A 55,361-nucleotide genomic window follows, 5' to 3' on the forward strand; every position below is an offset into this window, starting at 1 on the left:
GCAGAAGCCGAAGAGCGTTACTATCGACAACTCGCGGCATCCGCTGCGGAATCTGTTTTACTTTAACAAAACAGCCTCCGCGATTCCCGGTGTGATTCAATCTCGCCCGCGCGCAGCAGTTCGAGGAAGTCTCCTTCACTGCCGTGCAGGCAGCTAAGAAACAATCGAAGTAGCGTTCCGTGATGGACTTGGGCTTCACTGCCGTGCAGGCAGCTAAGAAACGCAGATGGTGACATCGGCCCTAGGCGCCATGCTTCACTGCCGTGCAGGCAGCTAAGAAATGGGACGGATGGGTGCCGTCAGGCATGAACGGCTTCACTGCCGTGCAGGCAGCTAAGAAAAATCCAGCATAACTAATCTTGCATCACCAGGCCTTCACTGCCGTGCAGGCAGCTAAGAAAGCCGGCGATGTACCGACAATCGGTCATGGTTCCTTCACTGCCGTGCAGGCAGCTAAGAAACCGGAGTCTTGGGCGAACATCGAGTTGTCCACCTTCACTGCCGTGCAGGCAGCTAAGAAAGCAAGGGGGTGCAGCATGAAAGCGGCCCCGTACTTCACTGCCGTGCAGGCAGCTAAGAAATCGGTCAGCGGCACCGCATCTACTGCGGGAGGCTTCACTGCCGTGCAGGCAGCTAAGAAATGGACGCCCATAGACAGCTCTCGGGCGATGACCTTCACTGCCGTGCAGGCAGCTAAGAAAACACGTGCGGGCTTCGGTGCCGCGCTTGCCGGCTTCACTGCCGTGCAGGCAGCTAAGAAACGTACCTGGTGCTGAACCCGCAGCGTGACTCCCTTCACTGCCGTGCAGGCAGCTAAGAAATATCGCCCACAACACACCGACGCGCAACCTCGCTTCACTGCCGTGCAGGCAGCTAAGAAATTCCAGCTGGAAGCGGACGCCATACCACGAGCCTTCACTGCCGTGCAGGCAGCTAAGAAAAGGACGACGAGATGCTGGGCGCGGTCCGTGATCTTCACTGCCGTGCAGGCAGCTAAGAAAAAGCAAGCCAAGAACGGGGGCCGGACTTGGCTCTTCACTGCCGCATTGGTGCACGTTAACTTATTGAAACTATTTGCTCGGCTCTGTAGCATTGCGTTAGGTAGAGCCAGAACAATAAAGGAAGGCGCCTGAACCGTCATGCGATTCAGCATTTGTCGAGATAGGATGCGTCCAGCGTTTCACTGGTCTGGATCTACTTCTTCTGTGCGTTTAGCAGCGAGACAGAGCTATGCCTGACCCCATCTCCGCGGGTCGTCGTGAGCGCATCCACGCCAAGATCGATGAATTCCTCGCCGGGCGTTTGATCGTCAAGCTCGACAAGCTTGCTCCTGAGGATCCCAAGCGTCAGGAGCTAATTACCCAACATCAGCGACCCGCATGGTTGGAGAACGCCGCCCGCCGCGTGCAGCAAATCCAACTCGTCACTCATACGCTGAAGCCCATTCATCCGGATGCGCGCGGAACCAATCTCTACATCGATCCGGGCGTAATGGCGCCTCGCGACGAAGTTGGCAGCCACGTTCTGAGCCCCCAGTTTTCAGCAGATGTAGTAGGCAATGCCGCTGCGCTGGATGTCTACAAATTCCTCAAGCTGGAGATTGACGGGCGTTCGTTACTGGATTGGCTGCATGACGAAGACGGGGAGGCCATGGCGGCTCTCAGTGACGACGTTGCAGAAGCTCGGGCATGGCGCGATGCATTCGTAAGCGTTCTGGCCCAGCGTGGCGGAGAACTATCTACGCATCCGTTGAGCAAGCAGGTGTTTTGGCTGGCGGGCAATGATGCAACGCTGGATGAGCAGTACCATTTGCTTGCTCCTCTTTATGCAAGTTCGCTGGCCCACGCCGTATTTCCGGTGATCCAGGAAGACCGATACGGAGAGAAGAACAAGGCGGCCAGGCAGGCGCGCAACGCCCGGCGGTGGCATGACGGAGCTGTGCGGGAGTATCCGGGCTTGGCGGTACAGAAGCTTGGGGGGACAAAGCCGCAAAACGTGTCCCAATTGAACAGCGAGCGGGGCGGCGTCAATTACTTGTTGGGGGCGTTACCGCCTGTCTGGCAGGCACAGGAGCTTCGTCCGCCCTGGAAAATGGAATCGATCTTCGAGGGCGTATATGCACGGCAGGCGGGGGTGCGCGAGGTCATCGCAGCCCTATTGCGCTTCCTGGAGCAAGATCCACCGCGCAATGAGGCCACTCGGAAGCGGGTGTCCCGATACGTGGATAAGTTGATCGATGAACTGGTCGGCTTGGCGGTCCGCTATCACGAGCGGCTCGAGCCCGGATGGAGCCGCGATGCGCGGTGCCGTCTGGTGCATGTCGAGGCGCTATGGCTGGATCCGCTTCGCGCGACGTTGCGGGACGAAACCGAGTTCGCCCGGGAGTGGATGGCCCTGGATTGGCCCGTCGCTATCGGCAGCCGTTTCGCGCGCTGGTTCAACGCGCAGTTGCGCACGCGAATTTCCGGCGTGGGCGACGATGAGCACCGGAACTGGAAGCGGGAATTGCTGGGAGACGAGCGGGACGGCGGCTGGTCTGCATTCCTGAATACGTTGCGGCGAGAGCTGGATGTGCAGCTGCGCGTGGTGGCGGAGAGCAAGGCATGAGCGTTTCAACCCAACGTGGCCAGGGCCTGCTGGTGCTGCCGCACCTGAACCTACAGAACGTCAATGCCATCTCCAGCCCGTTGACGCATGGCTTTCCGTCGATGACGGCATTTCTCGGCTTCATGTGGGCGTTGGAACGCGCGTTGGAGAAGCGTGGCGTGTCGTTGGCGTTCGATTCCGTCGGTGTCATCTGCCATGCTTATCAGGAACAAGTCCAGAACGGTTATGTGAAGACTTTTCATCTGAGCCGCAACCCGCTCGACAAGAATGGCAGCACGGCGGCCATAGTCGAGGAAGGGCGGATGACGCTCGACGTGACGCTCGTTTTCGGAACCTGGGGGCCGGAGGCTCGCGAAGAGAATCTGTTCTTCGTGGATGACGATGCGCGTGGGCGGACCGTTGCGCTGATCGAGGAAGTGGTTGCTACGCTTCGCGTGGCGGGCGGCACTGTTCTTCCGCCCGGGCGAATGCCGGGGCGCCGGGTCCGTCCCTATCTGCTTGCGTGGGACGAGGACGACGATCTGCGGGATCGGCAGTTCAGATGGTTGCGCCGGCAATGGCTGCCTGGGACGGCGCTAGTGAGCAGGGACGACCTCCTCGCTCGGCGCTTCGAGGCCATGCGTGCAGAAAACCCGGATGCGAACCTGTTGGACGCGTGGCTGGATCTATCCCGGTTCAATTGGCGGCCGGTGTCTACCGCCGAACCTGCCGCAGAAGGGGCAAAGGTGGAATGGGCGCACGATCGCAAAGGCTGGATCGTCCCGATGCCTGTGGGATATTCGAAATTGTCGGAGCTGCAGCCGGCGGGCAGTGTCCGGCACGCGCGGGACGCGCGAACGCGGTTTCGTTTCGTCGAAAGCGTGTACTCGGTGGGCGAGTGGATCGGTCCGCATCGTCTGGACGCGATCGAAGACATGCTTTGGTATGCCGATACCGATGCGGACGGCGGCTTGTATCGCTGCCGCAATGATTATCCGCAGCGTCTTGGCACAGCGGTTGATTGATTTCGTTTTTCTCAGAGGACTCCATGACACTGAAGACTGCTTCCGTCCTGGCTTTTGAACGCAAGCTGGATCCGTCCTATGCGCTGTTCTTCGCCGGGCGCTGGGAGGAGCGGGGCCAGCCCGGGTGGGCCGCCGTGAAAATCCATGAGAAAGCCGTGCGCGGCACGATCTCGAACCGCCTAAAGACCAAGGACCAGGACCCCGCCAAGCTCGATGCCTCGATCGAGAGCCCCAACCTGCAGGTCGTGGACGTGGCTGCGCTGCCCGCCGCTGCGGATACTCTGCAGGTAAGTTTCACGCTGCGAGTACTGTCGGGTGTCGGCCAGCCCTCGGCCTGCAATGACAACGACTACGCAGCCAAGCTCAAAAGCACGCTCGATTCCTACGTGTCCGGACAAGGCTTCGGAGAACTGGCACGCCGCTATGCCGCCAATCTGGCGAACGGCCGTTTCCTCTGGCGCAATCGGGTGGGCGCGGAGGCCGTCGAAGTGCGGATCGAACACCGGGTTCAGGGGCGGACGGAATCGGCATGGATATTCGATGCGTTCCAGTTTTCGCTGCGGGATTTCGCGTACGAAAACGATGACCTTGGCACCGTCGCGGAGCTCATCAGGAAAGGGCTGTCAGGCGAACAGCACGTGTTGCTCCAGGTAACGGCATTCGCCAGGGTCGGAGCGGGGCAGGAGGTGTTTCCTTCTCAGGAACTGGTGCTGGAAAGGGGCGACAAGAGCAAGACGCTCTACCATGTCGATCAGGTCGCCGGCCTGCACTCGCAGAAGGTGGGAAACGCCTTGCGTACGATCGATACCTGGTATCCCGATACGGATGCGGTGGGCCCTATTGCCGTCGAACCGTATGGGTCGGTGACGACGCAAGGAAAGGCGTATCGCCAGCCCAGGCAGAAGCAGGATTTCTACAACCTGCTGGATGACTGGGTGCTCAAGGACAAGGTGCCGCCTGTCGAGCAGCAGCACTACGTCGTGGCGACCTTGATCCGCGGCGGCGTGTTCGGCGATGCGGGGTGAGCAATGGACCACTATCTCGACATCCAGATAGTGCCGGATCCGGAGTTGTCGGTTCACATTGCAATGAGTGGCGTATTCGGCCACTTGCATCGTGCATTGGCGGCGTCGGGCCGCGAGGACATCGGCGTCAGCTTTCCCCAAGCGGCCAAGGCAGGGCTGGGCGCGGTGCTGCGATTGCACGGAACTCGGGAGGCCTTGCTGGCGATGGATCCGGCGAAGTGGGTCCATGGCGCCCGGGATTATGTGCGATGGGACACACCTGCCGCCGTCCCAGAGCGAGCGGGGTATTGCGAGGTGCGCCGGATTCAGGTCAAGAGCAGCCCGGAGCGTCTGCGCCGGCGGCAGATGAAGCGGCATGGCTGGACCGAGGAGCAGGCTTTGGAGCGGATTCCCGATACTGTCGCCAAGACCTTGTCCGATCCTTATCTGAAGCTGTCCAGCCGCAGTACCGGGCAGTCGTTCCGGTTGTTCATTCGCCATGGTTCTCCGGTCGCACAGGCGCGGACGGGGGCATTCAACAGCTATGGCTTGAGCCAGACGGCGACGGTGCCGTGGTTCTAACTACCGTGCCGTGGCGCCTGAGGTAGCCGGCCCGCATTCGCAGCCCGGCTTCGCCAGTGGCACGGCCAAAGCCCGGGCCACTGGCTTCGCAGTGATAGCGGCTATGGTCGCCAATCCTGAAGGAGACCTCCAGCTCAGCCCGGATCGCCTGCGAACAGTTTTTCGAGCCAGTCCGAAAAGGCGCTGGCTACCTGATCAGATTTATCCGTGTATAGATGATCCGCGCCGTCGATTACGGCACGTGTCACGGATACGGCGTTGACCAATGCTTTCTCCATATCGGCCGAGAAAGCGAGCTGTGGATGCTCCTTCGTCCCCGCCAGCAGGAATACGGGAACGGCGATGCCTGCCGCGTCCCGAAGGACAGTGGTGACGGCCGTGGGGCCATACTTGTTGATGTATGTGTCGGCGCACATCAAGCCGCGCATCGCCGGCGTGTTGGTCGGCATCTCCACTTCCATCAGCGTGCGGCCGTCGCCGGCCTGGCTAAGCGCACGGCACCGGTCCAGTATGTCTTCGTGCCGCTTCCAGTCCCAAACCTGTTCATCGGGCAAACGCGGCGACGAAAACATTGCCAACCCCTTGAAGCTGCCGCTGGGCAGGGTGCGTAGCGCGTAGTTCGCCTTGAGTCCTCCCAGGCTGTGCCCTCCTATGACGAGATTGCGATATCCCTGAGCGTTCAACCAGTCCAGCCCCGCCTTGAAGTCGAGCGCGCAGTCCTCGATGCGCTCATGCGCGGCGCCGATCCATCTGGCGTCGATAGGATTGGCCGATACCCAATCGTGTCCACGGTTGTTGAACAAAGCTACGCCCCAGCCCAGGCGATGAATGGCTTGGGCGACTTCCCACAAGGGCGTGTTGTAGAAGGCATTGGCCACGCCGTGCGTACAAAGCACGACGGGGCGGTTCTTGTCCGCGGGCGGAAAGAAGGCTACGTGCAGGCGAACCTGATCTTCGGTATGGATGGCGTGAATCTGCATCATGCGCTCAGTCCTCTTGAATCTTTGCGGCTTTGACCACGGCGGTCCATTTCTTCAAGTCGTCGCGGGTCAATTCGCCAAGGTTCCCGGGTGTTCCGCCTGTTGGCGTCAATCCCTGGCGTTCGAAGGTTGCGCGTACTTCGGCCTGCCGAAGGACCGCGTTGACGTCTGCATTCAGTTTTTGAACGACCGAGGCGGAGGTGTCCTTCGGCGCATAGAGTCCGTACCAGATGTCGCCGTCCACTTCGACTCCCGCCGCCTCGGTGAGGGACGGTATGGCTGGCGTGGCTTCGGCGCGATGTGTTCCGCCGGAAGAGAGAAGGCGAAGCTTCCCGTTGTTTACGTGGGGCAGCGCGACGTGAATAGGCAGGAACATCGTCTTGACGTGTCCGCCTAGCAGCCCTTGCACCGCGCCGCCGGTATTCGAGAAAGGCACATGTGTGAGGTCCGCTTTGGTGGCTTGCTTGAATAGCTCCATCGTCAAATGGTGCGGCGTGCCGTTGCCCGGCGAGGCATAGTCGACTTGCCCGGGTGATTTCCTGGCCAGCGCAATCAGTTCGGGAACCGAGTCGACGTTCAGGCTGGGGTGGGTGACGAGCGTCAATTGCCCGATGGCCACCGGCAGGATGGGCGCCAGGCCGCCGACGGGGTCGTAGGATGCGTTGGGGCGCAGGCTCTTGTTGAGAACCAAGGTGTTCGCAACCAGCATAAGCGTGTAGCCGTCGGGGTTGGCGTTCTGGACATGGGCCGCGCCGATGCCGGTGCTTGCTCCGGGACGGTTCTCGACAACCACTGGTGTGCGCCAGACCACCCCCAATTGTTGGCCCAATGTGCGCGCAAGTATGTCCGCGCCCGTGCCCGGATCGTATGGAACGACGATCTTCACTGGCTTGTCGGGATAAGCCGCATACCCCGTGCTTGCGACGCCGAGCAGCAGCGCTGCCGCGATGTGGGTTTTTCTAATCATGGCGTGTCTTCCTGTTGTAGGCCCCACGAATCACCCGAAAGCTCAGAACGGGTACTTCCGCGAGGTGGTTTGGATGGTTATCCACCGCAGTTCCGTGAATTCGGCAATGCCGGCTTCGCCGCCGAAGCGTCCCAGCCCGCTCTGCTTCGTCCCGCCGAAGGGCATCTGCGGCTCGTCATGGACTGTCGGTCCGTTGATGTGGCAGATTCCCGAATCGATTCGACGCGCAAGCGCCATTGCCTTGCTGATGTCGCGGCTGAAAATCGCGGAGGAGAGGCCGTATTCGCTGGCGTTGGCCAGAGAAAGGGCTTCGGCTTCGTCGCCGAAGCGGATGAGGCCTACCATCGGCCCGAAACTCTCTTCATGGAAGAGCCTCATCTGCGGAGTGACCGAATCCACGATCGTTGCATCCATGAATGTCCCCCCCGCGGTTCCCCCGTGCAGTAGGCGGGCGCCTTTTCCGATCGCGTCATCGAGCAGGGCCTTGCAATGAGATACGGCATTGGTTCCGACCACGGATCCGAGCGGCCCTTGCTGCGCCTGGGGTAGAGCGAAGGACGACACGTGGGCGACCAGCTTTCTTGCGAACGCCTCGGCAATCGCATCGGCGACGATCACACGTTCCGTCGACATGCATATCTGGCCGCAATTGGCGAATGCGCCGAACGCAACCGCGCGAGCGGCCTCGTCGAGATCGGCGTCTTCGAGAACCAGGAGCGGAGCCTTGCCGCCGAGTTCCAGCAGCGCGGGCTTCATGCTGGCGGCGGCAAGGCTGCCGATAATGCGGCCGACCTTCGTCGATCCGGTGAAGTTGACTCTGCGCGTCGCCGGATGCGCAATCAGAGCCTCGACGACAGCCGGAGCGTCTGCTGGCGCATTCACCACGTAGTTGACGACGCCTGGAGGGAAGCCGGCATCGACGAAGCACTTCGCCACGAGAAAGTGCGTCATCGGGCAGAGCTCGGATCCTTTCAAAATGACCGTATTGCCGCACGCCAGTGCCGTGGCAACGGCGCGCACCGCGAGAATGACGGGCGCATTCCATGGAGCAATGCCAAGGCATACGCCGGCGGGTTGGCGCACGGCCAGGGCGAGGCTGCCCTGTACGTCGGATGGAATGATCTGCCCGGAGATCTGCGTCGTGAGGGCGGCGGCTTCGACGAGCATCTCGGCACCGAGATGCAGGTTGGTCTTCGCCCAAAGCTCCGTGGCGCCGAGTTCGGCCGTCATCGCTTCTGTCAGCGCGGGTGCCGAGAGCTCGAGACGGCGAGCGGCCTCGGTCAAGAGACGGCGGCGCTCGCCAGGCCCGCTTTCTCTCCAGGTCGAGAAGGCGCGTGCGGCCGCGTCTACCGCCAGTTTCGCGTCTGTGGCCGTGCCCGCCGGCGCTTCTGAAGCGGCGCCGGCGGATGTCGGTCCGACGCGTTGAAATACCCGGCCCCCCTGGGCCGTTCCATTGCTGCCGTCAATGATCAAAGATGCGTTCAACATAGCGTCCTCATGTCTCCGTGGGCGGGATCCGGACCGTCCGGTCAATCCGCGCGAATACCGCGTTCCTTGGCGATCGGTCCGAATCTGCCGGCTTCCTGCCGCAAGGCCTTGAGGAACGATTCAGCGCTCATGGGAGCGGCGACCTCTGCTCCGTTCGCCAGAATCGCGGATCTGAGTGATTCGTTCTCGAGTGCCTTGCCGATCTCGGCATTGATCTTTTTCACGAGCGCCGCCGGGGTGCCTGCCGGGGCGAAGACGCCGAAAAGGGATTCGGCGTTGAAGTCCTTCACGCCTAGTTCATCCAGCGTGGGCACGTCGGGAAACCGCGAGACCCGTTTGTCTCCGCCGATGGCGAGAAGGCGGATCTTTCCGCCAGCGAGTTGGCTGAGTCCTATGCCCGGGTCGAATACATAGTCCAGGCGGCCGGCGAGCAGGTCTTGCAGAGCGGGCGCCGCGCCCTTGTACGGAACGTGCAGCGCCGAGGTTCCCGTCTTCGCTTTGAACATCTCGCCCGCCAGATGCGGTCCGCTGCCATTTCCCGCCGAGCCGTAGGTCATGGCGCCGGAGTTCTTCTTGACGTAGTCGAGGAACTCGCGCGCATCTTTGACCGGCAAGCTGCTGCGAACAAGCAGGTACTGGATGCCTCTCGATACGGGAGCGACCGGAACGAGATCCTTGAAAGGGTCGACAGGCATCTTGTCGTAGACGAAAGGGCCTATCGAGAAGAGGGTTCCCGCGCTGACAAGCAGCGTATAGCCGTCGGGTGCGGATTTGGCGACGTTCTCGGCGCCGATGCCGCCTCCGGCTCCCGCCCTGTTCTCGACGACCACCGGCTGTCCGACGCGGGGAAGCAATGCAGCGCTGACCGCGCGTCCGACGACGTCGACCGCGCCTCCCGGAGCGAAGTTGACGACCAACCGAACAGGCTTGCCGGGCCACGACGTTGCAGACTCCTCCGCCGTAGCTGCGGCCAGCGGAGACAACAGGAGCAAACCGAGCGCCAGGCGGCGCGACAGGCTTTTATTCGCTGCTTCGCAGTACATGAACTATCTCCTTCGACGATTTGAAAGAAATTGACGTGATCTGGGCCGGCTAGGTCAGGACCACCTCGATGAGATACGGCGCATTGCGCTTGGAGGCTGTCGCGAGCGCCTGTTTAAGCGCGTCGGAGGTGAATACGCGTTCACCGCCGCATCCCTGTCCCTGCGCCAACGCGACAAAATCGATACCCTTGAGGTCCGATCCCAATGCGCCATCCATGCCAAATACCCGCGCGAACTTCTTCAGCGCGGCGTAGCCGTGGTTGTTCGCAATGACGAAGGTGATCGGCAGGCCATGTTCGACGGCGGTCCATATCGCCTGGATCGAGTACATGCTCGAGCCGTCACCGATGAGGGCGATGACCGATGCATCCGTCCTGGCCATTGCGATGCCGATGCTTGCCGGCAGCGAGTAGCCGAGACCTCCGCTGCTGGCCGTAAAGAACGAGCCGGGCCGCACGCAAGGGAGGTGGTTCTGAATGTCGCCCCGGATGCTCGGGGCTTCTTCGACGATGATGCTGTTCGCCGGCCGGTTGTCGGCGATGACCTGCAACATGGCGGCCACATCGATTGCCGACCCGCCGGTGCTGACCGGCTGCGGAGCAGGCCGGCCTGTCGGCATGGCGCGTTTCGTGGGTTCGCCCTTGGCCAGAATATCTTCGACGGCGGCGCGGATGCTGGCAACGACGGAAGTGCCGATGGGGCACCATGCTGCCGAGTTCGGATCGTCGGTGACGTGAAAAATGGCAGCGCTATCGGATGCGTGGGGACCGGAGCCTTCGACGTGATACGTGAAGAGCGGCGCTCCGATAACCACGACCAGATCGCTTCCCTGGAGAGCGGAAACAATCCCTTCTCTGCTGCGAGGCAGGAACCCGGCAAAGAGCGGATGATTCTCGGGGAAACAGCAGCGGCTCGAAGCCGGCGCGACCCACACCAATGCGTTCTGCTGTTCTGCAAGCCGAACCATTTGATGCCATGCGCCGTTCCTGTCCACCTCCGATCCCACGACGAAGGCCGGGCGGCTGCTTTTCCGGAGCGCATCGGCGATGGATGCGACGGAGGCTGCAGAGGGGCGGATCGTGAAATCGATTTCCCTGGCCTGAACCAGCGATGTTCGTGCATCCCAGTCATCGGCCGGCACGGATACGAGGACCGGCCCCCGGGGATATTGCATCGCGGTGCAGTATGCGCGGGCGAGCGCCAGGGGCACGTCTTGCGCTCTTGCCGGCTCGCAGCTCCATTTCACATAAGGCTTGGGCAGCTCGGTAGCTTGTACCGAATACAGATAGGGCTCGAAAGGCAGCATCGAACGCGCCTGCTGGCCTGCGGTGATGACTAGGGGCGTGGCGTTTCGATAGGCGGTAAAAATGCTTCCCATGGCATGGCCCACGCCCGCAGCAGAATGCAGATTGACGAGCGCGGCACGGCCGGATGCTTGGGCGTAGCCGTCGGCCATCGCCACGACCGAACATTCGCTCAGTCCGAGGACGTACTGGAAGTCGGACGGGAAGTCCCGGAACATCGGCAGCTCGGTCGAGCCCGGGTTGCCGAAGATTCGGTCGAAGCCCAGATTGCGGAACAGGTGAAACGAAGCGTCCCTGACCGTGACGTTTTCAGGATCGTGGTCGCGTGAATTGGAGGGCATGTTGCGTAAGGCCGGTGGATGACGAGTGTGCATGCGGGGCGTGCATAAACGGCAGTTCGCCATGAGCATGGGCGCTGCTGTGTTATGCCGGTCTGGTCGCTATCATAGGTAGGAACATCCGTTGTTTAGTTGTGGATGTTTGATCAATTGATGAGCGATCCACATGAATATCTCAAGCCGGCAGCTCGCAGCATTCGTCAGCGTGGCGCAACTGGGCAGCTTCACGCGCGCCTCGGAAAAGGCGCATATGACGCAATCGGGCCTGAGCATCATGATTCGGGAGTTGGAAGGGCAACTCGGGTGCCGGCTGTTCGACCGAACGACCCGATCAGTCCGTCTGACAGAGGCGGGAGCACTGCTTCTGCCGGTTGCCATGCGGGCGACGGACGACCTGGGGCACGTCGTCGGCGAGATCGCCAAGCTGGAGGTCAAGCAGCAGCGGAGCTTGCGCATCGGATGTACGCCCATGCTCGCTGCTTTCTTCCTGCCGATCATCTACCAGGAGTTCCGCGATGCGCATCCACTGTTTTCTCTTCAACTCATCGATGCCGAGGCTGCTGTCATCCAGGAGCAGGTCAAGGCTGGAGAGCTGGATTGCGGTCTGGGGATTTTCTTCAAGCCGATCTCGGGCATCCAGCGCAGCCTTCTGTTTCGCTCGCGGCTGATCTATGTGCGCGCAAGCCATCAGCCACCGTTGGGCAAGCCTTTGTCGGAACTCCCGACGCTGCATTGGGCCGATCTTCCGGAGCTGCCTTTGTTGAAGCTGCCGCAGTCCAGCCCGATCCAGCAACTGGTCGAAAAGCAACTGCAGAAATGCGGCTTGAACCGGCCTGTCCATGGCCAGTTCAACCACATCGAAACCGTGGTGGCAATGGCTGCCGCTGGAGCCGGCGGCGCGGTTGTCCCGGCGTTCGCTTGGGGAAAATGCGCCCACTATGGGATCGAGGGAGCCTTCATCGGCGAGCCGAACGTCACTGTCGATTTCTACTTGACTACGGCTAGAGGAAAACTTGCGCCGGAGTCCGTCAAGGAGCTTTCCGATGTGCTCTCGGCAGCTCTGGAGCGGGTCGCAACGTGAGCAACGCGCTTTATCGGGCGTCGGCGGCCGGTTGAGTGGTTCGGGATGTTTCGGCTGGTACTTCCCCCATCGCCTCTCGCATCCTCTCCATCAACACCCTCCCCACGATCTCCCCCGCCGCCACCAGCGCAGCGGTGCGGGGCACGTCCGGGTTCACTGCCAGCGTGACGTGCCGCACCACGCGCGGATCGTCCAGAGGCCGGACCGTCAAGCCTCGATGCCGGGCCGCTTCATGCGCCATTGCGCCTGAGAGAAACGTCGCGGCGACGCCGGTGTCGCAGATTTCCAGCAGCGAGAAGGAGTCTTCGACGTCGCCGATCACGTTCAACGGGATGTGCTGGCGGCGGGCGGCCTGGACGAGGAGTTCGTGCGAGGATTGCCGTGCGGCGGTGAGGATGGGGATGCCTTGCAGTTCGGGCAGGGTGATGGGCCGGTTGCCGGTGCCGAGCAGCGCGGGCACGCCGACGGCGTAGAGGTGTTCGGAGTAGAGGACGCCGGTGTCGGGTTTGCTGCCGGCGGGCAGGACTTGCATGGCGAGATCGACGCGTCCTTCCTGCAGCATTTTGGCGAGTTCGGCGGAGTAGCCGGTGCGCAGGTGCGGGGTGACGCGCGGCAGTTCTTCTTTGAGGGTGAGGAATAGCCGCTTGCCGACGGCGGGCGCCATGGAACGCAGTACGCCTATGGTGAGGGTGCCCTCGACTTCGCCGGCTTTTTCCTTGACGGCGAGGCGGGCGGTGTCGATGTGTTTGGCGATGAGCAGGGCGCGTTGGTAGAGCTCCGTGCCGGAAGGGGTGAGGGCGATGCCGCTGCGGCCGCGCACCAGGAGTTGCACGCCGAGGTCGGCTTCGAGGGCGGCCAGGCGCTGGCTCAGGGCGGGCTGCACGATGTGGAGCCGGCGGGCGGCTTCGCTGAGGCTGCCGCTTTCGGCGATGGCGATGAAGTATCGGATTTGTCGCAGGTCCATCGATGCCTCCTGGGTGGGCGCGTCCGGCGACGCCGGGCGGCGGGAAGCGATGGATGCGTGCGCCGAAGGCGGCGCTGCGGCCGTGGATGCTAGCGGAGTATAAGCCAGCCGCTGACTGCGCAGGCCAGCGCGACGGCGCCCGAGATGCCGGCCATCCAGGCCGGCGGCGCCTGGACGACGCGGTCGAGGTGCAGAGACGAGCGGCGCCAGAAGGCGGCGGCGTACATCATCAGGGCGCAGGCCATGTCGAGCGCGCCGACGGCGAGCGCGGCGGCGTCGTGTTCCTGTATGCCGGCGCGCAGCATCAGCAGGGCGACGGCGGCCATGGAGAGCCCGGTGCGGTTCCAGGCCAGCGCGGTGCGCTGGGGCTGCAGTCCTGGATCCTGGTGGGGGATCATCGGACCAGTACGTAGAGACCGGCGACGACAGCGACGAGCAGGGTCACGCCGGCGGCGACGGGGATGAGCCGCGATCCCGGCAGGGGCCGCGCGTGCCGCATGGCGCGCTGGTTGACCCGCCATTGCAGGTAGGCTCCGCCGCAGAAGACCATGCCGGCCGCCGTCATGACGGTGCTGAGCGCGACGAGCGGCCAGTGGGGCTCGACGGTGTTGCCGAACTGGTGCAGCAGGATGGCGCCGGCCAGTACCGCGAGCGCCGTCCTGATCCAGGCGAGGAAGGTGCGTTCGTTGGCCAGGGTGAAGCGGTAGTCCGGCTCCTGGCCTTCGTCCTGTTGCATGAAGAAGATCTCCTGCGGATGCGCCTGCGCGAATCCGCCATTTTATGCCTCGGCGCATCGGCGCTGCCCGGCCGTGGGCGGTTTGGCCGATGCGCGCCCGTCCGGCGCAGCGGACAGGCGCCTATCCGGATCCCGGGTCAGGCGGCGAATTTCGCGCGGGGGCTCTGGTCCACGGCGCGCATCAGTTCCTGCGCCAGATGCTCGGAGAGGCGGGCGCGCTGGCCGGCGTAGGCGGGATCGTCCCAGCGGTTGTGAGATTCGTGCGGATCGGCGCACAGGTCGTAGAGCTCGCCCCAGCCTTCGTCCTTGTAGACCGTGTAGCGGTGGTCTTCGGTGACCAGCGAGCGCACGAAGGCGGGCCGGGCGAAGCCCTGGCGGGTCTTGCTGTCCTGGTATTCGACCAGGACGGCGTCGCGCACGCCTTCGTCGCCGTGCAGCACCGGCAGCAGCGATTGGCCCTGGATGCCGAAGTAGGGCTTGAGGCCGGCGCGGTCCAGGATGGTGGGCGCGAGGTCTATGGTCGATGCCAGCGCGCCGTGGCTCGACGGGCCGCTCGCCCGCGGGTCGGCCCAGATGAACGGCACGCGGGTGATGGACTGGAGCGGAAGCGGGCCTTTGAGCATCATGCCGTAGTCGCCCAGGTAGTCGCCGTGGTCGGAGGTGAATACCACCACGGTGTCGTCGGCATGGCCGCTGGCCTGGAGGGCGGCCAGCACGTCGCCGATGGCGTCGTCGATCATGCTGATCATGCCGCAGGTCAAGGCCATGGCTTCGCGGATCTCGCGCTCGGAGGCGAAGAAGGAATCCTGCGGTCCCTGGCCGGCGCGGCGGCCGTTGCGCATCTGTTCGCGCGACCACAGGATGGGCGGCGGCGGGTTGCGGTGCGCTTCGAAGGGCAGGGGAACGGTGAAGTCGGCCGGGTCGTACATGTCCCAGTAGCGGCCGGGCGGGGTGAACGGGTGATGGGGATCGGGGAAGGAGACGAAGGCGAAGAAGGGCTGCTCGCTGCCGGCCGTCGATCCGAGGAAGTCCACCGCGCGGTCGCGGATGTAGCTGGTCGCGTACAGGGATTCGGGGATGGCGGTGCGGTAGGCCTGCGGACAGACGTAGTCGTGCGGCAGCTGGTTGGCGCGGTCGCGCAGCGCGTCCGCGTCGGGCGTCTGGCCGCGCAGCCATTGCAGGTAGTGCGCGCCGGCCTGGTCGCCGTGCTGGGTGACGAAGTCGACTTCGTCGTAGCCGTAGAACGGCGTCTTGGGCTGGAAGCGCTGCGTGCCGGCGTAGTGGTGCGGCTGTTCCTGCGTGTAGTCGCCGCCGTCGTCCCGCCAGGCTTCCTGGATCAGGCCCAGCGCGGCCGGGTCGATGCGCGATTCGGCGGGCTGGCCGGTCATGGGCTGGATGTGGGCCTTGCCCAGGTGGGCGGTGCGGTAGCCGGCCGCGCGCAGCACGTCGACGAAGGTATGGGCGCGCCACGACAGGATGTTGCCGTTGTCGCGCAGGCCGTGGGCCGAGGGCATGCGGCCGGTCAGCATCGAAGCCCGGTTGGGCATGCACACGGGGCTGGCGACGTGGAAGCGGTCGAAGCGGCCGCCGCGCGCGGCCAGCGAGTCGATGTGCGGCGTGCGCAGCAGCGGGTGGCCGTAGCAGCCGAGATAGTCGGCGCGGTGCTGGTCGGTGACGATGACGAGGAAATTGACCTTGGGCATGTTCATTCGACCTTGATGCCGTTCTGCTTGATGACCTGCTCCCATCGGCGTCCTTCGGTCTTGAGCCATTGCGCGGTTTCGGCCGGGCCGAGCGTGGCCGCTTCCATGCCGAGGCTCGCGAGGTTCTCCTGGAAGGCCTTGCTGTCGCGGGCCTGGGCGAGCTGCCCCGCCAGTTCGCGCTTGATCTCGGGCGGCAGTCCCTTGGGCGCCAGCAGCAGGTTGCCGTTGCGGATCGCGAAGTCCTTGAAGCCGGCCTCCACCATGGTGGGCGTGTCGGGCAGCGCGGAAAGGCGGGCCGGACTGGAGACGCCCAGCGCGCGCAGCTTGCCTTGCTGGATGTAGGGCAGCAGGTTGCCGACGGCCAGGAAGGCGGCATCGACCTCGCCGCTCATGATGGCCATGACGGCGGGCGCTCCGCCTTTGTAGGGCACGTGGATCGCCTTGATCCCCGACGCGGCGATGAGGTTGGCCATCATCAGGTGGCCGCTGGAGCCGAGGCCCGCGGAGGAATAGGTGATCTCCTTCTGCTTGGCATTGGCGATGAACTCGGGCAGCGTGCGGGCGCGGTTGTCCGCGCGCACGGCCAGCACGGAAGACTGGAAGGCCAGCATGCCCAGGGGTTCCAGGCTGTCGATGTCGAAGTTCGACTTCGTGTAGAGCACCGGGTTGACGGTGACCAGGGTATCGCCCGCGATCAGCAGCGTCTTGCCGTTGGGGGCGGCTTGCGCCACGGCCTGGGCGCCGATGGTGCCGTTGGCGCCGGCCTTGTTTTCGACCACGACCGTCTCGCCGATGATCTGGCGCAATTGCTCGCCGAACGAGCGCGACAGGTTGTCCAGGCTGGCGCCGGCCGGGTAGGCCACGACGAGCCGGACCGGTTCGGCGGCATGGGAAGTGTTGATGATGCAGAGCGTGCCGAGCACGCCGATCAGGGCGCGGATGTTCATGGGTCTCCTTGTGGCCGAAGGCGCAGCCTGGGGCTGTCTGTGTCGCCGAGCGAGGCGGGAGCGACACTATCGCAGCGGGTGAAGGGGCCGCCAATTAGTTTTTGGCGATGCCCCATCACGGCGTGCAATGACCCGTGCGTCCGTCAGTGCGCCACTTGCAGCGCGGCGGGCCGGCCGCTGCGCTGCCCGGTCTGCGGGTAGGCGTAGGGACCCAGCCGCAGCACCAGCGCGGCTGCGCCCACCAGCACCAGGCACAGCGCGCCCAGCGCATAGCCATAGTGGCCCGTCAGGTCGAAGGCCAGGCCCATCAGGTAGGGGCCGGAGCCGGATCCCAGCATGAAGGCCGCGAACAGGTAGCCGTAGATTTCCCCGAAGCTCTTCAGGCCCAGGTAGCGCGACAGCAGGAAGGCGATGAGGTCGACTTCGGCGCCCAGGCCCAGCCCGATCAGCACGACCGCGACGGCGGCGTAGGCCGGCGCCGGCGCCGCCAGCAGCAGCGCGATCCCCGCCACGGGCACCAGGAAGAAGAAGGCGGCGACCAGGGGACCGAAGATGCGATCGAGCAGATACCCCGCGAACAGGCGGCCGGCGATCAGGGCTAACCCGGCGAATGCCAGCGACGAGGCGGCCACGCCCGCGGAGATGCCGCGGTCCACCAGCAGCGGCACGACGTGGGCGATCACGCCGTTGGTGGCCAGGGCGACCGCGCAAAAGGCCAGGGCCAGTTTCCAGAAGCGGCCGTCCGCGAGCGCCTGCCGCGCCGTCAGGCCGGGCACGTCTTGGGGAACACCGCCGGCCGGGCGGCGGGCGGCGGCATCGGGTTCGCGCACGGCCAGGGCCACCGCGGAGACGCCCACGACCAGCGTCAGCGCAGCCAGGCCGAGGTAGGCGCCGCGCCATCCCACCTGCGTGACCAGGGCCTGGGCGAACTGGGGAACGAGCGCCGCGCCCAGTCCGACCCCGGCCATGGCGATGCCCAGCGCCAGGCCGCGCTTGTCGTCGAACCAGGCGGCGATGGCCTTGGCATAGGGGAGCGGGGTCTGGCCCGCGGCGGCGACGCCCATCAACGCGTAGCCGGCGATGAGCTTGGCCGGCGTGTCGGCGAACAGCGCGACGCCGACGATGGACAGCGCGAACAGCACGATCGCCGACAGGGTCACGGGCCGGATGCCGTAGCGGTCGATGAGTCGGCCGGCGAACGGCACCAGCACCGCGGTCGTGATCAGGCCGACCACCAGGGCCAGCGACATGGTCGAACGCGACCAATGGAATTCCGCCGCGATGGGCAGCAGGAACACCCCGAAGGTGAACTGCATGATCGGGCCGTTGCCGACGAACAGGCCGAACGCCGATCCGACGACGACCCACCAGCGATTGCTTGTCTTCATGTCTTCCTCCTGCGGCCGCTCGCGTCATGGGCGGCCGCGTGTTCTGGGTTACGGACTCTCCGCGCTCGGGTCGGCGCGATTCAGCGGTCCAGCTTGAACAATTGCGCGGCGTTGCCGCGTCCGATCTTGGCGCGGTCGGCTTCGCTGATGCTGGCCGAATCGAACCAGTCGGCGGCGTGGTCGATGTTCTCGAACGGCCAGTCGGTGGAGAACAGGATCCTGTCCGCGCCGATTTCCAGGATCGCGTCGATCAGCGTCTGGGTCCGGAAATTCCCGGACGTGGTGAGGTAGAAGTTCTCGTTGAAATAGTCGGCGATCTTCTTCTTGGCGGGGTACTTGGGCGGCGCCTTGAGCCAGGCGTTGCGGTGGTCGATGCGCCACATGCTGTACGGCAGGCCTTCGCCCAGGTGGCCCAGGATGATGCGCAGGCGCGGATAGTCGTCGAACAGCCCCGAACCCATCAGGCGCAGCGCATGAACGGCGGTCTCCTGGCCGAAGGCCCAGGTCGGGCCCATCAGCCAGCCGTGGCCGTCGTATTCGTTGCCGCGCCGCGGCAGCGGATTGCGCGGATGCAGGTAGAACGGCACGTCCAGGTCCTGCACTATTTTCCAGAAGGGGCGGTATCGCGGCAGGTCATAGTAGAGCGTCGTCTCCGAGCGCGCGTCTTCGGAGAAGCCGTTGACCAGTGCGCCGACGAAACCCAGGTCCTTGACGCAGCGCTGCAGTTCGGCCGAGGCCTGCTCGGGATCCTGCAGGGCCAGCGCCGCGAAGCCGCGGAAACGCCCGGGCCGGCGCGCCACCTGTTCGGCCAGGAAGTCGTTGGCGCGCCGCGCCAGCTCGGTGGCCTGGCGATGGTCCGCCACCGCCTGCACCGCCGGGGCGTTGAGCGACAGGATCATGGTCTCGATGCCGTGTTCGTCCATCAGGCGCAGGCGCCGGTCCTGGACGTCGAGCAGGCGCGAGCGCAGCTCGGGCCAGTCCTTCTCGGGCACGAAGGGGCGCGAGTCTTCCAATGTCTCGTCGAGCGCGAAATGCTCTTCGAGCGCGATTTTTCCCGTTGTCATGGTGTTGCTCCTTGGTGGCATGCGCAGAGGCGCATGGATCGCTCAATATTGGCCGCGCGGCGTCAGGCCCAGCAGCATCTGGCCGGACATGGTGCCCACGGCATCCCAATTCATGCTGATGTGCCGGGCGATGGCGTTGACGTCGCGCCAGGCGCGCTGCACCGGATGGTTCAGGTCCAGGCCCATGCCGCCGGTGGCGGCGTTGAGCGCTTCGACCGCGCGCAGCGCAAGCGCGACGGCATAGGCCTGGCCGCGCCGGCTGAGGATGCGCGCTTCCTCGGTGAGAACCTGGCCGCGCGCGACTGCCGCGGCGACGCGGCGCAGGTCGCGCAGCAGGATTTCCTGGGCGGCGTCGACGGCCGCCGCCGCTTCCGCCACGCGTAGCTGCACGGTCGGGAACTCCGCCATTTTCTGCTGCCCGCCGGCGACGGCGCCGCGTGTGACGCGGACGCTGGTGGCCGCAATATAGTCGGCCAGCGCGCCCTGCGCCGCGCCGACGGCCACGCTGGCCAGACATGAGGGAATCACCGCCAGCATGGGGATGCGATAGCCGGGTTCGTGGCGATGGTGCTCGGCGCCCGGGGTGGCGCCGGACGTGGTCTGCGCGAAGGTGAGGATGCGATGGCCGGGCACGAAGACCTCGTCCAGCACCAGCGTCTTGCTGCCGGTGCCGGCCAGGCCCACCACGTCCCAGGTGTCGTCGACGCGGTAGTCGGCGGCGGGCACCAGCAGGAAGGCGGGTTCGAGCCGGCCGGGATCGGCCAGCGCCGGAATCATCGCGGCGCAGACCGCCCAGTGCGCGTTGTCGCAGCCGCTGGCGAAGCTCCATTTGCCGCTCAGGCGGTAGCCGCCGGGAACGGCCTGCGCCCGGGCGGCAGGCGCGTAGGAGCCGCAGAGCAATGCATCGGCGTTGCTGCCCCAGACGTCCTGCTGGGCCTGCGCCGGGAAGCTCGCCACCAGCCATTGGTGAGCCGCGAGCAGTCCGCACACCCAAGCGGTGGAGGCGCAGTTGCGGGCCAGGATGAGGTTGGCCTCGACCAGGGTGGCGAAGTCCCGTTCCGCTCCGCCGTAGGCCGCCGGCTTGACCAGGTCGAAGAAGCCGGTGGCGCGGATCGCATCGACGTGGGAGGCCGGCACGCGCCGCGCCGTTTCGACCGCGCGCGCGGATGCCTTGAGCATGGGGGCAAGCGCCTCCAGCGCGTCGTGCAGGGAGTGATGACCGTCTGGCGCGCGCGGGGGCTCCAGCACGGCATGCTCGGCAAAGCTGCTCATGTTTTTCTCCGGAAAAAAGGGGGCGGCCGGATGGCCGCGACGGTCAATGCGAAGCGACGGGCGTGGGCCGGCAGTAAGTGGCGTCGTGGTAGAGCAGCGGCGCCTGCCGCCCGGACACGCGGACGTCCACGACTTCGCCGATGAAGACGGTGTGCGTGCCGAAGGGGATGGCGAGCCTGCGGGCGCAGACGATGCGGGCGTGCGCGGAGGCCAGGTACTTCAGGCCGTCTTCGGTCTCGGCCCAGTCGCCCAGCGCAAAGCGCTCGGCCGGCGGGATGCCGCCGCTGAAGGCCTGGGACAGGTTCAGGTGTTCCTGTGCCAGGACGTTGACACAGAAGCGCTCGCTCGCCGACATGATGTCGTGCAGCAGGGTCTTGCTGTTGATGCACACCAGCAGCGAGGGCGGGTCGAGCGATACCGAGGACACGGCGGTGGCCGTCATGCCATGGCCGCGCTCGTGGTGGCCGGCGGTCACGATGGTGACGGTGGCGGCGATGTTGCGCATCGCCGTGCGGAACGCTTGCTGAACATCCTGGGCAGGGCTGGTCATGGTCTTCCTCCGCGAGCGCTCTCACTGTGCGGCGCCCTGGCAGAAAGTTTCACATACAACAGTTGATAATACAACTGTTGTAAAGTGCCGGAAACATAGGGGTTTCTACCCGGCCGCGGGCCGCGACACTCAGCCATGTATCGACTCGAAGATTCTTTTCCGTACCTGCTCAACCGCGTGGGGGTGCTCATCGCGGAGCTGTTCATCGAACGGCTCAAGCCCTATGGGTTGACGCTGCCCATGTATCGGGTGCTGGTGGCTTTGTGGGAGAAGGGCGACCAGCGGCTCAACGAGCTGAGCCGGGCCACGACGCTCGAGTTGTCGTCGCTGTCGAGGCTGGTCGGCACCATGGAGGACCGCGGCTATCTCGTGCGCGTGCGCCTGGAGGACAACGCCCGCGCCGTGGCGATCAACCTGACCGACAGCGGCCGCGCCCTGGCCGAGGAGTTGATCCCGGTGGCCCAGCACTTCGAGGAAGTCGCCATCCACTCCTTCGGCAAGGCCGAAGTCGCCCGGTTGAAGGAAGCGATGCACGCGGTGTACGAACACCTGATCGCGGTGGACCCCAAGCGGCTGGCGGAGCAGCCTTCCCGCAAGCCTCCGCGCCGCTGACGCGTTCTCTTCATCCGGGACACCATCCATGAACCAGCCCCTGCCGTCTCTTGCCAGGATCGCCGTCTTCTGCGGTTCCAACTTCGGCTTTTCCGATGACTATGCGCACGCGGCGCGCCGGCTCGGCGAGCGTATCGCCGCGCGCGGCCTGACCCTGGTGTACGGCGGCACGCACAAGGGCCTGATGGGGATCATGGCCGACGCCGTGCTGCATGCCGGCGGGCGGGTCACCGGCGTCATCAACCAGCGGCTCTACGACCGCGGCCACCTGCATCCGGGCTTGAGCGCGCACGAGATCGCCGTCGACATGCGCGCGCGCAAGGCGCGCATGGCCGAGCTGGCCGATGCGTTCATCGCGATGCCGGGCGGACTGGGCACGCTGGAAGAGCTGTTCGAGGCTGCGACGCTCACGCAGCTGGGCGACCACGTCAAGGCCTGCGGCGCCTTGAACGTGCGCGGTTTCTACGAACCCATGCGCGCCATGCTGAGCCATGCGGTGCAAGAGGGCTTCATGAAGGCCGAGCATCGCGACATGATCGTGATCGAGGCCGACCCCGATGCGCTGCTCGACGGGCTGGCGGCATGGACGGCGCCGACGGTGACCAAGTGGCTGGATGAGCCGGGCAGGCCCACGGTCTAGGCGTACCGTTATTTTTACCCGGATTTAATTGATTTCTATATTTTACCCGGGTAATATTCGAACTTCTTCAATCGTTGTTGCAGGAGTTCGATCATGCATGCCGCCTCTACCTACACCACGTTCGATGGCTACCGCTGCGTGGCCGCCGGCCCGCTGCTGGACAACGTGCTCGCGGTGAAGCGGGCGCAGGCTGCCGGCGCGGCGGGGCCGGTGCTGGTTTTCGACGACGCGACCGGCCGCGCCGTCGACGTGGATACGCGCGGTTCGGAACAGGAGATCGCCACCCGGCTGGCGGCGGTGCAGGAGCCCGCGCCGGCGCCAGGCACCGATGCGCCGCCGGCGCGCGGGCGAGGGCGCCCCAGGATGGGCGTGGTGCCGCGCGAAGTGACGCTGCTGCCCAGGCATTGGGAGTGGCTGGCCGCGCAGCCGGGCGGGGCTTCCGTGGCGTTGCGCAAGCTGGTGGAAGAGGCGCGCCGCGCCAACGCCGCCAAGGACCGCGTGCGCCGGGCGCAGGAGCGCGCCTACCATTTCATGTCCGCGATGGCGGGCGACCTGGCCGGTTTCGAAGAAGCCGCCCGCGCCTTGTTCGCGGGCGACAGGCCGGCTTTCCAGGCGTGCATCGCCGACTGGCCCGCGGACGTGAGCCGGCATGCCGAACGGCTGGCTTTCGAGATGGAGGCGCCCGGCGAGGCCGAATGAGCGCGTCGCCGGCCGTGCCGGAGAAAGCGCGGCCGGTAGCGGATCAGCGCAGGAACAGCTTGTAGGCCGGGTTGTCCGATTCGTCCCAGTGACGATAGCCCAGTTCCGCCAGGAAGGCCGCGAAGGCCTTCTTGTCGGTAGTCGGCACCTGCAGGCCGACCAGGATCTGCCCGTAGTCGCCGCCCTGGTTGCGGTAGTGGAACAAGCTGATGTTCCAGTTGGGCGGCATGGAATCGAGGAAGCGCATCAGCGCGCCCGGGCGCTCCGGGAACTCGAAGCGGTACAGCAGTTCGTTGTCCGCCGCCGGCCCCGCCCCGCCTATCATGTGGCGCAGGTGGGTCTTGGCCAGCTCGTCGTGGGTCAGGTCGATGGCGGTGAAGCCGCCGCGGCGGAAGTTGCCGGCGATCTTCGAGGATTCGCCCGCCGCGGCGATCTGCAGGCCGACGAAGACGTGCGCCTGCGTGGAACCGGCCATGCGGTAGTTGAACTCGGTGACGTTGCGGCTGCCGACCAGTTCGCAGAAGCGGCGGAAGCTGCCGCGTTCTTCGGGCATGGTAACGGCGAACACGGCCTCGCGCGCCTCGCCCACTTCGGCGCGGTCGGCGACGAAGCGCAGGCGGTCGAAGTTCATGTTGGCGCCGCTGGTGACGGCGATCAGGGTCTTGTCCTTCATGCGGTGCCGGGCGGCGTATTTCTTCAGGCCGGCCAGCGCCAGCGCGCCCGCGGGTTCGAGCACGCTGCGCGTCTCTTCGAACATGTCCTTGATCGCGGCGCAAATGGCGTCGGTATCGACGGTGACGTAGTCGTCCACGTATTTGCGCGCCAGGCGGTAGGTTTCCTCGCCGACCAGCTTGACTGCGGTGCCATCGGAGAACAGGCCCACGTCCGTCAGCGTGACCCGGCGGCCCTTGGCGGCGCTTTGCACCATGGCGTCGGAATCTTCGGTCTGCACGCCGATGATCTTGATGTCGGGCCGCAATTGCTTGACGTAGGCGGCCACGCCGGAGATCAGGCCGCCGCCGCCGATGGCCACGAAGATGGCGTCGATCGGGCCGGGATGCTGGCGCAGGATCTCCATGCCTATGGTGCCCTGGCCGGCGATGACGTCGGGATCGTCGAACGGATGGACGAAGGTGAGTTTTTCCTTGGCCTCGAGTTCTTTGGCGTAGTTGTAGGAGTCGGTGAAACTTTCGCCGTGCAGGATCACTTCGGCGTTGCGCGCCTTGACCGCGTTGATCTTCAACTGCGGCGTGGTGACCGGCATGACGATGACCGCCCGACAGCCCATGCGCTGGGCCGCCAGCGCCACGCCCTGGGCGTGGTTGCCGGCCGAGGCGGCGATGACCCCGCGTTCGAGCGCCTTGGGCGGCAGGTTGGCCATCTTGTTGTAGGCGCCGCGCAGCTTGAAGCTGAACACGGGCTGGGTGTCCTCCCGTTTGAGCAGCACCGCGTTCGCAATTCGCGCCGAAATCTGCGGAGCGGCTTCGAGTTCGGACTCGATAGCGACGTCATAGACTTTGGCGGTGAGAATGCGTTTGAGGTAGTCGGTAGCCATGATGCTGCTTGAGGGGTTGGTGAGGGAAACTCGGGTCGCAAGAAAGCGCAAACGCCATGCGAGAGCAACTATTTAGTTTGACACAGATGCCCACGCGGCGCTTTTTGCCGCCTGGGCCGCGGCGATCGCCGCCGCGGTTCGCCCGGGTTTTCCTCGCGTCAGGCCGGCGCCTCGCTCCTGACCGACAGTTCCACGCCGCCCTGTTTGGGCCAGAGCATGGAACGAAAGCCGTTGCGCGGATCGCGCACGTAATCGGTGTATGCGCGGTATTCGCGGGCAAACTGCCGCACGTTGTCGCACATCACGATGGCGCCCGGGCGAAGACGGGGCTTGAGCAGTTCGAGCGCGGGCAGCGCGAGCGGGATCCACGTGTCGATCAACAGGAAATCGACCGGGCCGGCGAGCGCCTTCAGCGTCAGCAGCGCGTCGCCTTCCCGGATTTCGGCGAAATCGGCCAGGCCCGCCTCGGCGAGGTTGGCGCGGGCGGCGCGCACTTTGACCGGCTCGATTTCGGTGCCGATGAGCCGCCGCTCTCCGCCGCCTGCGGCCGCGTTGTCGCGCAGGGCCGCGGCCAGGTAGATCGTGGATACGCCGAACGAGGTCCCGACCTCGACCACCTGGCGCGCATCGAGCGCGCGGCAGTAGGTGTAGGCCAGCCGCCCCTTGTCCGCATCGAGCGCGACCAGCTTGTCGCGCAGAAAGGCCCGGTCGGCGGCGGACGAGACGTCGGCGCCGGAGCCGCCGCCGAAGCGGGACAGCAGCGCGCGGGGCAGATAGCGCAGGACGATCGACCGAAGCTGCCGGGCATCCTCGGCATGCAGGCGGCTCAGGACGGCCTCGGCGCGCGGATCGGCCAATGGACTAATCATTGTTTTCTTCCTCGATGGGTGGGGGCGGCCGGCGGCGGGCCCGCGCGCCGTGGCGGAGCATCGCCAGCAGCGGGATCGCCACGCCGGCCACGCCGACGGCCTTGACGAGGCCTTCGCCGACCATGGCACCGGCCAATCCGGCGATCGTGAGCACGGCGATCAGGAACGGTTCCGCGAAGCGGCGGCGCAGCGGCATCCTCGCGTTCATGAGCGGGACCCCATGGTGTTCGCGGATCCGCCGCGCCGGCCCAGCCAGAGCGACAGCCCGGTCAGCAGCACGCCGATGGTGGCCAGGTCGAGCAGCGCCCAGATCAGCTTGAGCGGCCAGCCGCCGTAGTCGCCGAAGTGCAGCGGTTGGGCGAGAAAGAGCGCCTGCATGTACCACGGCAGGCTGCGCGTTCCCGCCACCTCGCCGGTGCCGGCGTCCACCAGCACGGGTTGGAGCAGGTGCTGGGTCAAGGGGGTATTGCCGCGCAGGAAGACGCCGTAGTGCCGGCGGCTGGTCAGTACCGAGCCGGGCATGGCGATGAAGTAGGGCGTCATGCCCGGCACCGCGGCGCGCGCCGTGGCCACGACGCCGTCCAGGTCGACCGGCGCGGCGGATGCGCGCGCCGTAGAAGAGGGCGCGAGCCGCGACAGTTCGCGCGCCTGCCAGACCTGCACCGCGAGATCGCCCCAGCTGTTGATGAGGCCGGTCGCGCCGACCACCAGCGCCCAGCCGAGCGTCGCCATGCCGGCCAGGTTGTGCAGGTCCAGCCGCCGTACGCGCCGGCTGCCCGGCCGCAGCGCGCCGAAGGCCAGCCGCCTCGTGAACGGCGCATAGACGATCACGCCCGACACCAGCGAAGCCAGGAACAGCAGCGCGACCAGGCCGATCGCGAGCGGCCCGGCCGGCCCCAGGAACAACTCGCCATGGAGTTTCAGCAGCAGGCCCATCGGCCCGCGGTCGAGCGCGCCCGCGCCGAGGATCTCGCCGCTGGCGGCATCGACGTACACCGCCAGGTTCTCGCCGGGCGGCGAGTCCGCGGCGCGTCCCAGCGCGAAGCTCACCACGCCGGGCGTGTCGGCATCCCACAGTACGAACTGCACGTGCAGGCCGGGATGGCTCTCCAGCACGCCCGCGACCAGCGCGTCGGTCGACGCGGCGGGCGAGCCGTCAGCGCGCCCGGCCACCGCATAGCCCAGGGCCTGGTCGATCTCGTCGTGGAAGATCAGCGGCAAGCCGGTGATGCACAGTATCAACAGGAACAGCGTGCAAACGAGGCTGGTCCAGCGGTGCACCCACGACCAGCGCCGCAGCGCGGCGGACGTCAGCATGGGCTCACCAGATGTAGCGCAGCGAGGCGGTGACCGTACGGGGCTGGATGTAGTTGCAGGCGTTGTAGCCGTTGGAGCAGACCACCGCCTTGCGGTCGAACAGGTTGGCAACGTTCAAGGCCAGGCGATAGCCGCCGGTCGTATAGCTGATGCCCGCGTCGGCGACGGTGAAGCCGGGCACGCGCTGCGTGTTGGCCACGTCGGCATAGGAGGCGCCGATGTAGCGCACCCCGGCGCTCAATCCCACGCCGGCCCACGGCTGATCGTAAAAGCGGTAGTCGAACCAGAGCGAGGCCGTCTGGCGGGGCACCGAGACGGGCCGCTTGTCCAGGTCCGGCCCGTTGCTGCGCACCACCTTGCTGTCCAGGTAGGTGTAGCTGCCGATGAGCGAAAGATGCCTGCCCAGGTCGGCATGGCCTTCGAGCTCGAGGCCGCGGGCGCGCGCCCTGCCGCTCTGCACCTGGGCGAAGATGCCGTGCGTGGCATCGGGGTCGGGCGTCTGGACGTTGTCCTGGACGAGATGGAACACCGAAGCGGTGACGAAGCTGCGGGCGTCGCCGGGCTGATATTTCACTCCCGCTTCCCATTGCTTGCCGGTGGTCGGCTTGAACGGGGTGCCTTGCCAATCGGCGCCGGTGGTGGGCAGGAACGACGTGGAATAGTTGACGTAAGGCGAGATTCCGCTGTCGAACCGGTACAGCAGGCCCAGGCGGCCCGTCGTCGCTTCGTCGCGCACGGTGGTGGAGGTGTTCAGGCTGCGATTGCGCGTGTCGTTGTCGGCGAAATCGCGGCGCAAGCCGGCCAGCATCACCCAGCGGTCGAACCTGATCTGGTCTTGCAGATAGAGTCCCGTCTGGCTGAGTTTCTGCTTCTGGTCGAGCAGCGGCATCGACGGCGCCGCGATGGCTTGTCCATAGACCGGCGCGTACGCATCGATGCTCGGCGCGCTGCCGAACAGCCAGCGCGCGTCGGACTCGGTATGCTGGTAGTCCAGGCCGACCAGCACGGCGTGATGCAGCGCGCCGGTATTGAAGGTTTTTTCGAACCGGTTGTCGAAGGTCCACGCGTCGATCTTGTCGCGGTCGGTGAAGGCCGCGCGGTTCAGCGTCCGCAAGTCCGGCGCGAAACCCGTGCCGTAGGCCAGCGCAAGGTCCGAGTCCAGACGGGCATAGCGCAGGCTTTGCTGCAGCCGCCATCCGCTGTCGAAGCGGTGGTCCAGTTCATAGCCGACGGCGGTCTGGGTCTTGCTGTCATGGTTGAAGCCGGGCTCGCCGTCGAAGAAATGGCGCGAAATCCTTCCGTTCGGGTTGTTCAGGAACGTCCCCTGCGCCGGCACGTAGCCGAAATGCCCGCTTTGCGGATCGCGCAGATATTGCGCGTAGAGCGTGAGCGCCGTGGCGCCGTCCGGGCGCCAGGTCAGCGCCGGCGCCACCGCGATGCGTTCCGAGCGGGTATGGTCCACGGCGGTTTCGCCCGTGTGTCCGACCGCCGTGAAGCGATACGAGAACTTGCCGTCGGCGTCGAGCGGGCCGGACAGATCGATCCCCGTCTCGATCCGGCCGAAACTGCCGCCTGCGACGAACACCTCGTGCTGCGGTTCCAGCGTCGGGCGCTTGCTGATGACGTTGATCAGGCCGCCCGGGCTGTTCTGTCCGTACAGCACCGAGGAGGGGCCCTTGAGGACCTCGATGCGGTCGACGAAATAGGGCTCGTTCTGAAAGAAGCCGAAGCTGGCATACGGCTGTTTCATGCCATCGAGGTAGTTCGTGCCGAAGGGGCCGAATCCGCGGATGTACCGGAAGTCCTGGCGGGTGGCCGAGCCGCCGCGCGTCTCGCCCGCCACGCCCGAGGTGTAGCGCAATGCCTGGTCGATGGTCTGCGCCGCCTGGCTCTCCATCTGGGCGCGGGTCACGACCGAGATCGCCTGCGGCGTTTCGATCAGCGGCGTGTCGGTCTTGGTCGCGGTTTCGGCGCGGGTGGCCGTGACCGTGACGGCGGGCAGCGTGGCGGTCTGCGGCGCGGCGGCGTCCGCCGCCGGCTCCTGGGCGGCCTGCTGCGCCCAGGCCGCCCAGGGCGCTCCCGCCACGACCAGAATCCCGACGGCGCGCTGGAAGACGGGCGCCTCCCTGCCACCAGCGTGTCGATGCCCCGTTTTCATAAACCCCTCTTATTCGGTCGATACGTTTGCGAATGCGACTGCGAACCAGTCGCATCTAGAATGTAAGGGGTTGGAAAGAAGAAGTCTGGCCAAAAAATAGCGAAAAACGGACGCAGATGGATCAGGAAGACATTCCCCTCTACCCTTTCTTCGGCGCGGGACGCACGCTGGTGTTCGCGCACGACTACGCGGCCGGTTCGCTGCAGCCGCTGCATAGGCACGACGTGCCGCAATTGCTGCACGCGGCGCGCGGCGTGATGCGCGTGACCACGCCCGGCGGCTATTGGGTGATTCCGCCGAACCGGGGCGTCTGGATACCCGCGTTCATGCCTCACGAGATCCGCATGGTCGGGCCGGTGTCGATGCGCACCCTGTATGTCGAGGCGGGTTCGGCGCCTGCCGGGGTGGAGGCCTGCGCGGTCGTCGCCATTGCGCCGCTGCTGCAGCGCCTGCTCGAAGAGCTGGCGGTGGCCGACCCGCGGCTGCCGCGGCCCACCGATGCGCGCTATCGCACCATGGAAGAGCTGGCCTTGATCGAGATCGCCCGGCTCGAGCAACTGCCGCTGAACGTGCGCATGCCGCGCGACCCGCGCCTGCTGAAACTGTGCACGGCGCTCCTGGAGCGTCCGCACGATGCCAGCACGCTGGATGATCTGGCCTACGAAATCGGCGCGAGCACCCGGACGCTGCGCCGGCTCTTCCAGGATGAACTCGGCATGAGCTTCGCGGACTGGCGGCAGCAGGTGCGCCTCATGGAAGCGTTCGCCCGGCTGGCCGAAGGGCAGGCGGTCACGCGGGTATCGCGCGATCTCGGCTATGCGGCGCCGAGCGCCTTCATCGCGATGTTCAAACGGGCGATGGGCTGCCCGCCCAGCCAATACGCCAAGACCGATCCGTCGCTATCGCATGGATGGAGCCGGCAGGCGGGTCCGGTTCGCCGCCAGCTGCCGGCCTGATTCGCGGCGCGCCTGGGCGCGCGCAAGCGCGCAGGGCGGGTAAACTCCTTCGCCATGCACCAGTGGCTTCAAACCTCCGTCCAATGGCTGCTCCACACCCTGGCACTGCCCGAGGTCGGGCTGTCGGCGATTTTCGTCGTCAGCATGGTCTCCGCCACGTTGCTGCCCATGGGGTCGGAGCCGGCGGTGTTCGGCTATGTGAAGCTGGCGCCGCATATGTTCTGGGCGGCGGTGCTGATGGCGACCGCGGGCAACACGCTGGGCGGCGTGATCAGCTACTGGATGGGCGCGCTGGCCAAGCGGGCGGTGGAGCGTATCAAGGCGCACCGCGAAGCGCGGCTGGAGCATGAGCATGGACATGAACATGAAGCGGCGCACGAAAGCGGGCATGGCGACGACCGCGCGCCTTCCCGCAAGGACCGCTGGCACGCCACCGCGCACGCCTGGGTGGAGCGCTTCGGCGCCAAGACGCTGCTGCTCTCCTGGGTGCCGCTGGTGGGCGATCCGCTGTGCGCGGTGGCGGGCTGGCTGCGGCTCGATTTCCGCGCCTGCGTGGTCTATATGGCGATAGGCAAGCTGGGCCGCTATTTGACGATGACGGCGGCGCTGCTGTGGATGTTCCCCGACAAGTAAGGGGGCGAGATGTCAACGAACAAGGGTTTCAGGGCATGGCCGATATCCGCGTCTACGGACTGAACAACTGCGATACGTGCCGCAAGGCGCGCAAATGGCTCGATGCCCAGGGACTGGCCTACACCTTCGTCGACTACCGGGAGCACCCGGCGGGCGCGGACGTGCTCAAGGCCTGGGCAGGCAAGGTGGGCGGCTGGGAAAAGCTGGTCAATCGGGCCTCGACCACCTGGCGCAACCTGCCGGAAGCGAGCAAGCAGCCTGCGGGCGAGGCCGACTGGCTGGCGCTGGTGGCCGGGCACCCCACATTGGTGCGGCGTCCGGTGCTGGAGACGGCGGATGGAGCCGTGAGCGTGGGGTTTTCCGAGGCGGGCTGGCGCGGGCGCCTGGGCGCCTGAGCGTTTCCGCCGAGGGGGAAAGAGCAGGGGTGCAGCGGGTAGGCGGGCCGATCGGCTAGAATGATCGGCTACCTTTGGGATGAAGTACCCCCATCATGAACGCCCCTTTGCCCATCGCCATCGCTTCGGCGCACACGCCGGCCCGCCTGCGGGAGATTCCCTACAACTATACGTCGTTTTCCGATCGCGAGATCGTGCAACGGCTGCTGGGGTCGCAGGCCTGGGACATGCTGTGCGAGCTGCGCGGCGAGCGCCGCACCGGCCGCTCGGCGCGCATGCTCTACGAAGTTCTGGGCGACATCTGGGTCGTGCGCCGCAATCCCTATCTGCAGGACGACCTGCTCGACAATCCCAAGCGCCGCGGCCTGCTGGTCGAGGCGCTGAACCATCGCCTGGGCGAAGTCGAGCAGCGCCGCGAGCCGGGCGAAACCGAGCGCGACGGCAAGGTCGGCCGGCTGCTGGAGCTGGCCCGCGGCGCGGTCGCCGCGTTCGAGCGCGAGTTCAACGAAACCGCCGAGCTGCGCCGGCGCGTGCAGAAGGTGCTGGGCCGCAGCACCGCACGCGACAACATCAAGTTCGACGGGCTCTCGCGCGTCTCGCACGTGACCGACGCCACCGACTGGCGCGTCGAATTCCCGTTCGTGGTGCTGACGCCCGACAGCGAAGAGGAAATCGCCGCGCTGGTGCGCGGCTGTATCGAGCTGGGCCTGACCATCATCCCGCGCGGCGGCGGCACGGGCTATACCGGCGGCGCGGTGCCGCTGACCTGGAAATCGGTGGTCATCAACACCGAGAAGCTCGATCACATGGACCCGGTGGCGCTGGGTCCGCAGCCCGGCCTGGACAAGGAGGTCGCCACGATCTTCACCGGCGCCGGCGTGGTCACCAAGCGCGTGGCCGACGCCGCCGACAAGGCCGGCTTCGTGTTCGCGGTGGATCCGACCTCGGCCGAGGCTTCCTGCGTGGGCGGCAACGTCGCCATGAACGCGGGCGGCAAGAAGGCCGTGCTGTGGGGCACCGCGCTCGACAACCTCGCCTGGTGGCGCATGGTCGATCCCGAGGGCAACTGGCTCGAGGTCACGCGCCTGGGCCACAACCTGGGCAAGATCCACGACGTCGACGTCGCCCGCTTCGAACTCAAGTGGTTCGACGGCGCCGGCAAGCCCGGCGAGCGCCTGCTGCGCACCGAGCCGCTGGACATTCCCGGACGCGTGTTCCGCAAGGAAGGCCTGGGCAAGGACGTGACCGACAAATTCCTGGCGGGCCTGCCGGGCATCCAGAAGGAAGGCACCGACGGCATCATCACGTCGGCGCGCTGGGTGGTGCACCGCATGCCCAAGTACGCGCGCACGGTCTGTATGGAATTCTTCGGCCAGGCGCGCGACGCCATTCCGTCCATCGTCGAGGTCAAGGGCTACCTGGACGGCGAGGGGCGCACCCGCGGCGCGATCCTGGCGGGCCTGGAGCACCTGGACGAGCGCTATCTGCGCGCGGTCGGCTATTCGACCAAGAGCAAGCGCGGCACGCTGCCCAAGATGGTATTGATCGGCGACATCGTCGGCGACGACGAGGACGCGGTCGCGGTGGCGGCCAGCGAGGTCGTGCGCCTGGCCAATACGCGCCACGGCGAAGGCTTCGTCGCCGTCAGCGCCGAGGCGCGCAAGAAATTCTGGCTCGACCGTTCGCGCACCGCCGCCATCGCGCGCCACACCAACGCCTTCAAGATCAACGAAGACGTGGTGATCCCGCTGCCGCGCATGGGCGAGTACACCGACGAGATCGAGCGCATCAACATCGAGCTGTCCACCCGCAACAAGCTGCGCCTGATCGACCGCCTGGCCGGGTTCTTCGACAGCGGCGACCTGCCCCTGGGCAAGAGCGAGGACGGTGAAGGCGAGAAGCTCTCGCGCGAGGAAATCCTGGGCGACCGCGCCGTGCAGGCGCTGGAGCTGCTGGAGGAAGTGCGTGGGCGCTGGACCTGGATCCTGAACAGCATGGACCTGGCGCTGGCCGACACCATGGGCGAGTTCGCCCGCATCGGCCTGGGCGCGCTGCTGCCGGCCCTGCAGGACCGCCTGCAGGTGCAGCCCGAAGTGCGCGTGTTCGACGTGGTGCAGGACCGCACCGTGCGCGTGTCCTGGAAGGCCGAGCTGAAGGCGCCGCTGTCGCGCATCTTCTCCGGCCAGGCCTGCGCGCCCATCCTCGCCAAGGCCCAGGAGATCCACGACAAGGAACTCAAGGGCCGGGTGTTCGTCGCGCTGCACATGCACGCGGGCGACGGCAACGTCCACACCAACATCCCGGTCAACTCCGACAACTACGAGATGCTGCAGGAGGCCAACGAGGCCGTCTCGCGCATCATGGACGTCGCACGCAGCCTGGACGGCGTGATCTCGGGCGAGCACGGCATCGGCATCACCAAGTACGAGTTCCTGTCCGAAGCCGAGCTGGCGCCGTTCCAGGACTACAAGCGCCGCGTCGATCCGCACAACCGCTTCAATGCCGGCAAGCTGATGCCCGGCGGCGACCTGCGCCATGCGTACACGCCCAGCTTCAACCTGATGGGCCACGAATCCCTGATCATGCAGCAGAGCGAGATCGGCGCGATCTCGCACGCGGTCAAGGATTGCCTGCGCTGCGGCAAGTGCAAGCCGGTGTGCGCCACCCACGTGCCGCGCGCCAACCTGCTCTACTCGCCGCGCAACAAGATCCTGGCGACCTCGCTGCTGGTCGAGGCCTTCCTGTACGAAGAGCAGACCCGGCGCGGCATCAGCGTCAAGCATTGGGAAGAGTTCGAGGACGTGGCCGACCACTGCACGGTCTGCCACAAGTGCGAGACCCCCTGTCCGGTGGACATCGACTTCGGCGACGTGTCGATGAACATGCGCAGCCTGCTGCGCCGCATGGGCCAGAAGTCCTTCAATCCGGGCACGGCCGCGGCCATGTTCTTCCTGAACGCCAAGGATCCGCGCACCATCAATGCCACGCGCAAGGCCATGGTGGGCGTCGGCTACAAGGCGCAGCGCCTGGCGCACGACGTGCTGGCCAAGTTCGCCCGCAAGCAGACCGCGCATCCGCCGGCCACGGTGGGCAAGCCGCCGCTGCGCGAGCAGGTGATCCACTTCGTCAACAAGAAGATGCCGGGCAACCTGCCCAAGCAGGGCGCGCGCAAGCTGCTGGACATCGAGGACGCGAAGTACATCCCCATCCTGCGCGACCCGAAGGGCACCTCGGCCGAGACCGAGGCGGTGTTCTACTTCCCCGGCTGTGGTTCCGAGCGCCTGTTCTCGCAGGTCGGGCTGGCCACGCAGGCCATGCTCTGGCACGCCGGCGTGCAGACCGTGCTGCCGCCGGGCTACCTGTGCTGCGGCTATCCGCAGCGCGGCAACGGCATGGAAGACAAGGCCGAAAAGATCATCACCGACAACCGGGTGCTGTTCCACCGCATGGCCAACACGCTCAACTACCTCGACATCAAGACGGTGGTGGTGAGCTGCGGCACCTGCTACGACCAGCTCGCGGGCTATGAATTCGACAAGATCTTCCCCGGCTGCCGGCTGATCGACATCCACGAGTACCTGCTCGAGAAAGGCATCAAGCTCGACGGCGTCACGGGCACGCGCTACATGTACCACGATCCCTGCCATACGCCGATGAAGCTGCAGGATCCCATGAAGACCGTGCGCGCGCTGGTGGGCGAGGGCGTGGACAAGAGCGACCGCTGCTGCGGCGAATCCGGCACGCTGGCGGTGACCCGCCCGGACATTTCCACGCAAATCCGCTTCCGCAAGGAAGAAGAGCTGCGCAAGGGTGCCGGCAAGCTGCGCGCCGACGGTTTCTCCGGCGACGTCAAGGTGCTGACCTCCTGTCCCTCCTGCCTGCAGGGCCTGAGCCGCTACAACGACGATGCCGGCCTCGACGCCGACTACATCGTCGTCGAGATCGCGCGCCACGTGCTGGGCGAGCAGTGGATGGAAGACTACGTGCGCCGCGCCAATGCCGGCGGCATCGAGCGGGTGCTGCTCTAAATGGCGTCGCGCGATCCAGCCGGCACGACCGCGCTCCAGGACAGCCCGCTGCTGTCCTGGACGCCGGAGCGGCTGGACGATCCGACGCTGGAGGAGTTCCGCATCGCCCAGCCGCTGGAACTGCAGACCCTGCTGGGGCGCATGGCCGAGCAGGGCGCGGTGCTGGGGCTGAGCGTGGATGAGGACGAGCTGGCCTGGAACAGCATCGTCGAGGTGGATCGAACGCGCCGGCTGCTGTGGCTGGCGGGCGCGCATGGCGAGGCCGGCCTGCATAGGCTGGTGTCCGCCGCCAGCGTGACGGCGGTCGGCTACCTGGATCGCGTCAAGGTGCAATTCTCGGTGCAGAACCTGAAATGGCTGCCGGCGCGCGACGGCAGCCGCCGCCTGGCCTGCATGCTGCCCGTGGAGCTGTATCGCATCCAGCGCCGCGCTCATTTTCGCGCACGGCCCGTCCCGCCGGTGCCGCTGGTGCATATCGCCTCCGCGCCCGGCCGCGAGCGCAGCTTCGAGGTCATCGACATCAGCATGACCGGGATCGGCCTGCACCTGCCGCCGGACGAGGCGCCGCTGGACGTGGGAGCCTGCTTTGCCGGCGCCGTGGTGACGCTGGCGCCGCGCCTGCACCTGGAGGCGAAACTGGAAGTCATGCACATCACGCCTTCCGGCGAGCGCGGGCGCGGCCATCACATGGGCTGCGCGATCGATGGATTGGTGGCCGAGGCGGTCCGCACCTTGCAGCGTTTCATCGGCCAGGTGGAGTTGCGCCGCAACGGCCGCTGGGAATAGGACCGCCCCCTACCCGCTTCGCGGGCCCCCTCGAGGGGGCGATGCGCGCGGACCGGCGGAGCCGGATCCACCGCATCCTGGGTCAAGCCCGGCCGGGAGCCTCGTTTTTCAAGTCGTTTGACTAGGGTCTATGCCTGCGATGACCGATTCTTCTTCAGTTTGCCCGCTGTGCGCCGCCGCCGAAGCGCCCGCTTTGTGGCGCGATGCCAGGCTGCGCGTGATCGCCGTCGACGAGGCGGACTACCCCGGCTACGTACGGGTGATCTGGCATGCGCATGCCGCCGAGATGACCGACCTGTCCGAGGCCGATCGCCTGCACGTCATGCAAGTGGTGCTGGAAGTGGAAGCCGTGATGCGCGACCATCTGCAGCCCGACAAGGTCAACCTGGCGGCGCTCGGCAACATGGTGCCGCACCTGCATTGGCACATCATCCCGCGCCGGCGCGGCGACCGGCATTTTCCCGATGCGATCTGGGCCGCGCCGCGCGTGGCGCCAGGGGAGGAGTCCCTGGCTTTCCGCGAGGCGCTGCAGGATGCCGCGCAGCGCGTGCCGGCGTTTCACCAGCGCCTGCAGGAGCGGCTGTCGCTGCGCTATCCGGCCGTCGGCTAAGACGGGCCGGATGGATTACAGCAGGTCGCAGCGCACGGTGATGGGCAGCTGGCGCAGCGCGTCGACGAGCGCCGGGTCGGCGGGATCGGCGATGTCGGTGAGCACGTAGCCGATGCGCCCCTTGGTCTGGAGCTGCTGGCTGACGATGTTGATCTTGCGCTGGGCGAACACGGCGTTCAGGGTGGCGAGCGCGCCGGGTTCGTTGCGGTGGACGTGCAGGATGCGCGAGGCGCCGGCCAGGTCCTGGTGCGGCAGCTCGGGGAAGTTGACCGCGCCCTTGGTGGTGCCGCCCTGGATGTAGCGCACCAGCTTCTCGGCCACTTCCTTGCCGATGTTCTCTTGCGATTCCATGGTGCTGCCGCCGATGTGCGGCGTCAGGATGACGTTGGGCAGGCCGATCAGCGGGCTCTTGAGAGGTTCGTCCACGCTCTTGGGTTCGACCGGGAACACGTCCAGCGCCGCGCCGCGCAGCAGGCCGGCGTCCAGCGCCGCGCGCAGCGCGGCGATATCGACCACGGTGCCGCGCGAGGCGTTGATCAGGATGGCGCCGCGCTTCATTTGCGACAGCGTGGCTTCGTTGATGATGTTCTCGGTGGACACGCCTCCCGGCACGTGCAGCGTCACCACGTCGGCCTCGGCCAGCAGCGCCGACAGGTCGGGATAGGCGCGGGAATTGCCCAGCGGCAACTTGGTTTCGACGTCGTGGAAGATGACGCGCATGCCCAGCGCCTCGGCAAGAATGCCGACCTGCGAGCCGATGTTGCCGTAGCCGATGATGCCCAGCGTCTTGCCGCGGGTCTCGAAGGCGCCGGAGGCGCTCTTGTCCCAGTGGCCCTGGTGCACGCGCAGGTTCTTTTCCGGGATTCGGCGCAGCAGCAGGATGGCTTCGGCCAGCACCAGCTCGGCGACCGAACGCGTGTTGGAGAAGGGCGCGTTGAACACGGGCATGCCGTGCGCCATGGCGCTGTCCAGGTCGACCTGGTTGGTGCCGATGCAGAAGCACCCGATGACGCGCAGGTCGGGCAGGCCTTCGATGATGCCGGCGTCCAGGTGCGTGCGCGAGCGGATGCCGACCACGCTCGCGCCCTGGAGGGCGTCGCGCAGCGCATCGGGCGGCAGAGAGCCGGCGTGGGTGGTGATGTCGTCGAATCCGGCGGCGGTGAAGACTTCGACCGCGCTGGGATGGATGTTTTCGAGCAATACGATTTTCGCCATGGGGTAGACGGCTCCGGCTAGAGGGAGAGGGAAAAGGCCCTCCCTACGCGCTGACGCGCGCGCCCCAGGGGGGCGGCACTGGCGGACCGGCGGAGCCGGATCCGCGGCGCCCTGGATGGGGCGGCGTACTTTCGTGCGGCGGGGGTGGGGCGTTGCACCGTGGATAAATGAACTGATGGTTCAGTGTTTATGGTAACGCCAGGTCGTCCCTTTTTACCCCTTTGGGCACACCGGCTTCAGGGATACAGCGGCGCGCGCCCGCGCGTGTCCGCGGATACTAGGCCACTCTGCTGTCGGGGAAATGCAGCGAGAACGTGCTGCCGTGCCCCGGTTCGCTTTCGATGTGCAGTTCGGCGCCGTGGCGCATGGCGATGTGCTTGGTGATCGCCAGCCCCAGCCCGGTGCCGCCCGATTCGCGCGAGCGGCTGCGGTCCACGCGGTAGAAGCGCTCGGTCAGGCGCGGCAGATGATGGCTGTCTATGCCTATGCCGGTGTCCTGGACGGCATAGCGCGCGCCGCCGTCTTCGCGGCGCCAGGTGACGGCGATGTGGCCGCCGTCCGGCGTATAGCGCACGGCATTGACCAGCAGGTTGGAGATGGCCGAGGCGAGTTCCGTGGCGGTGCCCAGGATGTCGAGGCCGGGGTCGATGTCGCGGTCGAAGGTGTGGCGTCCCGCCGACAAGGCCGTGGCCTGATCGAGCGCGGTCGCGATCAACTCCGGCATGTCCACCGGCTGCGGGTCGGTGGTGGGCGAGGACTCCAGCGTCGAAAGCGTGAGCAGGTCGGCGACGATGGCCTGCATGCGCTGGGCCTGGTCGAGCATCAGCTTCAGGTAATGCCGGCGCTGGTCTTCGTTCAGCGCTTCGGCCGGCATGTCGCGCAGCGTTTCCAGGAAGCCGGCCAGCACCGTCAGCGGCGTGCGCAGTTCGTGCGAGACGTTGGCCACGAAGTCGCGGCGCGTGGTTTCCAGGCGCTCGATCTGCGTGACGTCGCGCGTCAGCAGCATGCGCTGGTGCTTGTTGTACGAGATCAGCTGCACCATCAGCAGGCGCTCGCCGCCGCCCGGGCTGCGCACCAGCAGCGGCGCCGGCCAATCCTGCTGGCGGGCATACTTGACGAATTCGGGCGCGCGCACCAGGTTGAGCAGGCTCTGTCCGTGATCGGCCGGCAGGCGCAGGCCCAGGTGCTGGCGCGCGATGCGGTTGCACCAGTCGATGTGGAATTCCTCGTTCAGCGTGACCAGGCCGTCGGGCAGCGCCTGGGCGGCGGCGAAGAAGCCCTGGACGTTGCCTTCCAGCTGCGAGAGCTGGCGCTGCTGCTCGCGCAGGTGGCGGTACAGCCGCGCCAGGGCGTCGTCCCACGAGCCGGCCGACGGCGGCGGTGGGCGTTGCAGGTCGCGCGTCCACCGCAGCACGCGCGAGAGCTGCCAGATGTGCCAGACCAGCAGGACGCCGAGCCCGAAACTGAAGACGGCCCAGCCGAAGCCGCCGCCGAGCGGCCGCGACAAGGCGGCCAGTCCTGCCCAGAGCAGGACGATGATGAGGTTGCGTATCCAGACCATGATGCGGGATTGTCGCATTGCGCCGGGCGGCGGGGCGGCCCGGGAAAAAGGACGCGCCGGCGTGCCGGCGCGGGCCGGAAGCTCAGGCGAGGGTGGTGGCCGGATGGGCGGTGAAGCGATAGCCGCTGCCGCGCACCGTCTCGACGTGGCTGTCGTGCCTGCTGGGTTCGAGCGCCTTGCGCAGGCGGCGGATGTGGACGTCCACGGTGCGTTCTTCGACGAACACGTGATCGCCCCAGACCTGGTCCAGCAGCTGCGAGCGCGAGAACACGCGCTCGGGGTGGGTCATGAAGAAGTGCAGCAGGCGGAATTCGGTGGGGCCGATGTTCAGCGTCACGCCGTTGCCGTGCAGCCGGTGGGTGACCGGGTCCAGGCGCAGGCCGGCGACGTCGATCAGGTCGTCGGTGAGCTGGGGCGCGCGGCGGCGCAGCACCGCCTTGATGCGGGCCATCAGTTCCTTGGGCGAGAACGGCTTGGTGATGTAGTCGTCGGCGCCGGCTTCCAGGCCTTCGACCTTGTCCTGTTCCGCGCCCTTGGCGGTCAGCATGATGATGGGCACGGCCTTGGTGCGCTCGTCGGCACGCAGCTTGCGCGCCAGGACCACGCCGGAGGTGCCGGGCAGCATCCAGTCGAGCAGGATCAGGTCGGGCAGTTCGGCGCGGATCAGGATCTGCGCCTGTTCGGCGTCGGCCGCGCGCAGGACCTTGTGGCCCGCGAAGGACAAGTTGACCGCGATCAGTTCCTGGATGGCCGGTTCGTCTTCGACGACTAGGATGGTGCTGGACATGGGCGATGCCGATTCGGGTTGCTGGAGCGTGTCCATAGTATGGCGGTATTGTTTCAGGTATGTGACATGCGAACCCCCCGGAGCGGGGCGCGCGCCGCCTTCCCATCGGCTACCATGGAGCCCTCTCGTGCGAGAAGACCATGGCAGGCCTGGATAAAAATACGCCTTTCCCCACCAACATCGTCGTGCACAGGCAGTCGCGCGTGCTGGAAATGTCGTTCGACGACGGCCAGACCTTCCGCGTGCCTTTCGAACTGCTGCGGGTCTACAGCCCGTCGGCCGAGGTGCGCGGCCACGGCCCGGGCCAGGAGACGCTGCAGACCGGCAAGCGCGGGGTGGACATCCTCGCCCTCGACCAGGTGGGCAATTATGCGGTGCAGCCGCGGTTTTCCGATGGTCACTCGAGCGGTATCTATTCCTGGGACATTCTCTATACGCTGGGCCGCGACCAGGACAAGCTGTGGGAGCAGTATCTCGCGGCGCTGGCTGCGGCGGGCGCGTCCCGCGACCCCGAGCCGGCGGGCGGGGTCGCCGTCAACGAAATACGCCGTGAAGGTAAGCAATGAGCGATAAGCCCTATTCTTCCGCCGAAGGGGATGCCGGCCAGCCCGGCACCACCCATTTCGGTTTCCAGCAGGTGGCCGAGAACGACAAGGCCCGCAAGGTGGCCGAGGTATTCCATTCCGTGGCGTCCCGCTACGACGTCATGAACGATTTGATGTCGGGCGGCATGCACCGGGCCTGGAAGGCCTTCACCGTGGCTCGCGCCGCCATCCGGCCGGGCATGAAGGTGCTCGACATCGCCGGCGGCACCGGCGACCTGGCCAAGGCCTTCGCGCGCCGCGCCGGCCCGACCGGCGAAGTCTGGCTGACCGACATCAACGATTCCATGCTCCGGGTCGGGCGCGACCGCATGCTCGACGCCGGGCTGCTGATGCCGGCGGCGGTCTGCGACGCGGAAAAGCTGCCTTTCCCGGACGGCTATTTCGACCGCGTGTCGGTGGCGTTCGGGCTGCGCAACATGACCCACAAGGATCGCGCGCTGGCCGAGATGGCGCGCGTGCTGCGGCCCGGCGGCAAGCTGCTGGTGCTCGAGTTCTCGCGCGTGGCCAAGCCGCTGCGGCCGGTCTACGACTGGTATTCCTTCAACATCCTGCCCTGGCTGGGGCGCAAGGTGGCCAACGACGAGACGAGCTACCGCTACCTGGCCGAATCCATACGCATGCATCCCGACCAGGACACGCTGAAGGGCATGCTGGAACAGGCGGGCCTGGCGCGGGTCCAATATTTCAACCTGACGGCAGGGGTGGTTGCGCTGCACGAAGGCCTGCGGCTCTAGCGCTTCTCTATCAAAAGGGCCGGGCGCAAGCCTCGATCCTGCCCAGGGCGCCGCGGATCCGGCTTTGCCGGTCCGTCGGCGCCGCCCCCTTGAGGGGGCCCGCGCAGCAGGGGGTGGCCCTCCCTTGGCGGCCCGGCGGCAAAAAAATCGGCGTGGTCCGGCTGGCAATTTGGGCCGCAGTCCGTTAAATTCAGCTTATTGTCAGGAATGGCATGCACGCCACGGCACGCCGCCCCAAGGGCGCGGCGTGGCCTGGCGCGCTCCAGCCTGGTCCGAATATCACAGGAGATTCCACTAATGTCTCGACGATTCTTTTCCCGGGTCCTTCCGGCCCTGGTCATTGCGGTGTCGACCGTGGCGATGCTGGGCGTCTCGCACGATGCCCTGGCCAAGCGCCTCGGCGGCGGCGGAAGCATGGGCCGCCAGTCCAGCAACATCACGCAGCGCCAGGCCGTGCCGCCGGCGCGCAGCCCGCAGCAGCAAGGCCAGCAGGCCGCGCCGTCGGCAGCGCCTGCCGCTGCCGGCGCCGCCGCCGCGGGCGCTACGGCGCGCAGCGGCATGTCGCGCTGGCTCGGCCCCATCGCCGGCATCGCCGCCGGCCTGGGCCTGGCTGCGCTGCTGTCGCACCTGGGCCTGGGCGCCGCCGCCGCCGAATTCATCGGCAGCCTGCTGCTGATCGCGCTGGTGGTCTTCGCCGTCCTGTTCATCGTGCGCCGCCTGCGCGGCGGCGGCCGGCAGCCGGCCCTGCAGGGCGCCGGCAACGCCCAGGCCAGCCGCATGGCCGAGCCCGTGCGCCAGCCCGCCGCTCCGATGGCGCGCGAGTCGCTGCAGCCGGCCGCGCCGGTTGCCGCAGCGGCGCCCGCCGCCGGTGCTGCCGCCGAGGCCGCCTCGGGTGAATGGGGCATCCCCAGCGATTTCGACACGGTGAACTTCCTGAGCCATGCCAAGAGCTACTTCGTCAAGCTGCAAGGCGTGTGGGACCGCGGCGACGTCAACGAACTGCGCGAACTGGTCACCGACGATCTGCTGGCCGAGCTGAACCAGCAGATCGGCCAGCGCTCGGGCGATAACGTGACCGAAGTGGTGCTGCTCAATGCCGAACTGCTGGGCATCGAGACCGTCTCCGACGGCCACCTGGCCAGCGTGCGCTTCTCGGGCATGCTGCGCGAGGCGCCGGGCACCGAGGCTTTCCGCTTCGAAGAGGTCTGGAACCTGTTCAAGCCCCGGGACGGCGGCTGGCTGCTGGCCGGCGTGCAGCAGATCCCGGTGCAGCAGCAATAACATCCCGTTGCGGCCGCCCCCACATCGGGTGGCCGCAACCGGTAAACTCATGGGGTTGAACCCCGCGGAACGCCTGTCCTCGGACGGGCGTTTTGTTTTTTCCATCGCCGGGGCCGCCCGCGCCACGGTTTCTCCGACCCTATGCCCGCACTCCTGCCGACTCTTTCCGCCACCGCCGTCCGCGCGCTCGACACGCTGCTGGTACGCGAACCCTGGGCCCGCGAGCGCTTGCGCCCGCATGCGGGCAAAACGGCGTGCTTGGTCTTCGGCGGCACCCGCCTGGCGCTGGCCGTTACGCCGCACGGCCTGGTCGAACAGGCCGCGCCCGAAACCGTGCCGGACGTGGTGCTGACGATCGACGCCGGCAAGCTGGCGGATCTCTTGTCCGGCGATACGGCACGGCGCATGGGCGCGGTGCGGATCGAGGGCGACGCCGCGCTGGCCCACGTGGTGGGCGATCTGGCCCGCGACCTGAGGTGGGACGTCGAGGACGATCTCGCCGGCCTGTTCGGCGACATTGCCGCGGCAAGGCTGGCAGGCGCCGCCCGCGGCCTGGCGGGCGCCGTGCGCGCCAGCGCCTGGCGGCTGGCCGGCAACGTGGCCGAGTACGTGACCGAAGAGCGCGGGGCGGTGGCCGCCGCGCATGCGGTGCAGGGCTGGGGCGCCGAGGTGCGCCGGCTGCGCGACGATGCCGAGCGCGCTGCCAAGCGCGCAGAGCACCTGCGCGCACGCCTGGAACACCTCGAGTCGCGTCTGCCGCCTGTCGAGGGAAGCGTTGGGCGGGAAGGGGACAACTGAGATGATGACCTTTCTGCGCCTGATCCGCATCATCCTGGTCAGCCTCCGCTATGGCCTGGACGAGCTGGTGGTCTCGGGCATCCGCCATCCGGTCACCGAGCGCCTGCTGGTGGTGCTGCGCAAGGGGCGCAAGCTCGACATGCCGCGCGGCATGCGGCTGCGGCTTGCGCTCGAGACCCTGGGTCCGATCTTCGTCAAGTTCGGCCAGGTGCTGTCCACCCGCCGCGACCTGATCCCGGCCGACATCGCCGACGAACTGGCGCTGCTGCAGGACCGCGTGCCGCCGTTCCCGTCCGATGTGGCGATCGACATCGTCTGCAAGGGGCTGGGCCGCCATCCGGATCTCGTGTTCGCCAGTTTCGAGCGCCAGCCGGTGGCGTCGGCCTCGATCGCCCAGGTGCATTTCGCGGTGCTGCCCGATGGACGCGACGTCGCGGTCAAGGTGCTGCGCCCCAACATGGCGCCGCTCATCGACAAAGACCTGCGGCTGATGCGGGCCGCGGCCACGCTGATCGAAAAACTCTCGGCCGACGGCCGGCGGCTCCGGCCGCGCGAGGTGGTGGCCGAGTTCGACAAATACCTGCACGACGAACTGGACCTGCTGCGCGAGGCCGCCAATTGCAGCCAGCTGCGCCGCAATTTCGCGCCGGGCGGGCCGCGCGCCGACATGCTGATCGTGCCCGAGGTGATGTGGGACTACTGCGCCTCCACGGTCTTCACGATGGAGCGCATGCGCGGCATTCCGGTCAGCCACGTCGGCCGGCTCATCGAGGCCGGCGTCGACCTCAAGAAGCTGGCGCGCGACGGCGTGGAGATCTGCTTCACGCAGATGTTCGACGACGGTTTCTTCCATGCCGACATGCACCCGGGCAACATCTACGTCTCCGACGATCCGCGCACGCTGGGGCAGTACATCGCGCTGGACTTCGGCATCGTCGGCTCGCTGTCGGAGTTCGACAAGAATTACCTCGCCCAGAACTTCCTCGCTTTCTTCCGGCGCGACTACCGGCAGGTCGCGCGCCTGCACATCGAGTCGGGCTGGGTGCCGCGCGGCACGCGCGAAGAGGAACTCGAGGGCGCCATCCGCGCCTGCTGCGAACCGTATTTCGACCGCCCGCTGGCCGAGATCTCGCTGGGGCAGGTGCTGATGCGCCTGTTCCAGACCTCGCGGCGCTTCAACGTCGAAATCCAGCCGCAGCTGGTGCTGCTGCAGAAGACCTTGCTCAACATCGAAGGGCTGGGGCGCCAGCTGGATCCGTCGCTGGACCTGTGGAAGACCGCCAAGCCCTACCTCGAGCGCTGGATGCACGAGCGCGTCGGCTGGGCCGCGCTGCGCAACGGCTTCAAGCGCGAGTCGGAGCAGTGGGCGCAGATGCTGCCCGAGCTTCCCAGGCTGGTGCACCATCAATTGGCGCGGCCCGACCGGTCGGGCGAGACGCTGGCCGAACTGCAGCGGCTGCGTCTGGCCCAGCAGCAGACCAACCGGCTGATGGCGGCCATTGCCGGCATCCTGGCGGTCGGGGTGGCCGTGGCGCTGTGGGCGGTGACGCGCTGAGCGCGCCAAGAGCCTGCCGACGCTAAACGGCGCTTTGCGGCGCGTCCGACCGCAGCGCCTGGACCAGCGCCCGGGCATGGCCGGGCAGCGCCGCGAAGTCCCGCGCGCATAGCACCAGCCGGCGGTTCGCCCAGGTTTCGCCGAGCGCCAGCCGGACCAGTTCCGGGTGCCGGCCGCGGCCCAGGCTGGCGCGCGGCACGATGCCCAGGCCGGCGCCGCGCGCCACCATTCGCACCAGCGCCTCGGCCGTCTCGGCGCGCACGCGCAGCCGCATGCGCCGGCCTGCGCGCAAGGCGTGGTCCTCCAGGTGCAGGGCCAGCGCGTTGGCCGCGCCCAGCCCCACGTAGTCATGCTCCAGCGTGTCGCCGAAGCGGACCGTGCCGCGCCCGGCCAGCGGATGGCCTCTGGGCGCGAGCAGGACGAGCGGGTCGTCCCGGAAGGGCGCCCGGGCCAGTCCGGCGAGATCCATGGCGTCCGACACCACGCCCAGGTCGGCCACGCCCTCCCGCACCGCCTGCGCCGTGCGGTGGCTGGGATGATGCTGCAGGTCCACGTCCATGTCCGGATGCGCCACCAGGAAATCCGCCAGCGGTTCCGGCAGGTGCTCGGCCGCGGCCGAACTGTTGGCCCACAGCCTGACCTGGCCGCGCAGCCCGCGCGCGTAGCCGCCCAGGTCGTCCACCAGCCGGTCGGCCTCTTGCAGCATCAGCCTGGCATGCCGCGCCAATGCCTCCCCCGCCGCCGTAGGCGCCACCCCGCGCCGGCCGCGCTCCAGCAGCGGCGTACCCAGCGCCTCCTCCATCTGCCGCAGCCGCGCGCTGCCCGAAGCCAGCGACAAATGCACCCGCTCCGACCCGCCGGTAATACTTCCCGCCGCCACCACATGCAGAAAAAGCTGAAGATCCGTCAGATCGAATCGAAACCGCATAGCTGCTCCATGTTCAGCCCCCCAAGCTGCCGCCTCGGGCACAGCGGATCCGGCTCAGCCGGGCCGCCGGTGCCGCCCCCTTGAAGGAGGACCGCGTGAGCGGGCAGGGGGTGGATCAATGCCTTCCGTAGGCTGGCTTCGGGGAATCCGTCTTCCCGCCTGTCGCATCCATGATGCAGCATAGCCGCATGAACCTCTTCGATTCAGTGCATCCGGACGGCGCCAGTATGGCGATTCTATTGGTGTTGGCGATCTTCTTCGTGGCCGGGGCCGTGAAGGGGGTGATCGGACTGGGGCTGCCGACGGTGGCGATGGGCCTGCTCAGCCTGGCTATGGCGCCGCCAGAGGCTGCCGCGCTGCTCGTCGTGCCGTCCATGGTGACCAACGTCTGGCAATTGGCCGCCGGCGGCCGCTTCATGCCGCTCGCCAAGCGGCTCTGGCCGCTGGTGGCGGGCATTTTCGCCGGCACGCTGCTGGGAGCGGCGTGGCTGGGAACGGCCACGCAGCCCTGGGCGCCGCGGGCGCTGGGCATCGCGCTGCTGCTGTATGCCGCGCTGGGCCTGTCGTCGGTGCGGCTGTCCGTGCCGCGCCGCTTCGAGCGCGGGCTGGGGGCGGCGGCCGGCGCCGTGACCGGGGCCGTTACCGCATGCACCGGTGTGTTCGTCATTCCGGCCGTGCCTTACCTGCAGGCCTTGGGGCTGGAGAAGGACGAGCTGGTGCAGGCGCTGGGCATCGCTTTCACCGCGTCCACACTGGCGCTGGCCATCGCCTTGTCGCGCGAGGGCGCGCTCGGGCTGCAGGCGATGACCGCATCGCTCGGCGCCCTGGTGCCCGCCATGGCCGGCATGTGGGCCGGACAGCTTCTGCGGCGCCGGATCAGCCCGGCGGCGTTCCGGCGCGGCTTTTTCTGCGGACTCGGCCTGCTCGGGCTGCACCTCTGCATATAGCGTCGGCACGCGCATGCCGGGCGTCTGTGCTTTCGCCTATCCCTGTGCGATACTCGCGCGGTTTTGGCTACCGTTTCGAGGCGCCCGGTATCATGGTGTTCTGGCTCGTTCTGCTCTACCTGCTGGCTTCCATCGGCATAGGCGTGCTCGCGGCGCGCCGCGTATCGAACGCTGCAGACTACGCGGTGGCCGGCCGTTCCTTGCCCTTGTACATCGTGATCGCCACCACATTCGCGACCTGGTTCGGCTCGGAAGCCGTGCTCGGGGTGTCGGCGGTGTTCGTGCGCGAGGGCCTCGGGGGCGTGGTCGAGGACCCCTTCGGCGCGTCGATGTGCCTGGTCCTGGTCGGCGTTTTCTTTGCCGCGCGCCTCTACAAGCACAACCTGCTGACGCTGGGCGATTATTACCGGGAGCGCTTCGGCACGCTGGTCGAGGTGCTGATGAGCGTGGCGATTGTGGTGTCCTACCTGGGCTGGGTGGCGGCGCAGGTCAAGGCCCTGGGCCTGGTGTTCCACATGCTCGACCCGGCGGTCTTCTCGCAGACCGGCGGCATGATCATCGGCATGCTGATCGTCATGACCTATACGCTGTTCGGCGGGATGTGGTCGGTGGCCCTGACCGATTTCTTCCAGATGCTGGTCATCGTCGCGGGGCTGCTCACCATTGCTTATTTCGCGACCGACCTGGCCGGAGGCGTGGGCGTCGTCGCGCACCAGGCAAGCAGCCACGACCTGCTCAATTTCCTGCCGCCGGCCACGACGCACGACATCCTGTTCTTCTTCGCGGCGCTGGTGACCATGATGCTGGGGTCCATCCCGCAGCAGGACGTCTACCAGCGCGTCATGTCGTCCAAGGACGTCAAGACCGCCCGCCGCGGCCCCGTCATCGGCGGGCTGCTGTACCTGCTGTTCGCCTGCATTCCGATGTACATAGGCGTGGCCGCGCTGGGCGTGATGCCCGATACCGTCGCCACCCTGATGCGGGAGGATCCGCAGAAGATCCTGCCTACCTTCATCCTGGAGCGCATGCCCGTGGTGGCCCAGGTGTTCTTCTTCGGCGCGCTGCTGTCCGCCATCATGTCCACGGCCTCGGCCACGCTGCTGGCGCCGTCGACCACCTTCGCCGAAAACATCCTCCGGCATTTCGTGCCGGGCATGTCCGACAAGCGCTTCCTGCTGGCGATGCGCGTGTCGGTGGTGGGGTTCGGCCTTTGCGTGCTGGTGTTCGCGCTCAATACCTCGGACAGCATTTACGAAATGGTGGCCGGCGCCTATACGGTCACCCTGGTGGGGGCTTTCGTGCCTCTGCTGATGGGCTTGTACTGGCGGCGCGCCACCACCCAGGGCGCGCTGTTGTCGGCGGTGCTGGGCGTGGCGGCCTGGCTGCTCGTCCGCGCATTCGCCGCGGAACAGTTTCCGCCGCAGTTGGCCGGGCTGTTCGCCGGTTTTGCCGGCATGTGGGCCGGCAGCCTTCTGCCGCAGGTGATCCGGGCCCGCAGCCGGCCCGCGCTGCATCCGGTACTCTAGGGCCTGCGCGAGGTTTTCTTCAGCGTTGACGGGCCCTGGCAGGCAGCCCAGGCCCGGCGGCCGCGCGCCGCCGGGAAACGCGCGCAGGTGTCATCGGGGAGTCAAGTTCGCCCGCTACCATGGTTCGCCGAACTTCCGGCGCTCTGGTACGCACCAGCCGCCGGCTCCGACGCGGAGGCTCCGCCATGCTGTATCCGGAACTATTCAAATCCCTCGAATCCGTTCGGTGGGACATGGAGAAAGACGTTCCCTGGGAACGTTTCGACCCCGGCCTGTTGTCCGACGAGCAGGCCAACACCATCAAGATGAACGCCATTACCGAGTGGTCCGCGCTCCCGGCCACCGAGATGTTCCTGCGCGACAACCGCGAAGACAGCGACTTCAGCGCTTTCATGTCTATCTGGTTCTTCGAAGAGCAGAAGCACTCCCTGGTGCTGCAGGAATACCTGCGGCGTTTCCGGCCCGAACTGCTGCCCACCGAGCAGGAACTGGACCACGTGCGCTTCGAGTTCGATCCTGCGCCGCCGCTCGAGACGCTCACGCTGCACTTCTGCGGCGAAATCCGGCTCAACCATTGGTACCGCCGGGCATCGCAGTGGCATACCGAACCGGTCATCCAGGCCATCTACCGGCTGATTTCGCAGGACGAGGCGCGTCATGCGGGCGCCTATCTGCGCTACATGAGGCGGGCGCTTACCGACCGGGGCAAGGAGCTCGCCGACCAGGCGCGCGCCGCCTTCGCCCGCATCGGCGTGCTGATGGCCTCGGCCAAGCGCACGTCGCAGGCGCTGCATCCGACCAACCTGCACGTCAACAAGAGCCTGTTTCCCAACGATACCGTGCAGTCGCGCCTGCCCGAGCCGGGGTGGCTGGACCGCTGGCTGGACCAGCAGATCCAGTTCGACAGGGAGTGGGAAAGCAAGGTCGCCGACCGCATCCTCCACAACATGTCGGTCCTGCTGGGCCGCAGTTTTGCCACGGTGCAGGATCTGAACCGCTACCGGAAGGAGCTGGCGGGATCCTGAGGCCGCCCGGGCGTCCCCGTCTGCTTTCCTCCGCTCCCTGACGTCCCGATCGTCTGCGCGCCGCCCGCGCGGCGGCGTGGCGGTGCCGAAATCCGGTCCCGCCACGCCGTAGCGTTCCACCGTTTCGTTCCCCCCATCCCCCGGTTCACACCCGTTCTTGTCCGCCTGCCTGCCTGCATGCGGCGTCGGCCGGTCGCGTCTGCCGCCAGCCCGCCGCATGCCACGGCGCGGCCGCGCATGTTTTCGATTAAGGGTTAATGCTTAGTCGACAGCGGCAGTTCACCGACTATAATTTTCATTAAACAGAATTTATTTCCGTTAAATGGAATTACGAAAACATGAGTGACGACATTGCCGATTTCAGGTCGGGAGCCGCAGTGCCTCCCGGCGGTACGCCGAACAGCGATCTGGCGCGTCTGGACGACGCGCAGTTCCTGGTGCGCGACGGACAGACCATGCTCAAAGGGAGTGTGTCGCGGTCATCGGGGCGGGCAGCCTTCCCCGAGCGGGAAACCTGCCTGGTGACGGGGGCGCGCGACATGGAGCCGGCGACTTTCGGGCCGCGCGGTACGCTCTATTCGTTTTCGACAGTGCACGTATCGGCCAGCCGCCCGACGCCGTACACCATCGGCTATGTGGATCTGGACGACGACGTCCGGGTGCTGGCCGAGGTGCGCGCGCCGGCCGGGGAGCTGTCCTGCGACCTGCCCGTGGTGCTGGCCAACGACGGCCAGTCCTGGTTCGCGGTGCCGGAGGCGGCCCCGCGGGAAACGATGCCGCGCGGCGGCAGGGAGGGTATGCAATGAGCGCCGCCGCGAATGGAACGGGGGGCAGCCCCGTCACGCAGGCCTGCATCGTCGGCGCCGCCATGATTCCCATGGGCAAGTACCGCGATTCCAGCTACGCCGGACTGGCCGTGCCGGCCATCCTGAATGCGCTGAGGTCGGCCGGCCTGGCTCCCGCCGACGTGCAGGCCGTCGTCTGCGGCCATGCGTTCGGCGGCATGCTCGCAGGCCAGCGCATCGTCAAGGAAATCGGCATCGGCACGGTGCCCGTGGTCAACGTGGACAACGCCTGCTCGGGCGGTGCGAGCGCATTGCATCTGGCGTGGAAGGACGTGACGGCAGGACGCTACGACGTGGTGCTGGTGGTCGGAGTGGACAAGCTCACCCAGTTCGGCGGCGGGACGCTGCCGCTGGTGGCCGAGGACCCGGAGGTGCGCGCGGGCATGGTCATGCCCGCCCTGTATGCCATGCGGGCGCAGCGCTACATGCACGAGCGCGGCGTGGGCGCGGACGTGCTGGCCGGGGTCAGCGTCAAGGCGCGCCGCCATGGGGCCCGCAATCCTTACGCGCAGTTCCGCAGCGAAGTGTCGGTCCAGGAAGTCCTGCAGTCGCGGCCGATCACCGATCCGCTGACCTTGCTGCAGTGCTGCCCGACCGGTGACGGCGCTGCCGCCGTGCTGATGGTGTCCGAACGCGTGCGCAAGCGGCTGGGGTTGCCCGCGATCCGCATCGCCGCCTCGGTGCTGCACTCGGGACAGGTCACCGCGGGCTTCCGCGATATGCTGCGGCCCGAGATTTCCTATCACTCCGCCAGCGACGCCTATGAGGCGGCGGGCTTCGGACCGCAGGACCTCGACGTAGTGGAACTCCACGACGCCTTCACGATCGCCGAACTGATCTACTACGAGGCGCTGGGATTGTGCGAAGCGGGCGCTTCGGCCGATTTCCTCGCGGCGGGGCGGTCGACCTATGGCGGGCAGGTGGTGGTCAACCCCAGCGGAGGCCTGTTGGCCAAGGGGCATCCGGTGGGCGCGAGCGGGGTGGCCCAGGCGGTGGAAATGTTCTGGCAACTGACCGGCGCGGCCGGCGCGCGGCAAGTGGAGGGCGCCCGGCTGGGCTTGAGCCACGTGACCGGGGGCGGCATCGCGGGCCTGGACCACGGCGCCTGCACCGTGCACCTGTACGAGGCGATACGGCCATGACGGGCACCGACGCACGCGCGTCCGGCACGGCGCCGCCGCTGGCGGGCTACCGCATCCTGGACATGACCACCTTTCTGTCCGGTCCTTTCTGCACGCAGATCCTGGCCGACCTGGGTGCCGAGGTGGTCAAGCTGGAGGCGCCGGAAGGGGACTCCAGCCGCGCCATTCCGCCGCATTTCGTGGGTGCCGAGAGTGCCTATTACCTGGGCATCAACCGCAGCAAGCGCAGCATCGCGGTCGATCTCAAGAGTCCGGCCGGCCTGGACCTGGTCAGGCGGCTGATCGGCCAGGCCGACGTGGTGGTGGAGAATTTCCGCCCTGGCGTGCTGGCCCGGATCGGCCTGGACGTGGCCGCGCTGCGGGCCGCCAGCCCGGGCCTGATCTGGGCGTCGATCAGCGGTTTCGGACAGAGCGGCCCGTGGCGCGACCTGCCCGCCTACGACATGATCGTGCAGGCGCTGTCCGGCGTGATGAGCCTGACCGGCCAGCCGGGCCAGCCGGCGGTCAGGCTGGGCATCCCGGCCGGCGATACGGTGGCGGGCATGTATGCGGCGATTGCGATCAATGCCGCCTTGGCGGACCGGCAGCGCAGCGGCCTGGGGAGAGTGATCGACGTGGCCATGCTCGACTGCCAGTTGGCGATGCTGGCCTACCAGAGCACGTATTCGCTGGTGGCGGGCGTGACGCCGGAGCCGCAGGGGGCGCGCCACGATTCCATCCCTACCTATCGCTCGTTCGTGGGGCGCGACGGGCGCGAACTGGTCGTGACCGCCAATACCGAGCGCATGTGGCGCGGCTTGTGCGAAGCGCTGGGGCTGGACGAACTGCCCGGCGATGCGCGCTTTGCCAGCGCGGCCGCGCGGCTGGAGCACCGCGGGGCGCTGTGGCCGCTGCTCGAGCGCGCGTTCGCCACGCGCGATGCGCAGGCATGGATAGAGCCGCTGAGGGCGCGCGGCGTCCCCGTGGCGTTGATCAAGACCGTGCCCGAGGCGCTTGCCGATGCCCGCCAGGGAGAGCGGGAGATGATCCTGCACCTGGAGGGAGGCGGGCACGCCATCGACGTGGTGGGGAATCCGATCAAGTACGCCGGCAGCCGCCAGCAGGCGGCCGGTTATCCGCCCGCATTGGGCGAGCATGCGGCCCAGGTGCTGGCGGACTGGCTGGGCATGGACGGCACACAGGTCGCCGCGCTGGGCGATGCCCTGGTCCGCCCCGCGCCGGAGGCCGGATCGTGAGCGGCGGCATGAATGCGCAGGATGCCGGCGCCGTGCCGCCGGACGACGCGCCTGCCGGCCTGGCCGGTTTGCCGACGCGCTGGCGCGCGGGGGGCACCGGCGCGCACGGTTCGGTGCTGATGCTGCATTCGCTCGGCCTGGACCGACTCGCATTCGATCCGCTGCGCGCGGTGCTGGACCGGGGATGGCGGGCGGCTTCGTTCGACCAGTACGGGCACGGCGCCGCGTCGATGCACGTGCGCTTCACGCTGGACGATTGCGTGGATGCTGCCCGGGCAGCCATCGAGGCGCTGGGCCCGGGGCCCGTGCACCTGGTCGGCCATTCGATGGGCGGCGCGATCGCCGCTCTGGCCGCATCCCGCGCCGGTGCGCGCGTGGCCAGCCTGGCACTGATCGCGAGCCCTCCTGCGGGCGGCGCGGCCTACCGCGACCGCGGCGAGCAGGCGCGGCGGCAGGGCGTGGAAGCGCAGGTCGCCGGCACGATGGCGCGTTGGTTCGGCCCGGAGCCCGGACCGGCCGCCGCGGCCGGGATGGATTACGCCCGGGCCGCGCTGCGATCCATGCAGGCCGAAGGGCTGGCCTGCAGCTGGGACGCGCTGGCGGCATTCCCTGGCTACGCGGGCTTGCGTGATGCGCTGCCCCGCGTGCTGTGCATGGCCGCCGCCGACGACCTTTCCACGCCGCCCGAAGCCATGGCGCGCATCGTCCGGGACTGTCGCCCCGGGGCGGCCGAGCTTCGGGAGCTCGCCGGCGGCGGCCATATGGCGCCGCTGGCCAGGCCGGCCGACGTTGCGGCGCTGCTGCAGGCCTTCTGGCGCCGGACTTCATCTTGAAATCGCTGTCATTCAGAGCCGGGCACCTGCGCGACGTACGCATTGCCCGGCAACAACCAAAGGAGATTCACTTGAACACACGCATATTCGCTTCGGCGGCCCTGGCCGCGGCCTTTTTTTCGTGCGCGGCGCCCGCGGCGCATGCCGACGCTGCCTATCCCACCCGCGCGGTGCGCCTGATCGTGCCGTTCGCCCCGGGCGGCCCCATCGACCAGACCGCGCGCATCATGTCGCAGCGGCTGACCGAGCTGTGGGGCAAGCCGGTGGTCGTGGAGAACCGCACCGGCGCCAACGGCGTCATCGCCGCCGAGGCGGCCATGCAAGCCCCGGCCGACGGCTATACCCTGCTGTTCTCGGTGATCCACCACACCGTGCTGCCCAGCCTGCAGAAGCTTCCCTACGATATCGAGAAAGACTTCCTGCCCGTTACGCTGGCGGCGGTCTATCCCATCATCCTGGTCGTGCGCCCGGACCTGCCGGTGCGCACGGTCCAGGAACTGACGAAGATGGCCAAGGCGCGCCCGGGCAAGCTCAGTTTCGGCCACTCCGGCTACGGCGGCGGCACCCACCTGGCGGGCGAGCTGTTCAAGATGCAGGCCGGGGTGGACCTGCTGGCCGTTCCCTACAAAGGCAGCGCGCCCGCGATGGCCGATCTGCTGGGCGGACATGTCGATCTGATGTTCAGCGACGCGCCCACCGCGCTACCCCACATCCAGATGGGCAAGCTGCGTCAGCTCGGCATCTCCACGCCGGAGCGTTCGGCGCTGGCGCCCGAACTGCCGACGATTTCCGAGAGCGGCGTGCCGGGCTACGAGGCCTATTCGTGGGGAGGCATTTCGGTGCGCGCCGGGACGCCGCCTGCGGTCGTGGCGAAGATCAACGCCGACATCGTCAAGATGCTGAAAGACCCGGCGACCCAGGAGCAGATGCTCAAGATCGGCGCCGAGCCCAAGCCCCAGACGCCGCAAGAGTACGCTGCCTTCATCCGGACGGAAATCGAGAAGTGGGCCAAGGTGGTGAAGCAGGCCAACATTCGCATGGATTGACCCGCGCGCAGCCGGGCGGGCAGTCGAATCAAGGAGCAAGCACACAATGAGTATCAAGACAGTCGCAATCATCGGCGCCGGCATCGGCGGCCTGACCGCCGCCGCATTGCTTCAGCGCAATGGCTTCCAGGTGCGGGTCTACGAGCAGGCCAAGCGCTTCGCGCGAATAGGCGCGGGCATCCAGCAGAGTTCCAATGCCGTGCGCGTGCTGCGCGCGCTGGGCCTGGAAGACGCCCTGCGCCAACTGGCGTTCCGTCCGCAGTCGTGGAATAACCGGGAGTGGGACACGGGAGCGGTCAAGTACGAGCTGCCCCTGGGGGATACCTTCGAGCAGCGCTATGGCGCGCCGTATCTGCTGATGCATCGGGGCGACCTGCACGCGGCGCTGTTCGGCGCGGTGGACCCGGACAGCGTCCAGCTCGACAAGACGCTGGAAGAGGTTTCGCAGGACGGCTCCGGCGTGGCCATGCGTTTTGCCGACGGCAGCAGCGCGCAGGCCGATGTGCTGATCGGCGCGGACGGCGTGCACTCGGTCGTGCGCGAAACCCTGCTGGGCCAGGAGGCGCCGCGCTTTACCGGCCGCGTCGCGTACCGCACCACTTTTCCCGCATCCCTGCTCGATGGCTACGCGATCGACGACTGCACGAAGTGGTGGGGGCCGGACCGCCACATCGTGATCTATTACGTCACGCCGCGCCGCGACGAGGTCTACTTCGTGACCAGCGTTCCCGAGCCGGAGTGGCGCACCGAGTCGTGGTCGGCCAAGGGCGACATGGACCAGCTCCGCGCCGCGTTCGAGGGCTTCCACCCGCAGGTCCGGCGCGTGCTGGAGGCCTGCCCCGAAGCCTACAAGTGGGCGCTGTACGAACGCGATCCGCTGCCGCGCTGGAGCGAGGGCCGCATCGCGCTGCTGGGCGACGCCTGCCATCCCATGGTGCCGTATATGGCGCAGGGCGCGGCGACGGCGATCGAGGACGCGGCGATGCTGTTGCGCTGCATGCAGGAAGGGGGCGGGGCA

The 55,361-nt window shown here is 67.1% G+C and carries 51 protein-coding genes and 1 CRISPR repeat array (1 of these 52 running past the window's edge); of the genes, 28 read left to right on the forward strand and 23 right to left on the reverse strand.

Annotated features, from left to right (window positions below; genetic code table 11):
• Positions 1-133 precede the first annotated feature (133 nt).
• Positions 134-1,001: a CRISPR direct-repeat array (repeat unit 28 nt; unit sequence CTTCACTGCCGTGCAGGCAGCTAAGAAA).
• A gap of 229 nt (positions 1,002-1,230) precedes the next feature.
• From csy1 to cas6f, 4 genes are read left to right on the forward strand one after another with little or no spacing between them, the layout of a single operon-like run.
• On the forward strand, positions 1,231-2,607 hold the full coding sequence (gene csy1, locus PIGHUM_RS00025; protein ID WP_124077196.1) for a type I-F CRISPR-associated protein Csy1: 1,377 nt from the start codon (positions 1,231-1,233) through the stop codon (positions 2,605-2,607).
• Complete coding sequence (csy2, locus tag PIGHUM_RS00030) at positions 2,604-3,611, forward strand: type I-F CRISPR-associated protein Csy2 (RefSeq protein WP_124077197.1); 1,008 nt, start codon at positions 2,604-2,606, stop codon at positions 3,609-3,611. Before csy1 ends, csy2 begins: the two co-directional genes overlap by 4 nt.
• 23 nt (positions 3,612-3,634) lie before the next feature.
• A complete protein-coding gene (gene csy3, locus PIGHUM_RS00035; protein WP_124077198.1) occupies positions 3,635-4,636 on the forward strand; it encodes a type I-F CRISPR-associated protein Csy3 in 1,002 nt (333 codons plus the stop codon).
• Positions 4,637-4,639: 3 nt separating this feature from the next.
• A complete protein-coding gene (cas6f, locus tag PIGHUM_RS00040) occupies positions 4,640-5,197 on the forward strand; it encodes a type I-F CRISPR-associated endoribonuclease Cas6/Csy4 (protein WP_124077199.1) in 558 nt (185 codons plus the stop codon).
• A 134-nt stretch (positions 5,198-5,331) separates the two neighbouring features.
• Here the strand turns inward: cas6f and PIGHUM_RS00045 are convergent, their stop codons facing one another.
• The 5 genes from PIGHUM_RS00045 to mdlC are packed head-to-tail and all read right to left on the reverse strand — an operon-like array spanning position 5,332 to position 11,320.
• Positions 5,332-6,180 (reverse strand): alpha/beta hydrolase family protein, encoded by an 849-nt coding sequence (locus tag PIGHUM_RS00045; protein WP_124077200.1) that lies wholly within the window; start codon positions 6,178-6,180, stop codon positions 5,332-5,334.
• 4 nt (positions 6,181-6,184) lie between these two features.
• On the reverse strand, positions 6,185-7,144 hold the full coding sequence (locus PIGHUM_RS00050) for a Bug family tripartite tricarboxylate transporter substrate binding protein (RefSeq protein WP_124077201.1): 960 nt from the start codon (positions 7,142-7,144) through the stop codon (positions 6,185-6,187).
• A gap of 42 nt (positions 7,145-7,186) precedes the next feature.
• A complete protein-coding gene (locus PIGHUM_RS00055) occupies positions 7,187-8,632 on the reverse strand; it encodes an aldehyde dehydrogenase (protein WP_124077202.1) in 1,446 nt (481 codons plus the stop codon).
• Positions 8,633-8,673: 41 nt separating this feature from the next.
• Positions 8,674-9,675 (reverse strand): Bug family tripartite tricarboxylate transporter substrate binding protein, encoded by a 1,002-nt coding sequence (locus PIGHUM_RS00060; protein ID WP_124077203.1) that lies wholly within the window; start codon positions 9,673-9,675, stop codon positions 8,674-8,676.
• A gap of 49 nt (positions 9,676-9,724) precedes the next feature.
• Positions 9,725-11,320, reverse strand: a complete 1,596-nt coding sequence (gene mdlC / locus PIGHUM_RS00065; RefSeq protein WP_124077204.1) for a benzoylformate decarboxylase — start codon at positions 11,318-11,320, stop codon at positions 9,725-9,727.
• A gap of 163 nt (positions 11,321-11,483) precedes the next feature.
• Here mdlC and PIGHUM_RS00070 point away from each other — a divergent pair, with 163 nt between their 5' ends.
• Positions 11,484-12,398 (forward strand): LysR family transcriptional regulator, encoded by a 915-nt coding sequence (locus tag PIGHUM_RS00070; protein WP_124077205.1) that lies wholly within the window; start codon positions 11,484-11,486, stop codon positions 12,396-12,398.
• 10 nt (positions 12,399-12,408) lie between these two features.
• On the opposite strand, the gene PIGHUM_RS00075 is transcribed toward PIGHUM_RS00070, so the two are convergent.
• The 9 genes from PIGHUM_RS00075 to PIGHUM_RS00115 all read right to left on the reverse strand — a co-directional run bounded on the left by PIGHUM_RS00075 (position 12,409) and on the right by PIGHUM_RS00115 (position 21,022).
• Positions 12,409-13,362 carry a LysR family transcriptional regulator gene (locus tag PIGHUM_RS00075; RefSeq protein WP_124077206.1) on the reverse strand — a complete coding sequence of 318 codons (954 nt, stop codon included), beginning with the start codon at positions 13,360-13,362 and terminating at the stop codon, positions 12,409-12,411.
• A gap of 89 nt (positions 13,363-13,451) precedes the next feature.
• On the reverse strand, positions 13,452-13,760 hold the full coding sequence (locus tag PIGHUM_RS00080; RefSeq protein ID WP_124077207.1) for a DUF202 domain-containing protein: 309 nt from the start codon (positions 13,758-13,760) through the stop codon (positions 13,452-13,454).
• Positions 13,757-14,098: a YidH family protein gene (locus PIGHUM_RS00085; protein WP_124077208.1), complete on the reverse strand. Its 342-nt coding sequence runs from the start codon at positions 14,096-14,098 to the stop codon at positions 13,757-13,759. Before PIGHUM_RS00085 ends, PIGHUM_RS00080 begins: the two co-directional genes overlap by 4 nt.
• Before the next feature lie 137 nt (positions 14,099-14,235).
• Positions 14,236-15,801 (reverse strand): sulfatase family protein, encoded by a 1,566-nt coding sequence (locus PIGHUM_RS00090; RefSeq protein ID WP_124077209.1) that lies wholly within the window; start codon positions 15,799-15,801, stop codon positions 14,236-14,238.
• A 2-nt stretch (positions 15,802-15,803) separates the two neighbouring features.
• Positions 15,804-16,748 carry a tripartite tricarboxylate transporter substrate binding protein gene (locus PIGHUM_RS00095; RefSeq protein WP_124077210.1) on the reverse strand — a complete coding sequence of 315 codons (945 nt, stop codon included), beginning with the start codon at positions 16,746-16,748 and terminating at the stop codon, positions 15,804-15,806.
• Between the two features lie 143 nt (positions 16,749-16,891).
• A complete protein-coding gene (locus PIGHUM_RS00100; protein ID WP_124077211.1) occupies positions 16,892-18,136 on the reverse strand; it encodes an MFS transporter in 1,245 nt (414 codons plus the stop codon).
• Between the two features lie 80 nt (positions 18,137-18,216).
• Positions 18,217-19,200, reverse strand: coding sequence for a gamma-resorcylate decarboxylase (tsdA, locus tag PIGHUM_RS00105; protein WP_124077212.1), 984 nt, complete (start codon positions 19,198-19,200; stop codon positions 18,217-18,219).
• A gap of 42 nt (positions 19,201-19,242) precedes the next feature.
• Positions 19,243-20,472 (reverse strand): acyl-CoA dehydrogenase family protein, encoded by a 1,230-nt coding sequence (locus PIGHUM_RS00110; RefSeq protein WP_124077213.1) that lies wholly within the window; start codon positions 20,470-20,472, stop codon positions 19,243-19,245.
• A gap of 43 nt (positions 20,473-20,515) precedes the next feature.
• Positions 20,516-21,022 (reverse strand): flavin reductase family protein, encoded by a 507-nt coding sequence (locus tag PIGHUM_RS00115; RefSeq protein ID WP_124077214.1) that lies wholly within the window; start codon positions 21,020-21,022, stop codon positions 20,516-20,518.
• Between the two features lie 135 nt (positions 21,023-21,157).
• Between PIGHUM_RS00115 and PIGHUM_RS00120 the strand changes: the two genes are divergently transcribed.
• The 3 genes from PIGHUM_RS00120 to PIGHUM_RS00130 all read left to right on the forward strand — a co-directional run bounded on the left by PIGHUM_RS00120 (position 21,158) and on the right by PIGHUM_RS00130 (position 22,973).
• Complete coding sequence (locus PIGHUM_RS00120) at positions 21,158-21,634, forward strand: MarR family winged helix-turn-helix transcriptional regulator (RefSeq protein ID WP_124077215.1); 477 nt, start codon at positions 21,158-21,160, stop codon at positions 21,632-21,634.
• Positions 21,635-21,662: 28 nt separating this feature from the next.
• A complete protein-coding gene (locus tag PIGHUM_RS00125) occupies positions 21,663-22,274 on the forward strand; it encodes an LOG family protein (RefSeq protein ID WP_124077216.1) in 612 nt (203 codons plus the stop codon).
• A 93-nt stretch (positions 22,275-22,367) separates the two neighbouring features.
• Positions 22,368-22,973, forward strand: coding sequence for a DUF2239 family protein (locus tag PIGHUM_RS00130; RefSeq protein ID WP_124077217.1), 606 nt, complete (start codon positions 22,368-22,370; stop codon positions 22,971-22,973).
• 43 nt (positions 22,974-23,016) lie between these two features.
• On the opposite strand, the gene ilvA is transcribed toward PIGHUM_RS00130, so the two are convergent.
• The 5 genes from ilvA to PIGHUM_RS00155 form a co-directional block, all read right to left on the reverse strand.
• Positions 23,017-24,528, reverse strand: a complete 1,512-nt coding sequence (gene ilvA / locus PIGHUM_RS00135) for a threonine ammonia-lyase, biosynthetic (protein ID WP_124077218.1) — start codon at positions 24,526-24,528, stop codon at positions 23,017-23,019.
• A gap of 158 nt (positions 24,529-24,686) precedes the next feature.
• Positions 24,687-25,397, reverse strand: coding sequence for an O-methyltransferase (locus tag PIGHUM_RS00140; protein ID WP_124077219.1), 711 nt, complete (start codon positions 25,395-25,397; stop codon positions 24,687-24,689).
• Positions 25,390-25,605, reverse strand: a complete 216-nt coding sequence (locus PIGHUM_RS00145) for a hypothetical protein (RefSeq protein WP_124077220.1) — start codon at positions 25,603-25,605, stop codon at positions 25,390-25,392. The genes PIGHUM_RS00140 and PIGHUM_RS00145 overlap by 8 nt, the downstream gene beginning before the upstream one ends.
• The gene (locus PIGHUM_RS00150) at positions 25,602-26,714 is read right to left on the reverse strand and encodes a PepSY-associated TM helix domain-containing protein (RefSeq protein WP_124077221.1); all 1,113 of its coding nucleotides are present in this window, start codon (positions 26,712-26,714) and stop codon (positions 25,602-25,604) included. The genes PIGHUM_RS00145 and PIGHUM_RS00150 overlap by 4 nt, the downstream gene beginning before the upstream one ends.
• 4 nt (positions 26,715-26,718) lie before the next feature.
• The gene (locus PIGHUM_RS00155) at positions 26,719-28,872 is read right to left on the reverse strand and encodes a TonB-dependent siderophore receptor (protein WP_124077222.1); all 2,154 of its coding nucleotides are present in this window, start codon (positions 28,870-28,872) and stop codon (positions 26,719-26,721) included.
• Between the two features lie 116 nt (positions 28,873-28,988).
• Between PIGHUM_RS00155 and PIGHUM_RS00160 the strand changes: the two genes are divergently transcribed.
• The 6 genes from PIGHUM_RS00160 to PIGHUM_RS00185 all read left to right on the forward strand — a co-directional run bounded on the left by PIGHUM_RS00160 (position 28,989) and on the right by PIGHUM_RS00185 (position 36,280).
• On the forward strand, positions 28,989-29,828 hold the full coding sequence (locus PIGHUM_RS00160) for an AraC family transcriptional regulator (RefSeq protein ID WP_124077223.1): 840 nt from the start codon (positions 28,989-28,991) through the stop codon (positions 29,826-29,828).
• 54 nt (positions 29,829-29,882) lie between these two features.
• Entirely contained in the window at positions 29,883-30,461 is a 579-nt protein-coding gene (locus tag PIGHUM_RS00165) for a YqaA family protein (protein WP_124077224.1), read from the forward strand.
• A 35-nt stretch (positions 30,462-30,496) separates the two neighbouring features.
• Positions 30,497-30,856, forward strand: coding sequence for an arsenate reductase (locus tag PIGHUM_RS00170; protein WP_124077225.1), 360 nt, complete (start codon positions 30,497-30,499; stop codon positions 30,854-30,856).
• Positions 30,857-30,951: 95 nt separating this feature from the next.
• Complete coding sequence (locus tag PIGHUM_RS00175; protein ID WP_124077226.1) at positions 30,952-34,884, forward strand: DUF3683 domain-containing protein; 3,933 nt, start codon at positions 30,952-30,954, stop codon at positions 34,882-34,884.
• On the forward strand, positions 34,885-35,670 hold the full coding sequence (locus PIGHUM_RS00180) for a flagellar brake protein (protein ID WP_124077227.1): 786 nt from the start codon (positions 34,885-34,887) through the stop codon (positions 35,668-35,670).
• A gap of 139 nt (positions 35,671-35,809) precedes the next feature.
• Positions 35,810-36,280 carry an HIT family protein gene (locus PIGHUM_RS00185; protein WP_124077228.1) on the forward strand — a complete coding sequence of 157 codons (471 nt, stop codon included), beginning with the start codon at positions 35,810-35,812 and terminating at the stop codon, positions 36,278-36,280.
• Between the two features lie 15 nt (positions 36,281-36,295).
• Here PIGHUM_RS00185 and serA read toward each other — a convergent pair whose 3' ends face one another.
• The 3 genes from serA to phoB all read right to left on the reverse strand — a co-directional run bounded on the left by serA (position 36,296) and on the right by phoB (position 39,843).
• On the reverse strand, positions 36,296-37,495 hold the full coding sequence (gene serA / locus PIGHUM_RS00190) for a phosphoglycerate dehydrogenase (protein ID WP_124077229.1): 1,200 nt from the start codon (positions 37,493-37,495) through the stop codon (positions 36,296-36,298).
• Positions 37,496-37,772: 277 nt separating this feature from the next.
• On the reverse strand, positions 37,773-39,056 hold the full coding sequence (phoR, locus tag PIGHUM_RS00195) for a phosphate regulon sensor histidine kinase PhoR (RefSeq protein ID WP_124077250.1): 1,284 nt from the start codon (positions 39,054-39,056) through the stop codon (positions 37,773-37,775).
• An 82-nt stretch (positions 39,057-39,138) separates the two neighbouring features.
• The gene (gene phoB, locus PIGHUM_RS00200) at positions 39,139-39,843 is read right to left on the reverse strand and encodes a phosphate regulon transcriptional regulator PhoB (protein WP_124077230.1); all 705 of its coding nucleotides are present in this window, start codon (positions 39,841-39,843) and stop codon (positions 39,139-39,141) included.
• Between the two features lie 140 nt (positions 39,844-39,983).
• Here phoB and PIGHUM_RS00205 point away from each other — a divergent pair, with 140 nt between their 5' ends.
• The 5 genes from PIGHUM_RS00205 (at position 39,984) to ubiB (ending at position 44,816) form a co-directional block, all read left to right on the forward strand.
• Positions 39,984-40,409 carry a gamma-butyrobetaine hydroxylase family protein gene (locus PIGHUM_RS00205; protein WP_124077231.1) on the forward strand — a complete coding sequence of 142 codons (426 nt, stop codon included), beginning with the start codon at positions 39,984-39,986 and terminating at the stop codon, positions 40,407-40,409.
• Complete coding sequence (ubiE, locus tag PIGHUM_RS00210) at positions 40,406-41,182, forward strand: bifunctional demethylmenaquinone methyltransferase/2-methoxy-6-polyprenyl-1,4-benzoquinol methylase UbiE (RefSeq protein ID WP_124077232.1); 777 nt, start codon at positions 40,406-40,408, stop codon at positions 41,180-41,182. Before PIGHUM_RS00205 ends, ubiE begins: the two co-directional genes overlap by 4 nt.
• Positions 41,183-41,479: 297 nt before the next feature.
• Positions 41,480-42,463, forward strand: a complete 984-nt coding sequence (locus PIGHUM_RS00215) for a Tim44 domain-containing protein (RefSeq protein WP_124077233.1) — start codon at positions 41,480-41,482, stop codon at positions 42,461-42,463.
• A gap of 141 nt (positions 42,464-42,604) precedes the next feature.
• On the forward strand, positions 42,605-43,261 hold the full coding sequence (locus PIGHUM_RS00220) for a ubiquinone biosynthesis accessory factor UbiJ (protein WP_124077234.1): 657 nt from the start codon (positions 42,605-42,607) through the stop codon (positions 43,259-43,261).
• A gap of 1 nt (position 43,262) precedes the next feature.
• A complete protein-coding gene (gene ubiB / locus PIGHUM_RS00225) occupies positions 43,263-44,816 on the forward strand; it encodes a ubiquinone biosynthesis regulatory protein kinase UbiB (RefSeq protein ID WP_124077235.1) in 1,554 nt (517 codons plus the stop codon).
• A gap of 22 nt (positions 44,817-44,838) precedes the next feature.
• Here ubiB and PIGHUM_RS00230 read toward each other — a convergent pair whose 3' ends face one another.
• Positions 44,839-45,744 (reverse strand): LysR substrate-binding domain-containing protein, encoded by a 906-nt coding sequence (locus tag PIGHUM_RS00230; protein ID WP_124077236.1) that lies wholly within the window; start codon positions 45,742-45,744, stop codon positions 44,839-44,841.
• Between the two features lie 188 nt (positions 45,745-45,932).
• Here PIGHUM_RS00230 and PIGHUM_RS00235 point away from each other — a divergent pair, with 188 nt between their 5' ends.
• From PIGHUM_RS00235 to PIGHUM_RS00275, 9 genes are all read left to right on the forward strand, one after another.
• The gene (locus tag PIGHUM_RS00235) at positions 45,933-46,691 is read left to right on the forward strand and encodes a sulfite exporter TauE/SafE family protein (RefSeq protein WP_124077237.1); all 759 of its coding nucleotides are present in this window, start codon (positions 45,933-45,935) and stop codon (positions 46,689-46,691) included.
• Between the two features lie 92 nt (positions 46,692-46,783).
• Positions 46,784-48,217, forward strand: a complete 1,434-nt coding sequence (locus PIGHUM_RS00240) for a high affinity choline transporter 1 (RefSeq protein WP_124077238.1) — start codon at positions 46,784-46,786, stop codon at positions 48,215-48,217.
• Between the two features lie 185 nt (positions 48,218-48,402).
• Positions 48,403-49,242: a ferritin family protein gene (locus PIGHUM_RS00245; protein ID WP_124077239.1), complete on the forward strand. Its 840-nt coding sequence runs from the start codon at positions 48,403-48,405 to the stop codon at positions 49,240-49,242.
• Between the two features lie 338 nt (positions 49,243-49,580).
• Positions 49,581-50,048 carry a Zn-ribbon domain-containing OB-fold protein gene (locus PIGHUM_RS00250; RefSeq protein ID WP_246012841.1) on the forward strand — a complete coding sequence of 156 codons (468 nt, stop codon included), beginning with the start codon at positions 49,581-49,583 and terminating at the stop codon, positions 50,046-50,048.
• Positions 50,045-51,229, forward strand: a complete 1,185-nt coding sequence (locus tag PIGHUM_RS00255) for a thiolase family protein (protein WP_124077240.1) — start codon at positions 50,045-50,047, stop codon at positions 51,227-51,229. The genes PIGHUM_RS00250 and PIGHUM_RS00255 overlap by 4 nt, the downstream gene beginning before the upstream one ends.
• Positions 51,226-52,464, forward strand: coding sequence for a CaiB/BaiF CoA transferase family protein (locus PIGHUM_RS00260; protein ID WP_124077241.1), 1,239 nt, complete (start codon positions 51,226-51,228; stop codon positions 52,462-52,464). The genes PIGHUM_RS00255 and PIGHUM_RS00260 overlap by 4 nt, the downstream gene beginning before the upstream one ends.
• The gene (locus PIGHUM_RS00265; RefSeq protein WP_124077242.1) at positions 52,461-53,297 is read left to right on the forward strand and encodes an alpha/beta fold hydrolase; all 837 of its coding nucleotides are present in this window, start codon (positions 52,461-52,463) and stop codon (positions 53,295-53,297) included. Before PIGHUM_RS00260 ends, PIGHUM_RS00265 begins: the two co-directional genes overlap by 4 nt.
• 71 nt (positions 53,298-53,368) lie before the next feature.
• Positions 53,369-54,343, forward strand: coding sequence for a tripartite tricarboxylate transporter substrate binding protein (locus PIGHUM_RS00270; protein ID WP_124077243.1), 975 nt, complete (start codon positions 53,369-53,371; stop codon positions 54,341-54,343).
• Between the two features lie 46 nt (positions 54,344-54,389).
• Positions 54,390-55,361, forward strand: partial view of an FAD-dependent monooxygenase gene (locus tag PIGHUM_RS00275; RefSeq protein ID WP_124077244.1) — the 5' portion only. 171 nt of this gene lie beyond the right edge of the window; the window shows 972 of its 1,143 coding nt (coding positions 1-972); the start codon lies at positions 54,390-54,392; its stop codon lies off the right edge, out of view.

Source organism: Pigmentiphaga humi (assembly GCF_900606115.1).
Taxonomy (GTDB): Bacteria; Pseudomonadota; Gammaproteobacteria; order Burkholderiales; family Burkholderiaceae_B; genus Pigmentiphaga; species Pigmentiphaga humi.

Excerpts from the sequence above, each read along its gene's own strand:
- csy1 (WP_124077196.1), top strand. The coding sequence starts at position 1,231 with ATGCCTGACCCCATCTCCGCGGGTCGTCGTGAGCGCATCCACGCCAAG.
- csy2 (WP_124077197.1), top strand. The coding sequence starts at position 2,604 with ATGAGCGTTTCAACCCAACGTGGCCAGGGCCTGCTGGTGCTGCCGCAC.
- csy3 (WP_124077198.1), top strand. The coding sequence starts at position 3,635 with ATGACACTGAAGACTGCTTCCGTCCTGGCTTTTGAACGCAAGCTGGAT.
- cas6f (WP_124077199.1), top strand. The coding sequence starts at position 4,640 with ATGGACCACTATCTCGACATCCAGATAGTGCCGGATCCGGAGTTGTCG.
- PIGHUM_RS00045 (WP_124077200.1), bottom strand. The coding sequence starts at position 6,180 with ATGATGCAGATTCACGCCATCCATACCGAAGATCAGGTTCGCCTGCAC.
- PIGHUM_RS00050 (WP_124077201.1), bottom strand. The coding sequence starts at position 7,144 with ATGATTAGAAAAACCCACATCGCGGCAGCGCTGCTGCTCGGCGTCGCA.
- PIGHUM_RS00055 (WP_124077202.1), bottom strand. The coding sequence starts at position 8,632 with ATGTTGAACGCATCTTTGATCATTGACGGCAGCAATGGAACGGCCCAG.
- PIGHUM_RS00060 (WP_124077203.1), bottom strand. The coding sequence starts at position 9,675 with ATGTACTGCGAAGCAGCGAATAAAAGCCTGTCGCGCCGCCTGGCGCTC.
- mdlC (WP_124077204.1), bottom strand. The coding sequence starts at position 11,320 with ATGCCCTCCAATTCACGCGACCACGATCCTGAAAACGTCACGGTCAGG.
- PIGHUM_RS00070 (WP_124077205.1), top strand. The coding sequence starts at position 11,484 with ATGAATATCTCAAGCCGGCAGCTCGCAGCATTCGTCAGCGTGGCGCAA.
- PIGHUM_RS00075 (WP_124077206.1), bottom strand. The coding sequence starts at position 13,362 with ATGGACCTGCGACAAATCCGATACTTCATCGCCATCGCCGAAAGCGGC.
- PIGHUM_RS00080 (WP_124077207.1), bottom strand. The coding sequence starts at position 13,760 with ATGATCCCCCACCAGGATCCAGGACTGCAGCCCCAGCGCACCGCGCTG.
- PIGHUM_RS00085 (WP_124077208.1), bottom strand. The coding sequence starts at position 14,098 with ATGCAACAGGACGAAGGCCAGGAGCCGGACTACCGCTTCACCCTGGCC.
- PIGHUM_RS00090 (WP_124077209.1), bottom strand. The coding sequence starts at position 15,801 with ATGCCCAAGGTCAATTTCCTCGTCATCGTCACCGACCAGCACCGCGCC.
- PIGHUM_RS00095 (WP_124077210.1), bottom strand. The coding sequence starts at position 16,748 with ATGAACATCCGCGCCCTGATCGGCGTGCTCGGCACGCTCTGCATCATC.
- PIGHUM_RS00100 (WP_124077211.1), bottom strand. The coding sequence starts at position 18,136 with ATGAAGACAAGCAATCGCTGGTGGGTCGTCGTCGGATCGGCGTTCGGC.
- tsdA (WP_124077212.1), bottom strand. The coding sequence starts at position 19,200 with ATGACAACGGGAAAAATCGCGCTCGAAGAGCATTTCGCGCTCGACGAG.
- PIGHUM_RS00110 (WP_124077213.1), bottom strand. The coding sequence starts at position 20,472 with ATGAGCAGCTTTGCCGAGCATGCCGTGCTGGAGCCCCCGCGCGCGCCA.
- PIGHUM_RS00115 (WP_124077214.1), bottom strand. The coding sequence starts at position 21,022 with ATGACCAGCCCTGCCCAGGATGTTCAGCAAGCGTTCCGCACGGCGATG.
- PIGHUM_RS00120 (WP_124077215.1), top strand. The coding sequence starts at position 21,158 with ATGTATCGACTCGAAGATTCTTTTCCGTACCTGCTCAACCGCGTGGGG.
- PIGHUM_RS00125 (WP_124077216.1), top strand. The coding sequence starts at position 21,663 with ATGAACCAGCCCCTGCCGTCTCTTGCCAGGATCGCCGTCTTCTGCGGT.
- PIGHUM_RS00130 (WP_124077217.1), top strand. The coding sequence starts at position 22,368 with ATGCATGCCGCCTCTACCTACACCACGTTCGATGGCTACCGCTGCGTG.
- ilvA (WP_124077218.1), bottom strand. The coding sequence starts at position 24,528 with ATGGCTACCGACTACCTCAAACGCATTCTCACCGCCAAAGTCTATGAC.
- PIGHUM_RS00140 (WP_124077219.1), bottom strand. The coding sequence starts at position 25,397 with ATGATTAGTCCATTGGCCGATCCGCGCGCCGAGGCCGTCCTGAGCCGC.
- PIGHUM_RS00145 (WP_124077220.1), bottom strand. The coding sequence starts at position 25,605 with ATGAACGCGAGGATGCCGCTGCGCCGCCGCTTCGCGGAACCGTTCCTG.
- PIGHUM_RS00150 (WP_124077221.1), bottom strand. The coding sequence starts at position 26,714 with ATGCTGACGTCCGCCGCGCTGCGGCGCTGGTCGTGGGTGCACCGCTGG.
- PIGHUM_RS00155 (WP_124077222.1), bottom strand. The coding sequence starts at position 28,872 with ATGAAAACGGGGCATCGACACGCTGGTGGCAGGGAGGCGCCCGTCTTC.
- PIGHUM_RS00160 (WP_124077223.1), top strand. The coding sequence starts at position 28,989 with ATGGATCAGGAAGACATTCCCCTCTACCCTTTCTTCGGCGCGGGACGC.
- PIGHUM_RS00165 (WP_124077224.1), top strand. The coding sequence starts at position 29,883 with ATGCACCAGTGGCTTCAAACCTCCGTCCAATGGCTGCTCCACACCCTG.
- PIGHUM_RS00170 (WP_124077225.1), top strand. The coding sequence starts at position 30,497 with ATGGCCGATATCCGCGTCTACGGACTGAACAACTGCGATACGTGCCGC.
- PIGHUM_RS00175 (WP_124077226.1), top strand. The coding sequence starts at position 30,952 with ATGAACGCCCCTTTGCCCATCGCCATCGCTTCGGCGCACACGCCGGCC.
- PIGHUM_RS00180 (WP_124077227.1), top strand. The coding sequence starts at position 34,885 with ATGGCGTCGCGCGATCCAGCCGGCACGACCGCGCTCCAGGACAGCCCG.
- PIGHUM_RS00185 (WP_124077228.1), top strand. The coding sequence starts at position 35,810 with ATGACCGATTCTTCTTCAGTTTGCCCGCTGTGCGCCGCCGCCGAAGCG.
- serA (WP_124077229.1), bottom strand. The coding sequence starts at position 37,495 with ATGGCGAAAATCGTATTGCTCGAAAACATCCATCCCAGCGCGGTCGAA.
- phoR (WP_124077250.1), bottom strand. The coding sequence starts at position 39,056 with ATGGTCTGGATACGCAACCTCATCATCGTCCTGCTCTGGGCAGGACTG.
- phoB (WP_124077230.1), bottom strand. The coding sequence starts at position 39,843 with ATGTCCAGCACCATCCTAGTCGTCGAAGACGAACCGGCCATCCAGGAA.
- PIGHUM_RS00205 (WP_124077231.1), top strand. The coding sequence starts at position 39,984 with ATGGCAGGCCTGGATAAAAATACGCCTTTCCCCACCAACATCGTCGTG.
- ubiE (WP_124077232.1), top strand. The coding sequence starts at position 40,406 with ATGAGCGATAAGCCCTATTCTTCCGCCGAAGGGGATGCCGGCCAGCCC.
- PIGHUM_RS00215 (WP_124077233.1), top strand. The coding sequence starts at position 41,480 with ATGTCTCGACGATTCTTTTCCCGGGTCCTTCCGGCCCTGGTCATTGCG.
- PIGHUM_RS00220 (WP_124077234.1), top strand. The coding sequence starts at position 42,605 with ATGCCCGCACTCCTGCCGACTCTTTCCGCCACCGCCGTCCGCGCGCTC.
- ubiB (WP_124077235.1), top strand. The coding sequence starts at position 43,263 with ATGATGACCTTTCTGCGCCTGATCCGCATCATCCTGGTCAGCCTCCGC.
- PIGHUM_RS00230 (WP_124077236.1), bottom strand. The coding sequence starts at position 45,744 with ATGCGGTTTCGATTCGATCTGACGGATCTTCAGCTTTTTCTGCATGTG.
- PIGHUM_RS00235 (WP_124077237.1), top strand. The coding sequence starts at position 45,933 with ATGAACCTCTTCGATTCAGTGCATCCGGACGGCGCCAGTATGGCGATT.
- PIGHUM_RS00240 (WP_124077238.1), top strand. The coding sequence starts at position 46,784 with ATGGTGTTCTGGCTCGTTCTGCTCTACCTGCTGGCTTCCATCGGCATA.
- PIGHUM_RS00245 (WP_124077239.1), top strand. The coding sequence starts at position 48,403 with ATGCTGTATCCGGAACTATTCAAATCCCTCGAATCCGTTCGGTGGGAC.
- PIGHUM_RS00250 (WP_246012841.1), top strand. The coding sequence starts at position 49,581 with ATGAGTGACGACATTGCCGATTTCAGGTCGGGAGCCGCAGTGCCTCCC.
- PIGHUM_RS00255 (WP_124077240.1), top strand. The coding sequence starts at position 50,045 with ATGAGCGCCGCCGCGAATGGAACGGGGGGCAGCCCCGTCACGCAGGCC.
- PIGHUM_RS00260 (WP_124077241.1), top strand. The coding sequence starts at position 51,226 with ATGACGGGCACCGACGCACGCGCGTCCGGCACGGCGCCGCCGCTGGCG.